The 57,671-nt window shown below is 34.7% G+C and carries 61 protein-coding genes (2 of these 61 only partly in view); 48 read left to right on the top strand and 13 right to left on the bottom strand.

Annotated elements, in window-relative coordinates:
* On the top strand, nucleotides 1–251 hold the final stretch of the coding sequence (gene helD / locus MHI10_RS13290) for an RNA polymerase recycling motor HelD (protein WP_340786070.1). Its footprint begins 2,086 nt before the window's first position; 251 of the gene's 2,337 nt are visible here — the last part of the coding sequence; its start codon lies off the left edge, out of view; the stop codon is at nucleotides 249–251.
* A 71-nt stretch (nucleotides 252–322) separates the two neighbouring features.
* On the opposite strand, the gene MHI10_RS13285 is transcribed toward helD, so the two are convergent.
* From MHI10_RS13285 to MHI10_RS13270, 4 genes are all read right to left on the bottom strand, one after another.
* On the bottom strand, nucleotides 323–1,138 hold the full coding sequence (locus MHI10_RS13285; RefSeq protein ID WP_340786068.1) for a PepSY domain-containing protein: 816 nt from the start codon (nucleotides 1,136–1,138) through the stop codon (nucleotides 323–325).
* A gap of 180 nt (nucleotides 1,139–1,318) precedes the next feature.
* Nucleotides 1,319–2,005, bottom strand: coding sequence for a PepSY domain-containing protein (locus MHI10_RS13280; RefSeq protein WP_340786067.1), 687 nt, complete (start codon nucleotides 2,003–2,005; stop codon nucleotides 1,319–1,321).
* Nucleotides 1,995–3,347 carry a sensor histidine kinase gene (locus MHI10_RS13275; RefSeq protein WP_340786064.1) on the bottom strand — a complete coding sequence of 451 codons (1,353 nt, stop codon included), beginning with the start codon at nucleotides 3,345–3,347 and terminating at the stop codon, nucleotides 1,995–1,997. Before MHI10_RS13275 ends, MHI10_RS13280 begins: the two co-directional genes overlap by 11 nt.
* Complete coding sequence (locus tag MHI10_RS13270; RefSeq protein ID WP_340786061.1) at nucleotides 3,337–4,044, bottom strand: response regulator transcription factor; 708 nt, start codon at nucleotides 4,042–4,044, stop codon at nucleotides 3,337–3,339. Before MHI10_RS13270 ends, MHI10_RS13275 begins: the two co-directional genes overlap by 11 nt.
* 173 nt (nucleotides 4,045–4,217) lie before the next feature.
* Here MHI10_RS13270 and MHI10_RS13265 point away from each other — a divergent pair, with 173 nt between their 5' ends.
* The 11 genes from MHI10_RS13265 to MHI10_RS13215 all read left to right on the top strand — a co-directional run bounded on the left by MHI10_RS13265 (nucleotide 4,218) and on the right by MHI10_RS13215 (nucleotide 15,678).
* Nucleotides 4,218–4,541 (top strand): PadR family transcriptional regulator, encoded by a 324-nt coding sequence (locus MHI10_RS13265; protein WP_340786058.1) that lies wholly within the window; start codon nucleotides 4,218–4,220, stop codon nucleotides 4,539–4,541.
* Complete coding sequence (locus MHI10_RS13260; protein WP_340786056.1) at nucleotides 4,538–5,626, top strand: DUF2812 domain-containing protein; 1,089 nt, start codon at nucleotides 4,538–4,540, stop codon at nucleotides 5,624–5,626. Before MHI10_RS13265 ends, MHI10_RS13260 begins: the two co-directional genes overlap by 4 nt.
* A gap of 471 nt (nucleotides 5,627–6,097) precedes the next feature.
* Nucleotides 6,098–6,868 (top strand): hypothetical protein, encoded by a 771-nt coding sequence (locus MHI10_RS13255; protein ID WP_340786053.1) that lies wholly within the window; start codon nucleotides 6,098–6,100, stop codon nucleotides 6,866–6,868.
* A 64-nt stretch (nucleotides 6,869–6,932) separates the two neighbouring features.
* Entirely contained in the window at nucleotides 6,933–8,858 is a 1,926-nt protein-coding gene (locus MHI10_RS13250) for a hypothetical protein (RefSeq protein WP_340786051.1), read from the top strand.
* A 913-nt stretch (nucleotides 8,859–9,771) separates the two neighbouring features.
* Nucleotides 9,772–10,383, top strand: a complete 612-nt coding sequence (locus MHI10_RS13245) for a hypothetical protein (RefSeq protein ID WP_340786050.1) — start codon at nucleotides 9,772–9,774, stop codon at nucleotides 10,381–10,383.
* A 298-nt stretch (nucleotides 10,384–10,681) separates the two neighbouring features.
* Nucleotides 10,682–11,005 carry a PadR family transcriptional regulator gene (locus MHI10_RS13240; RefSeq protein WP_340786049.1) on the top strand — a complete coding sequence of 108 codons (324 nt, stop codon included), beginning with the start codon at nucleotides 10,682–10,684 and terminating at the stop codon, nucleotides 11,003–11,005.
* Nucleotides 10,998–11,528, top strand: coding sequence for a DUF2812 domain-containing protein (locus MHI10_RS13235; RefSeq protein ID WP_340786047.1), 531 nt, complete (start codon nucleotides 10,998–11,000; stop codon nucleotides 11,526–11,528). Before MHI10_RS13240 ends, MHI10_RS13235 begins: the two co-directional genes overlap by 8 nt.
* Nucleotides 11,529–11,782: 254 nt before the next feature.
* Nucleotides 11,783–12,532 carry a hypothetical protein gene (locus MHI10_RS13230; RefSeq protein ID WP_340786045.1) on the top strand — a complete coding sequence of 250 codons (750 nt, stop codon included), beginning with the start codon at nucleotides 11,783–11,785 and terminating at the stop codon, nucleotides 12,530–12,532.
* A gap of 97 nt (nucleotides 12,533–12,629) precedes the next feature.
* Entirely contained in the window at nucleotides 12,630–13,538 is a 909-nt protein-coding gene (locus MHI10_RS13225; protein ID WP_340786044.1) for a DoxX-like family protein, read from the top strand.
* The gene (locus MHI10_RS13220) at nucleotides 13,539–14,144 is read left to right on the top strand and encodes a DUF4166 domain-containing protein (protein WP_340786042.1); all 606 of its coding nucleotides are present in this window, start codon (nucleotides 13,539–13,541) and stop codon (nucleotides 14,142–14,144) included. It abuts the gene before it with no gap.
* Complete coding sequence (locus MHI10_RS13215; protein WP_340786040.1) at nucleotides 14,116–15,678, top strand: YndJ family protein; 1,563 nt, start codon at nucleotides 14,116–14,118, stop codon at nucleotides 15,676–15,678. Before MHI10_RS13220 ends, MHI10_RS13215 begins: the two co-directional genes overlap by 29 nt.
* A gap of 395 nt (nucleotides 15,679–16,073) precedes the next feature.
* Here MHI10_RS13215 and MHI10_RS13210 read toward each other — a convergent pair whose 3' ends face one another.
* On the bottom strand, nucleotides 16,074–16,958 hold the full coding sequence (locus tag MHI10_RS13210; RefSeq protein WP_340786039.1) for a LysR family transcriptional regulator: 885 nt from the start codon (nucleotides 16,956–16,958) through the stop codon (nucleotides 16,074–16,076).
* A gap of 139 nt (nucleotides 16,959–17,097) precedes the next feature.
* Between MHI10_RS13210 and MHI10_RS13205 the strand changes: the two genes are divergently transcribed.
* From MHI10_RS13205 to MHI10_RS21450, 14 genes are all read left to right on the top strand, one after another.
* Nucleotides 17,098–17,637, top strand: coding sequence for a flavodoxin family protein (locus tag MHI10_RS13205; RefSeq protein ID WP_340786036.1), 540 nt, complete (start codon nucleotides 17,098–17,100; stop codon nucleotides 17,635–17,637).
* Nucleotides 17,638–17,676: 39 nt separating this feature from the next.
* On the top strand, nucleotides 17,677–18,588 hold the full coding sequence (locus MHI10_RS13200; RefSeq protein ID WP_340786034.1) for a DMT family transporter: 912 nt from the start codon (nucleotides 17,677–17,679) through the stop codon (nucleotides 18,586–18,588).
* Nucleotides 18,589–19,071: 483 nt separating this feature from the next.
* Nucleotides 19,072–19,431: a hypothetical protein gene (locus tag MHI10_RS13195; protein WP_340786030.1), complete on the top strand. Its 360-nt coding sequence runs from the start codon at nucleotides 19,072–19,074 to the stop codon at nucleotides 19,429–19,431.
* Nucleotides 19,432–19,500: 69 nt separating this feature from the next.
* Complete coding sequence (locus MHI10_RS13190) at nucleotides 19,501–19,716, top strand: hypothetical protein (protein ID WP_340786029.1); 216 nt, start codon at nucleotides 19,501–19,503, stop codon at nucleotides 19,714–19,716.
* 20 nt (nucleotides 19,717–19,736) lie between these two features.
* The gene (locus MHI10_RS13185) at nucleotides 19,737–20,327 is read left to right on the top strand and encodes a DUF5412 family protein (RefSeq protein WP_340786026.1); all 591 of its coding nucleotides are present in this window, start codon (nucleotides 19,737–19,739) and stop codon (nucleotides 20,325–20,327) included.
* Nucleotides 20,328–20,394: 67 nt separating this feature from the next.
* Complete coding sequence (locus MHI10_RS13180) at nucleotides 20,395–20,871, top strand: hypothetical protein (RefSeq protein WP_340786023.1); 477 nt, start codon at nucleotides 20,395–20,397, stop codon at nucleotides 20,869–20,871.
* A 77-nt stretch (nucleotides 20,872–20,948) separates the two neighbouring features.
* Nucleotides 20,949–21,389 carry an SRPBCC family protein gene (locus tag MHI10_RS13175; protein WP_340786020.1) on the top strand — a complete coding sequence of 147 codons (441 nt, stop codon included), beginning with the start codon at nucleotides 20,949–20,951 and terminating at the stop codon, nucleotides 21,387–21,389.
* 511 nt (nucleotides 21,390–21,900) lie between these two features.
* The gene (locus MHI10_RS13170) at nucleotides 21,901–23,187 is read left to right on the top strand and encodes an ABC transporter substrate-binding protein (protein WP_340786017.1); all 1,287 of its coding nucleotides are present in this window, start codon (nucleotides 21,901–21,903) and stop codon (nucleotides 23,185–23,187) included.
* Nucleotides 23,188–23,246: 59 nt separating this feature from the next.
* Nucleotides 23,247–24,146, top strand: a complete 900-nt coding sequence (locus MHI10_RS13165; RefSeq protein ID WP_340786015.1) for a carbohydrate ABC transporter permease — start codon at nucleotides 23,247–23,249, stop codon at nucleotides 24,144–24,146.
* A gap of 11 nt (nucleotides 24,147–24,157) precedes the next feature.
* On the top strand, nucleotides 24,158–24,991 hold the full coding sequence (locus MHI10_RS13160) for a carbohydrate ABC transporter permease (protein ID WP_445683225.1): 834 nt from the start codon (nucleotides 24,158–24,160) through the stop codon (nucleotides 24,989–24,991).
* A 43-nt stretch (nucleotides 24,992–25,034) separates the two neighbouring features.
* Nucleotides 25,035–26,579 (top strand): DUF4127 family protein, encoded by a 1,545-nt coding sequence (locus MHI10_RS13155; protein ID WP_340786010.1) that lies wholly within the window; start codon nucleotides 25,035–25,037, stop codon nucleotides 26,577–26,579.
* Between the two features lie 15 nt (nucleotides 26,580–26,594).
* The gene (locus tag MHI10_RS13150) at nucleotides 26,595–28,172 is read left to right on the top strand and encodes an FAD-dependent oxidoreductase (protein WP_340786007.1); all 1,578 of its coding nucleotides are present in this window, start codon (nucleotides 26,595–26,597) and stop codon (nucleotides 28,170–28,172) included.
* A 13-nt stretch (nucleotides 28,173–28,185) separates the two neighbouring features.
* Nucleotides 28,186–29,364: an alpha amylase family protein gene (locus MHI10_RS13145; protein ID WP_340786005.1), complete on the top strand. Its 1,179-nt coding sequence runs from the start codon at nucleotides 28,186–28,188 to the stop codon at nucleotides 29,362–29,364.
* A gap of 321 nt (nucleotides 29,365–29,685) precedes the next feature.
* On the top strand, nucleotides 29,686–29,832 hold the full coding sequence (locus MHI10_RS21450) for an alpha/beta hydrolase-fold protein (protein WP_445683187.1): 147 nt from the start codon (nucleotides 29,686–29,688) through the stop codon (nucleotides 29,830–29,832).
* Between the two features lie 591 nt (nucleotides 29,833–30,423).
* On the opposite strand, the gene MHI10_RS13140 is transcribed toward MHI10_RS21450, so the two are convergent.
* On the bottom strand, nucleotides 30,424–32,667 hold the full coding sequence (locus MHI10_RS13140; protein WP_340786002.1) for a YhgE/Pip domain-containing protein: 2,244 nt from the start codon (nucleotides 32,665–32,667) through the stop codon (nucleotides 30,424–30,426).
* 252 nt (nucleotides 32,668–32,919) lie between these two features.
* Here MHI10_RS13140 and MHI10_RS13135 point away from each other — a divergent pair, with 252 nt between their 5' ends.
* The 13 genes from MHI10_RS13135 to MHI10_RS13080 all read left to right on the top strand — a co-directional run bounded on the left by MHI10_RS13135 (nucleotide 32,920) and on the right by MHI10_RS13080 (nucleotide 42,076).
* A complete protein-coding gene (locus MHI10_RS13135) occupies nucleotides 32,920–33,186 on the top strand; it encodes a hypothetical protein (RefSeq protein ID WP_340786000.1) in 267 nt (88 codons plus the stop codon).
* Between the two features lie 40 nt (nucleotides 33,187–33,226).
* Nucleotides 33,227–33,727, top strand: coding sequence for a hypothetical protein (locus MHI10_RS13130; protein WP_340785999.1), 501 nt, complete (start codon nucleotides 33,227–33,229; stop codon nucleotides 33,725–33,727).
* Nucleotides 33,728–34,354: 627 nt separating this feature from the next.
* Nucleotides 34,355–34,678, top strand: coding sequence for a cytochrome C biogenesis protein (locus tag MHI10_RS13125; RefSeq protein ID WP_340785997.1), 324 nt, complete (start codon nucleotides 34,355–34,357; stop codon nucleotides 34,676–34,678).
* A 75-nt stretch (nucleotides 34,679–34,753) separates the two neighbouring features.
* The gene (locus MHI10_RS13120; protein WP_340785995.1) at nucleotides 34,754–35,284 is read left to right on the top strand and encodes a GNAT family N-acetyltransferase; all 531 of its coding nucleotides are present in this window, start codon (nucleotides 34,754–34,756) and stop codon (nucleotides 35,282–35,284) included.
* 116 nt (nucleotides 35,285–35,400) lie between these two features.
* On the top strand, nucleotides 35,401–35,928 hold the full coding sequence (locus tag MHI10_RS13115) for a GNAT family N-acetyltransferase (RefSeq protein ID WP_340785992.1): 528 nt from the start codon (nucleotides 35,401–35,403) through the stop codon (nucleotides 35,926–35,928).
* 110 nt (nucleotides 35,929–36,038) lie between these two features.
* On the top strand, nucleotides 36,039–36,185 hold the full coding sequence (locus tag MHI10_RS13110; RefSeq protein ID WP_340785990.1) for a hypothetical protein: 147 nt from the start codon (nucleotides 36,039–36,041) through the stop codon (nucleotides 36,183–36,185).
* On the top strand, nucleotides 36,182–36,310 hold the full coding sequence (locus MHI10_RS21445) for a M15 family metallopeptidase (RefSeq protein ID WP_445683224.1): 129 nt from the start codon (nucleotides 36,182–36,184) through the stop codon (nucleotides 36,308–36,310). Before MHI10_RS13110 ends, MHI10_RS21445 begins: the two co-directional genes overlap by 4 nt.
* A gap of 366 nt (nucleotides 36,311–36,676) precedes the next feature.
* Complete coding sequence (locus MHI10_RS13105; protein ID WP_340785988.1) at nucleotides 36,677–36,862, top strand: hypothetical protein; 186 nt, start codon at nucleotides 36,677–36,679, stop codon at nucleotides 36,860–36,862.
* Nucleotides 36,863–37,193: 331 nt separating this feature from the next.
* Nucleotides 37,194–37,583, top strand: a complete 390-nt coding sequence (locus tag MHI10_RS13100; RefSeq protein ID WP_340785987.1) for a RidA family protein — start codon at nucleotides 37,194–37,196, stop codon at nucleotides 37,581–37,583.
* A gap of 400 nt (nucleotides 37,584–37,983) precedes the next feature.
* Nucleotides 37,984–39,125, top strand: a protein-coding gene (locus tag MHI10_RS13095; RefSeq protein WP_340782087.1) for an IS3 family transposase whose coding sequence is annotated in 2 segments (ribosomal slippage) — nucleotides 37,984–38,269 and nucleotides 38,269–39,125 — 1,143 coding nt in all. Because the reading frame shifts where the segments join, the coding sequence is not laid out codon by codon here.
* A gap of 103 nt (nucleotides 39,126–39,228) precedes the next feature.
* Nucleotides 39,229–40,350 carry a DUF6688 domain-containing protein gene (locus MHI10_RS13090; protein WP_340789238.1) on the top strand — a complete coding sequence of 374 codons (1,122 nt, stop codon included), beginning with the start codon at nucleotides 39,229–39,231 and terminating at the stop codon, nucleotides 40,348–40,350.
* Between the two features lie 153 nt (nucleotides 40,351–40,503).
* Nucleotides 40,504–41,214 (top strand): hypothetical protein, encoded by a 711-nt coding sequence (locus MHI10_RS13085; RefSeq protein WP_340785985.1) that lies wholly within the window; start codon nucleotides 40,504–40,506, stop codon nucleotides 41,212–41,214.
* Nucleotides 41,215–41,314: 100 nt separating this feature from the next.
* Nucleotides 41,315–42,076, top strand: coding sequence for a DUF3888 domain-containing protein (locus MHI10_RS13080; RefSeq protein ID WP_340785984.1), 762 nt, complete (start codon nucleotides 41,315–41,317; stop codon nucleotides 42,074–42,076).
* A gap of 109 nt (nucleotides 42,077–42,185) precedes the next feature.
* On the opposite strand, the gene MHI10_RS13075 is transcribed toward MHI10_RS13080, so the two are convergent.
* Nucleotides 42,186–42,833, bottom strand: coding sequence for an FMN-dependent NADH-azoreductase (locus MHI10_RS13075; RefSeq protein ID WP_340785982.1), 648 nt, complete (start codon nucleotides 42,831–42,833; stop codon nucleotides 42,186–42,188).
* Between the two features lie 181 nt (nucleotides 42,834–43,014).
* Between MHI10_RS13075 and MHI10_RS13070 the strand changes: the two genes are divergently transcribed.
* On the top strand, nucleotides 43,015–43,515 hold the full coding sequence (locus MHI10_RS13070; RefSeq protein WP_340785980.1) for an RrF2 family transcriptional regulator: 501 nt from the start codon (nucleotides 43,015–43,017) through the stop codon (nucleotides 43,513–43,515).
* Between the two features lie 25 nt (nucleotides 43,516–43,540).
* Nucleotides 43,541–43,978, top strand: a complete 438-nt coding sequence (locus tag MHI10_RS13065; protein WP_340785979.1) for a GNAT family N-acetyltransferase — start codon at nucleotides 43,541–43,543, stop codon at nucleotides 43,976–43,978.
* Between the two features lie 159 nt (nucleotides 43,979–44,137).
* Here the strand turns inward: MHI10_RS13065 and MHI10_RS13060 are convergent, their stop codons facing one another.
* Nucleotides 44,138–45,184: a DUF418 domain-containing protein gene (locus MHI10_RS13060; RefSeq protein WP_340785978.1), complete on the bottom strand. Its 1,047-nt coding sequence runs from the start codon at nucleotides 45,182–45,184 to the stop codon at nucleotides 44,138–44,140.
* A gap of 1,582 nt (nucleotides 45,185–46,766) precedes the next feature.
* Between MHI10_RS13060 and MHI10_RS13055 the strand changes: the two genes are divergently transcribed.
* Together MHI10_RS13055 and MHI10_RS13050 are read left to right on the top strand one after the other, a co-directional pair.
* Nucleotides 46,767–46,982 carry a hypothetical protein gene (locus tag MHI10_RS13055; RefSeq protein WP_340785977.1) on the top strand — a complete coding sequence of 72 codons (216 nt, stop codon included), beginning with the start codon at nucleotides 46,767–46,769 and terminating at the stop codon, nucleotides 46,980–46,982.
* On the top strand, nucleotides 46,919–47,386 hold the full coding sequence (locus MHI10_RS13050; protein WP_340789233.1) for a DUF3888 domain-containing protein: 468 nt from the start codon (nucleotides 46,919–46,921) through the stop codon (nucleotides 47,384–47,386). Before MHI10_RS13055 ends, MHI10_RS13050 begins: the two co-directional genes overlap by 64 nt.
* Nucleotides 47,387–47,705: 319 nt before the next feature.
* Here MHI10_RS13050 and MHI10_RS13045 read toward each other — a convergent pair whose 3' ends face one another.
* From MHI10_RS13045 to tnpB, 3 genes are all read right to left on the bottom strand, one after another.
* Entirely contained in the window at nucleotides 47,706–48,122 is a 417-nt protein-coding gene (locus MHI10_RS13045; RefSeq protein WP_340785976.1) for a hypothetical protein, read from the bottom strand.
* Nucleotides 48,109–48,339, bottom strand: a complete 231-nt coding sequence (locus MHI10_RS13040; RefSeq protein WP_340789232.1) for a helix-turn-helix transcriptional regulator — start codon at nucleotides 48,337–48,339, stop codon at nucleotides 48,109–48,111. The genes MHI10_RS13045 and MHI10_RS13040 overlap by 14 nt, the downstream gene beginning before the upstream one ends.
* 684 nt (nucleotides 48,340–49,023) lie before the next feature.
* Nucleotides 49,024–50,184 (bottom strand): IS200/IS605 family element RNA-guided endonuclease TnpB, encoded by a 1,161-nt coding sequence (gene tnpB / locus MHI10_RS13035; protein WP_340785974.1) that lies wholly within the window; start codon nucleotides 50,182–50,184, stop codon nucleotides 49,024–49,026.
* Between the two features lie 195 nt (nucleotides 50,185–50,379).
* Here tnpB and MHI10_RS13030 point away from each other — a divergent pair, with 195 nt between their 5' ends.
* Entirely contained in the window at nucleotides 50,380–51,147 is a 768-nt protein-coding gene (locus tag MHI10_RS13030) for a GNAT family N-acetyltransferase (RefSeq protein ID WP_340785972.1), read from the top strand.
* Between the two features lie 233 nt (nucleotides 51,148–51,380).
* Entirely contained in the window at nucleotides 51,381–52,241 is an 861-nt protein-coding gene (locus MHI10_RS13025; protein WP_340785969.1) for a CPBP family intramembrane glutamic endopeptidase, read from the top strand.
* Nucleotides 52,242–52,260: 19 nt separating this feature from the next.
* Here MHI10_RS13025 and MHI10_RS13020 read toward each other — a convergent pair whose 3' ends face one another.
* Complete coding sequence (locus MHI10_RS13020) at nucleotides 52,261–54,057, bottom strand: ABC transporter ATP-binding protein (RefSeq protein WP_340785967.1); 1,797 nt, start codon at nucleotides 54,055–54,057, stop codon at nucleotides 52,261–52,263.
* On the bottom strand, nucleotides 54,054–55,772 hold the full coding sequence (locus MHI10_RS13015) for an ABC transporter ATP-binding protein (protein ID WP_340785966.1): 1,719 nt from the start codon (nucleotides 55,770–55,772) through the stop codon (nucleotides 54,054–54,056). Before MHI10_RS13015 ends, MHI10_RS13020 begins: the two co-directional genes overlap by 4 nt.
* 305 nt (nucleotides 55,773–56,077) lie before the next feature.
* Between MHI10_RS13015 and MHI10_RS13010 the strand changes: the two genes are divergently transcribed.
* The 3 genes from MHI10_RS13010 to MHI10_RS13000 all read left to right on the top strand — a co-directional run.
* Nucleotides 56,078–56,482: a bleomycin resistance protein gene (locus MHI10_RS13010; RefSeq protein ID WP_340785965.1), complete on the top strand. Its 405-nt coding sequence runs from the start codon at nucleotides 56,078–56,080 to the stop codon at nucleotides 56,480–56,482.
* A gap of 24 nt (nucleotides 56,483–56,506) precedes the next feature.
* Complete coding sequence (locus tag MHI10_RS13005) at nucleotides 56,507–57,118, top strand: FMN-binding negative transcriptional regulator (protein ID WP_340785964.1); 612 nt, start codon at nucleotides 56,507–56,509, stop codon at nucleotides 57,116–57,118.
* Between the two features lie 286 nt (nucleotides 57,119–57,404).
* Nucleotides 57,405–57,671: the 5' portion of a DUF4362 domain-containing protein gene (locus tag MHI10_RS13000; RefSeq protein WP_340785962.1), read on the top strand. The gene runs 186 nt beyond the window's last position; only the first 267 of its 453 coding nucleotides appear in the window; it begins with the start codon at nucleotides 57,405–57,407; its stop codon lies off the right edge, out of view.

Below are 57,671 nucleotides of genomic sequence, written 5' to 3'. Positions count from 1 at the left end.
AACTTTTAAAGAACGGCTCTCCAGAATATGAACAAGGCGTTGTCGTCATCCCTTCTTACTTGGCGAAAGGGATTGAATTCGAAGCCGTAATCATTTATGATGCATCGGAAAAAGTATATGGTGATGAGAGCTTGCGCAGGATTTTTTACACCGCCTGCACGAGAGCGATGCATGAATTACAGCTATATAGTGTGGGAATACCGAGCCCGTTTTTGAGAAATGCTTTGCAGGGGAATTATATTCATGTTTAATTAAATCAAAAAACCAATCCAAATTTTCGCTTGGATTGGTTTTTTAGGGTGAATTTTAAAAGGAAGATCGATTAATCATCTAAATCGTCGTCATCGTTATTATCATCCCAGTCGTAATCATCATCAATATCTTTCTCGAAATCAATGATTGCACCTGTTTTCGCATCAATTTCAAATTCGTATTCTGTTTTGCCATTTCGGATTTCGATATCGTAATATAGTTTGTCATCATCGTTATCAAGTTCGACTTTTACGACTGTACCTGGTGCTTTTGCTTGAGCAATTTGAATCGCTTTTTGTTCTGAAATAAGTCCTTGTGGCGTTGCTTGTGTATTATTTTGTTTATAGTTTTGAGTTTTACCATTAAAAGTTTCACGTTCCGTAATTTTGCTGTCGCCTGTTATCGCATCGACTGTGATTTCTACTTTTTCATTGCCTTTTACGATGTCGATTTCATAATGTGGTGTATCGTCATCATGGTCAAAATCAAAATCAATAATATTCCCTTGGACTTGTTTTAATGCAATTTCTTTTGCTTTTTGTTTAGAAATAAGACCTTGTGTATTATAATGTTTATCGTTTTGGTTTCTATCATTAAAATTTTCGCGCTCGGTAATTTTACTGTCGCCTGTTATTGCATCGATTGTGATTTCTACTTTTTCATTGCCCTTTACGATATCAATTTCATAATGTGGTGTATTGTCATCATTGTCAAAATCAAAATCGATAATTTTCCCTTGAACTTGTTTTAATGCAATTTCTTTCGCTTGAGCGGCAGAGATAGATGGATTAACATCCGCCTTTGCAAATAAATCTGTTTGTGCTAATACTGCACCGCCACCGATTGCTACTAGCAACGCTGGAATAACTAATAATTTTTTATTCATTTTCATTCGCTCCCTTTATCGTTCTAACGTTAGTATAAAATACGAACATGAAAGCTTACTGAGAGAAACATTAGAATTTGATGAGAACGATTTAAAGAGCTAAAATTTAACGACCAACAAAATAAAAACACGGCATTTCCATCCCGTTTGTAGGAATGGAAAGTTACCGCTTTAAGCAAATTAGTCTTCAAATTGAATCGATAAAATTTTCCCTGTTATGGCATGGACTTGTACGTATGCTTCGTCCATATCATCATCTTCAAGGTCGATTTCGATAAAATAATGCCCTCCATCTGATGTTGCCTTATAATCGATAGAATCCACCTCTCCTTTAACTTCCTTTAAAGCAATGGCTTTTGCCTGTGCAGCGGAAAGTAGTGGTTTAGTTTGCTGTGATGGTGTTTCTTTTGGATTTTCTGTAGGAATTGGCTTTGAATCTGGAGTTGCACCTGCCGCATCATTCGGTTTTGTCGTAATAGCAGGATTCGCTTGATTATTAGGCTTTGAAACATCGTCTAATTTTTCCCCTTCAACAGGTTCCGCATTCTTATTTGGCGTAGTGCTATAATCATCTTTTACCGCTACAATTGGCTTATCGGTAATGAAGATCGCCTGCATATTCGATAGTTCCCCGTTGTGCGGGTCAATTTTCACCTCATAAGTCGAACCGCTTCTTTCAAAAGAGGCAAGATAATAATTTTCCTTTTCAATGAACGATTGGACAGAGCCATTGAATACCGTTTCTACTTGATCAATCATCTGTTCTTTCGTTAATAATGCAGATGTTTGAAGCTGTTTTACGGAAAATATAATGAAAATACCAATGGAAAAAAATGCGATAATTATCGCGATTTGTTTAACTTTCATTCGATCCACCTCCGTTTAAAGGTAATTGAATGTGAATTGTCGTACCTTGACCGAGCACACTTTCGACTTCAATCGTTGCTTTTAACTGTTTCGATATTTCCTGGGCAATAGAAAGTCCGATACCGACACCGCCTGTTTGTCGATTTCGGTCTTTCGACACACGATAAAAACGATCAAATAGGTGGGGAATATCTTCTTTTGGTATACCTTTGCCTCTATCTTGAATTTGTATTTCAATCATTTCATTTACCCGTCCAATGATCGTAATTTTCTCATCACTATATTTTCGGGCATTATCTAAAAAGATAAATAGTAGTTGCTTCAATTTTGCCTCGTCCGTACCGATAATGGCATCCGGTACGTCGACAATAATCGTGCGGTGGAAAGCTTGTTGGAAACTTTGTGCGATAGTATTGATAAACGGTTGAAATGCAAAGAATGATAGCTTTACTTTTGCAACTTCACTCGTTTTTGCTAAGGCTAGCATTTGCTCAATCATTTGCTTCATCATCGCAGTTTCATTGATGATGGCAACGAGTGCTTCATTCGTAACGTCTGGATTGTCAGTGCCGCGACGCTTTAATAATTTTGCATAGCTTTCAATGACTGTCAAGGGCGTTTTTAATTCATGGGAGGCATTTCCGATAAATTGTTGCTGCTGTTCGTGATGGGTTTCTAGTTGTGCCATTAAATCATTGTACGTGATTGTCATCATCGCAATCTCATCTTGTGATTTCTTTTTTACAGCAATTTGCTCATAGCTTGATTGCTGAATATTGCGCTCCATCGCGGCTGTTAATTGTTGAACAGGTTTGACAATGAGACGAATTAATAATTGACTCGCAAAATAAATTGGAATAAGCGCAATGAGCGTGATTAACAGCAAAATAACTTGTAATCGATTTAAATTTTCCGTAATCGTTGGTACAGGTTGAATCAAATTTGCCACGACAATTTGCTGGTTCGGCCAAATAAGTGGGAAATTCATTGCAATATGCGGAATGCCATCGATTACTTTTCGTGCAAAATATTCATCCTTGCTCGGTGAAATATGAACTTTTTTCCCCTTCGATTGAATGTTTAATATATATTCCCCTTTTTCGGTTTTGACAATGATTGCGCCATTTGTCGGAAGATACGCCCTAAAAATGGTATTAATGTTTTCCGTCGATTGTAACGAACTGACGGTTGTCGAAAGTTCATACGCACGTTCCCGGAGTTGCTTTTCTTCGGTTGAATAAGCGAGTTCCTCAAATAGGAAGTAAATTCCTGTAAAGCTGCCAATTAGAATGACAATCGTTAGCAATGTTGATAAAATATTGACCTTTGTATTAAGTTTCATTCGCAGCCGACTCCTTTAATACATAGCCGACGCCACGAACGGTATGTAATAGGGAAGGGAGATTTAAATTTACCTCAACTTTTTGACGTAAATAACGAACATAAACATCTACAACATTTGTATCACCGTAATAGTCAAAGCCCCAAACGGCATTTAATAGCTGCTCGCGTGATTGAACGAGTTTTGGGTGTTTGATGAAATGTGTCAACAAGTCAAATTCACGGGGAGTTAAGTCGATTTGATTGTTATGACGCGATACTTCACGTGTTTCCTCATTTAATGTTAAGCCGGCAAATTCGTATGTGTGTGTCAGTATTTCTGGAGCATTTGTTTTAGATGAAAACCGCAGCGCCACACGGATTCGGGCAAGTAGCTCATCAAATTCAAACGGCTTCGTCATATAATCATTTGCCCCATAATCAAGACCTGTAACTTTATCTTGTATTTCGCCTTTCGCTGTCAGTAAAATGACCGGGATCGTTTCATTGTGCTTACGAATACGCTTCAATACCTCAAGCCCGTTTAATTCAGGCAACATAATATCTAATAAAATTAATTCGAAATTACCTTCATGAAAAGCCAATAACCCAGCTGTTCCAGTATGCGCAATCGTTGTTTCATAGCCTTCAAAGCCAAGCTCTAATTGCAGCACACGTGCAATTTGCTGTTCATCTTCAATAATTAAAATTTGCGTCATATAAAAGCCACCTATCTAATTTTATCCATGAGAAAAGGTTATTCAAGGATGTTTCACTTATCGTAATGGAAAGTATGGTTACATTGCAATGGAGAAGTAATAAGTTGTAGGAAATTATTGAATTAATATGTCGCGTCGTGATATAGTCGAGATACGACATAGAGGAGGGGCTTATGGATAAAGTGTTTAAAAAATATCATCCAATGACAGAAACCGCCTTTTATATTTTGTTTTCACTAACAGAGCCACGACACGGGTACGGTATTATCAAAAATATTGAAGCACTCACAAATGGTCGGCTAAAGCTCGGATCAGGCACAATTTATGGCACGCTCATGAAGATGCAAAATGATGCGCTCATCGTCCTTTTTTCAGATGAAGAGCGCAAAACGATTTATGAAATCACACCATTAGGACAACAAGTTTTACAGCGGGAAATGCAGCGAATTAAAGAGTTACATGACCATATTATTCAGTTCGAGGAGGGCAAGGAATGAAAAAATGGCGACCGTTTTGGAGTTACCAAATTGAAGAGACGGAACAATGGCTAAGTGAAATGGCGGGCAAAGGGCAGTTTGTTAAAAAATTAAATTTTTTGAGTCATTTTGAGTTTGTGGAAGGTGCACCGAAAAAACAAACGTATGCGATTGATTTACATTCGAATGAAGCGGGATTAATGCGAGCAGGGTGGGAACGTTCAACGAGTTTAGGCAATTGGACGATTTATGAGGCGCAACAAGCACAGATTTTTCCATCTAGGGAGAACGTTTTTAAACGGTTACGCACTCATTTTTACACATTTTTAATTGTTTCCACACTTCTTGCACCGATGATTATTATGCCGCTAATATTCCTCCTTGTTTTAACGTCAACTAATTTTTTATTCGACATTACATTAGCCATTTTCATGACATTTGGTGCTTTATTTGTAGGTGACATGTTTCTTTTAATGAAATTCCGCAAGAAGGAAAAACAATATCTCGGAATTCAAAAAATGACTGAAAGTGAGAAAGCGATAAGAAAAATGTCTTTCGGCTGGATGTACAATCCGTATAAGACGAAAAAATGGCTATATGAAATATTTGAGCGAGGCTATGAACTAGAACGAGCGGGCAATATCTTTTTTTACTTTATTCCGAGGAAAAGTGAAAAAATAAGCTATGAAATTGGCTATGAAAAATCAATCAATCAAAGTTATTTCCAGCTGCATAAAGAGATGGGCTGGCAGTTGAAATTTACGACGAGTTCCACATTTTGGAATACAACGATATGGGCTATGCCGTACCAGGAAGATGAAGAAAAGCCGATGCTAACGTATGTAAAAGAGGAAAAATTGCAAGTGTTAAGACGCTTGTTCGTATTTACAACGGCCATGTCCTTGGTATTCCTATTTATTATGGGAATGAATATTTACTTCAATGTGAAGGTAAATGGATTCGAATTAGTTGAGCAATTTACAGGAAGCACATTTAGCTTAATCCTAAATGGTGTCGCGTTCATTTTATGGTTAACGATTTGGATTAAAGCTTTTTTTAGCTATTTTAATGAAAGAAAGTTATTGGATTTAGAAGAAAGTTTGTAAGGAAGTCAACTATTTCTAAAATATTGAAATGGGATTCATCCATGGGGTGAGTTCTTTTTTTGAAATGTAAAAGGTTAATGCTCACGAATTATTATGAAGTGATGGCTTATTGAATTATAGTTAAATTGTAATAGTTGTATTGGAGTCTGGGGGACGCAGAGTATTTACTACGGCTTCACGTTAAGTTACTCTACATTAAAGAGAATATAGAAAACTATATATCTCATATAAAATAACTCTGATCAAGTGTAGTTATAAATAGTTAGTTGATAGTTTTGTTTAAAAGGTGATTTTGGTAATGGATCTTATTTTTTACATTAATCTTTAAATAATAGAAGTTATACGACTTCTATTTTAATATGGACAAAATATATCTATTAACAAATTTATATGGAGTTATATATCAAAAGATTATTGAGACATTGGGCTAGAGTAATATTATGATTTTTAAAAAAGCGAGGTTGGATTGTAATGTTTAACAAAGTATCAATGGGCGTAATAATTGCCGCAATTATTGCATTTATGATTGCAATGTATGCTGCATTAATTCAAGTTTTCGGTATCGATAATGCAAATAAAGCCACAATTATTGGTGGGTTATTAAGCATGATTGGTGGTGGCTTGGGAGCACTAGGTGCTTATTTAGTAGCAAGAAATCAAATTGAGAAAGAGAGAAAAATAGGTAGAGTAAATATGCTATCCAAAGAGTTACCAATTTACATAAATTTAATTCTTGAATTCGAAAAGATAATTGCTCAATTACGAGTGATAGAAGAGAAGAAGGATTCTTTAGGATATAGAATGGCCTTTGAAAGAAATGGTGGTTTTCGAAGTTTAATAATTATATTCGACGCTTTGGAATGGAATCGTTGGAATGAAATAAACGGTTTATCAGATTCTATTTTGCTTAAAGAATTATTAAAATTCCAAGAAAGTTTTAAGCGGATGAGCGATGTGTTTGAATATGATGTAGCTTTGGAAGGTTCGCCACTATTCAGCTTATATAATGAAAATAGGAATAAATATAAACTTTTAATAGCAGAAGTTGAAAATATGGTTAAGGAAAAGGAAGATTATTATAAAGAACTTCCATACATTTTAGAAAAAGCTAATAAAATATATAGCGTCTTGCAATCAAAATCTACACAAATAGAAAATATTTTAGAAGGAAAAATTGATGTAGACGAATTTGTACTGTTTACGCCTACGAAACTCTATGGGATTGACGGAAAAGTTAAATAAAATAGCATGAAATGAAGTAATATAATATTGTGGTGTTTTTTACTATTAAGGGGGGAGAGGTTCTATGAAAGAAGTGAAGTTTTATAGTGTGAATGATATCGCTGTAGGGTGGAATTTGAAGAAGGTTGGAGAAATTTATATTCAGTTTCAAATTGAATCTTCATATACATTAAATCAAATCATAGAATTATATAATTGTACAAAGTATATTGAAAATAGGTTGTATCTAGATAATTGGGATAAAGCACAGATAAACGAAGTAAATAAAACGGTAAAAGGGTTTATTGCTCGTTACTTCAGTGAATTAAAAGATGTTCAAATATTAGAGGAACTAAAGGACTTACAATTTAATTTTAAAGAGGATTTTTTAGATTTGTTTTTTAAATACAAACTTGAAATAAGAGTATCAGAGGAATATCTTAGAAATTGGATTGACGAGAAAATATTCAGTATATATACCATCTGTCACAATAAAAGATTTGTAGAATTTTACAATGATATTACTAGGGACTTATTATTAGAAAACCCATCAAACGCTGAACTTATTATTGATAAATTTCTGAATGAATCTAGCAAGGAAAAGCATATATATTTACCGAGTTATAGTGATGCAGAGTTAAACAATATTATTGATGAGTACATTGATTCATTAGAGGTAAATTTAAATTATGTAGATTTGATAGTGACTGCGCGTAGTACTAAAGGATTTATTATTACTGGAGAATTAAAGCTAAAGGCTAAAAGAAAAGCAGAAAAACTTAGGGAACAATATTTTAAAACACAAGGAGGGGGGATACAATTCGAGCATATGGTGGCTTTTAAACGAGATTTAGAGGCACCTATGACCGCTGATATTAATGGTAAAGAAGGACAATTTAGAATTTACTTTGATAAAAATTGGTTAGAGGAAGAGCTCGATTATTTCACAATTCTTTATAATTTTATATGGTTATTTAGCTACTTGGATTCGAATGGCAGAATTTCGATGGTTAATTTGCAATCAGAAGCTAGTGCATTAGAAAATGCAATTGGAATAACAGGGAGATATGATTACAAAACAAATCATACGTTTGGTTCAAAAGAAATGTTTAGTCAAATGAAATTTAATTTGTATTACGAGTTATTGATGTCGAAGGAAGTTGAACTTGAAAGAGTACTGGAATGGTATTTTAACGTGTATGTTAAAGAGGAATATTCGGTAGATAATTATATTGTTGAATTGCCATCTAAATACGCAACGTACAAAGAAAAGTGTTTAGCTATTTTTGCGGAAATAGAATATGTTTTAGTTCAATTTGATGCTTATGTGAAATATAAAAATATTGATCAAGAATTAATTGAAATGAATTCACACAGTATATTATTTAGCCAGGTTCCTAGTTTAGTAGATAGTAAGTACATTTATGCGAAACGAGAATTGAATTATATAATGTTCCAACTGTTTTCTGATCAAGCCAGCTTAAATTATATTGATGAGCATTTAAAAGGAAATTGCTTTTTTGAATTAATTAATTTTAATAAGCTTAAGGTTGAACAGTTTCATAATTACCAAAGAGGGAAATTGCAGCAGCTAATAGAATTAAATTATATAATTCAAGATCCTATGGGGTTTATAAAATGGAATAATCCAAATAAAATTGCTCTTCTGCACAATTTATATAAAAATGAAGTAATTATTTATCAAAGGCTAAGTAAACAAATTCAAATTGAAATTGATCAATTAATTAGAGAGGGGTTAGTAGAAACTGAATGTAAGCTGTTTTCTAAATTAGAACAGAACTATTTTGACTATTATTTAAATAATCATCAGTTTCAAAATGGATTACAACTTCGAAATAAATATATGCATCGTAGGCAGGTATTGTTAGACGATGAACAACATAAGCAAAACTATTTGATTGGATTAAGGTTATTAATATGTATAGTTTTAAAAATTAATGAAGAATTTTGTATAGCTGAGGATAATAATACAAAGGAAAGTATGAATTGAATTAAATAGGCTCAAGTAGATAAAATGACCCAATAATTATATTGCATTATTTTCATTGAAGTTGTAAAAGGGGAGGATTTGATGGGAATATTAAGTTTAAATAGCATTCGTATAGACCCGTATTTTCTAAATAATGACAAGACAGAACGTACTGGTCTGATTTTAGAAATTTAATCAGCTATTATGTTAAAAGTTTTATTTATGTGATTTAATTAATTTTTTTATTATTATAAAGTGATGCGTCCGATAAGTAAAAGTACATTTTCTATCAGCAAAAACTCCAAAGGGAAAAGGGGTATTTACTACTAGGTCAGTTCAAATGGTGATAAATGATTAAACTGCTATACAGCACAAGATTGACATTTACCAAATCTCAATCGCTTTTTGTTGGTAGATACTAGGAAATCACCTTTAGCAAAACTAACTCACCACAAAAAGAATTTACAAGTATGATTGTCATGCCCATAACCTAGAAATTAATCTCAGGAAAAGCATAATAAGATTTAGAAGAGATAAATTTGAGTTTTTAGATGTTCTAAATATATTAAAGGTCTATAATGATATTGGTATATTTTAATAAAAAATATTTGAATACCAGTAATGTGGATAGTTACATAATGATTTTCTAAAATAAATTTATCGCACAAGCGGAAAATGCATCTAGAATTGATAATATTAAATGGGAGTAGCAAGTATCGTGCTACTCAAGGTATCTCAAAGCTTAATAGTTGCAAATGATATAGTTATTAAATGCTAGTGATGATAGTCTTCCTATCAAAGTTACAAATGCTAAAATGTTCAGCAGATTTTTTACCTTTATCTCAAAGGTAAAAGTATTATAGAAATCATCAAAGTCAGAGAAAAGTAAAAAAATAATTAAAAAGTAGAATAACTAGAATTTTGAGAGGTAGATATGGGGAAAAATAATAAAAATAACTTTAATGGAAAAACAAATTTTAATGGTCCAACACAAATTGTTGCAGGAAATGTAATCAATAATGTAGATAATACTTATAAGGAAAAGGTAAATTATAACCCAGTGCCAGTATGGCGAAGCCCTATCACCATGGCTATGTTATCATGGCTTAGCGTAGCTATTGGGATACTTGGAGTGTTTCCTATTGGGAAAATATTGAAAGGTGGTGTGGATTTCTTCAAATCTCAGGATCTAACATCTCCCCTTAAGATACAATCATATATAATAATGTTTATGTTTTTGATTTTCTTATTTGTAATTTTTGTTTCTCTAAGGAGAATTGTTAAGAATCAAACAAGACACCCATTACTTTTTAATTTTGCTATTAGCGGTTATGACAGAAGATTGACATTAGAAAAAATACACATTGATAAGTGTCCTAAATGTGGTGGAAAGATGAAATATTATAATAAACCTGCGGAGTGGGTAACTAGACATTTCAATGATGGTAGAACTAAGCGTGAAGTAACAAAGAGAGTACCTGTAATAGAGTGCAAGCGAAATGAGACGCATAGTTATAGAGTTGACCCTGCGGAGGATAAAATATAATAATCTTAATACAGTGATAAGCCTGCACTAAAAAGTAATGAGATAGCTTAATGCAGAACTAAGAATCAATCACTTAGTTAGAGTTAGTTTAATTTGTTAATAAATGAAATAGCTGTTTCGAAAAATCCAATTAATATTGGAAATTTCGGGGCGGCTTTTTTTATAATAATGAAATTATTTATATAGGTGTTATGAATTTTAACCACAACTATAATTCAAAAATTTATTGACACTATATCACTATGTGATATAGTGGTTGTAGATATATCATAAAGTGATATAAGGAGGGGAACAAAATATGAATTCTTTCGTACAGCTAACGGATTCGGTTTTTTATATAATGGCAGCTTTTGCACAGCCGAAACATGGTTATGCGGTGATGAGTGAAATTGAAGAGCTCACAGGGGGCGAAGTGAAAATTGGTCCAGCATCGCTTTATACGAATATTAAAAAGTTATTAGGCGAGGAATATATTGTGCTCTATGACGAGAGTGATTCGCGTCGAAAAGTATATACATTGACGGATAAAGGACGCTCGGTGTTACGTCATGATCTAGAACGACGGCAAAAAATGATTCATTTTGCACAAATCGAATTAAAGGGGGAAGTTTCACATGACTAAAACGAAATATTTCACTTCAGGAGGCATTGCATTTTCTGAGAAAGGGGATTTAAAACGATTAAAAAAGTTTGCGAGCAAAGGTTGGAATGTTAAACGTTATAAGGCAATCGGCTATGAAATGGAAAAAGGAGAACCAGAATTAGTCGACTTTAGTATCGACATTCATCAATTAGAAAAAGGCGATACAGACGAATATTTTGCGATGTTTGATTTTGCAGGTTGGGAGCATGTTTGTTCAAATGAACATACTAATACGCATTTATTTAAGGCACCAGTTGGAACAGAGCCGATTTATTCGGACAGAGAAACGAAGGCAGAAAAGCTGTTTCGTCTACAAAACTCGATTATGCCTGCAGTTTGGGTGACAGTATGTTTCACAGTAATTACTTACGTTTTGATGCTGATAACAGGTGGAGGAGTTAGCGCGATGTTTGAAGTATTCTTTATAGTTTCTTTAATGCTAATGGCCCCATGTATTAGTATGTATATCGCATTAACATATCGCCGATTACGATTACAGTAGGAGGTAAAAATGATGCGATTTTGGAAATAAACTTGTAAGCCACAAACATTGTGACATCATCGTTTTGTGGCTATTTTTATGACCATTTTTTATATATCGTTTTATATAATTTCCATAAGCCGTATTTTTATTTGTTTGGTCATTCTTTCATTGTTTTTAAATTCTTGTATACTTCTTTGAATTAAATAAATAATTCCCTTTTTTAGGATATAATAATAAGGTGTTTTTATTCTTTAAGAAGGGAGCAATTTAGATTGAAAAAAGAAATTGGTGCATTGTTATTATTAAGCACCGTTATGTTTTCAGGATGTAGTTCAGATAATACACAAAAACAGGATTCTAACGAGCTCTCTAGTGAACAGCAAGAAACGCAACAGGATACGGTAGAAGCAAAATTAATTGGTATTTCTGAGGATAAAAAAGTGAAATTATATGAAAATATAAATGGTGTAATGCTAGATATTAACGGAAATCAAAAAGAACTTTCTTGGAATTACCCAGGTGATACGGGTACTACCCCGCAAGTGTTTTATACGGATGTTACAGGGGACGGAGAAAAGGAAGCTGTAATTATTCTAAGCATAGGTAGAGGAACAGAGTTAAGTACTTTTGATATTCACATTGTAAATAAAATGTTACATGAAATAAAGGTTCAAAATTACGAGGAAATTGTTGCGGACCATATTGAATCATCTATTGTAAAAAAAGATGAGAATACAATAGGTCTGACGGTGAAAGTTCAAGGAAAGGAACATGATTTTGATTTATCTAGTTTCGGGTTCCATCCACAAGAAATTTCAATGTTAGAACAGGATAAGCTTATTTTCGGTAGTCAAGTCACTTATTTTCTAGAAGAACAAAAGATAAAATTGAACCTTGTAGGATCTATTGGAATATATGGACCACCAATATATTTAGTTGATTTTATTATTACCTATAAATTTGATAAAACTAAGAATGAATTTGTTGCGGATCAAATTGAAGTTAAGCCTGTTGAAAAGTAGAAAAAGTCTTTGAACAAGCGTCATTTTTGACCTTTCAGAATCTTAGAAGTGAAAATGATCCACTGAGAAAGTTAAAGTTAAGAAAAGGAGTACTAAAGTGAAACAAAAACCGATATATGTAGAAATAAATATGAACGCATCCATTGATACGGTTTGGGAATATACACAAAACCCAAAATTACATGAGCAATGGGATTTGCGATTCTCGGAAATTAACTACATTCCTAAAGAAAAAGAGGAATCTCCGCAAACTTTTACATATAAAACAAATGTGTTACCGTTCATTTCTGTTGAGGGGTGGGGTGAAAGTAAGGGAACGCATCATAAACAGAATGGCTCGAAAACATCATCATTGCACTTTGGAACCGAACAAAAAATATCGCCAATCGTGCAGGGGAAAGGTTACTGGCAGTACGTACCAAAAGGGGATCAGTTAACGTTTCTGACGCAATATGACTATGATGCACGATATGGCAAAGTAGGGCAGGCTTTTGACGTTGTTTTCAGACCACTTATAGGATGGGCGACAGCACTTAGCTTTGATGTATTAAAGAGATGGATTGATACGGGAGAGCCGCCAGCACTTCAGTATCGCCGCTTCTTTTTATCAATCTTTATTTCGGTATTATTTTTCTTTACTTGGTTTTACCAAGGGCTCGTCCCGAAATTAATCGTTGTTCATCCAGAAGAAGTCGCCCTATTTTCAGCGATTAGTGGAATAACAGGAACTGCCGCACAATTAGCGGTACAAGGGGTTGGGGTTGCCGAAATACTATTTAGTTTCATTTGGCTCCTACCTATAAATAAGCGCCCGTTATATATGCTTCAAATTATTTTATTTCCAATATTGACGATTAGTGCAGTTGTAGCAAGTAGTGCAACGTTAATAGGTCCGTTTAATGTGTTGACATTCAATCTGGCTTTATTCGTATTATCTATTATTGGTTTTGTATTACATCAAAACGTTCCAACTGCCAAGAGCTGTAAAAGAAAGCGCGGTGAGTAAATGATTTATCAAAAATTATTAGGTGATGATTTTCAAAAGCTCCATCCCAAATTACAGGAACGCTATTTACTGCCTTTGGATGAACCTTTTGTAGCAACAGGTATGATGCAAAAAATCCAATCGGGTGCAAAAATTTTAACGCCTTTTTATTTACTCGCTACAAAAATCAATTTTTTATTTCCTGAATCGGGTGAACAAATTCGATTTTCGATTCGTAACACATGTACCGTTTTACCGAATAATGAGTATGAGATTGAATGGGAGAGAAGGTTTTATTTTGGAGATATCGTGCGTCGATTTGATGCAAAAATGACGATTGATACAGAAATGCAAATTGTAAAAGATTATTTAGGCTCACCGTCATTATTTTACTCCGATTTGCATTTTTCGGTGTCTAAGGAAGGACATTTAATCATTCGGTCAGGTGTGCAACGGTTTGTATTAGGCAATTTAGAAATACCTATGCCTAAATTATTGGAAGGGCGCGTACTTGTAGAGGAAGCGTATGATGATGAACGTGATGTATTTACAATTCATGTATCGATTCATAATCCATTGTTAGGGAGGCTTATGATGTATGCAGGACAATTTAAAGAGGTTATTTAGTCCATTATCATTACTTGGAATCAGCCTTTTTATCATTACTATGATGCCGATTAAGCAAGTTGATTTTTTTATTTATTTAACGGTTGCGCAACTTTTATTTGTACCACTACTACTTCAATGTATTGTCGAGCTAAAAACAGTTGAGAAAATCATACTGGCTAGTGGAATGCTAGGGGTCACATTGGTAGGATTTAATATAAACGAGGTACTATCGATTACTGGAGCAGGGTTCTATTTAGTAGCAACAGCAATGATTAGCTGGATGGGCATGCGCCGCTTTTTACATCGAGGATTTACGAATACAGCTGAAATCGTCATTGATATTGGATTGATGTATTTAGTCATTGGCGGTGTTTGGTTTTTTGCGTATATTGCAGGAATTGAGACTGGATTTACACCACTAATTACTTGGTTAACTGCCATTCATTTTCACTATTCCGCATTTTTACTTTGTATTTCTGTCGGGTTAATTGGTCGAGTTACAACAAGCAAGCTGTACAAACCGATTGTTGTTGTCATATCATCAGGACCGATTTTAATGGCAATTGGCATTACATTATCCACTACGATTGAAATCGTATCTGCCATTTTATATATTATTGCGATATACTTATTATTTTTTGTCACATTACGAACGAAATTTTATCGTTTGCAAGGGAGTATGATTCGACTTTCGATTGCAGCTGTTTGTTTTTCAATATTTTGGTCTATTCTTTATGCGTACGGAAATTTCACAGAGCAATCAATTGTCGATATTCCTAATATGCTTGTATTCCATGGCTTTACAAATTGTCTATTCTTTGGTGGATTCACGATTGCAGGCTGGCTAATTTATACACCAACGACTAACCAGTGTTCATTTACGTTTCCTGTCAGTCAAATCAGGGGGCGACTAAAAACAAAAAATGAACCGTATCAAGGTTTAGTGGATGATATGAATGATTTTGTAAGCACTGAGCAGATGCATAAAGCAATTACTCATTTTTATGAACATACGAATGAATATCGACTTTTTGCAAGGGTAAGGTGGCAACCGTGGTTTTGGCCATTTGCTTTGTTTTATAAAGGAATAAGTACGCTCACTCAACAAATTAATTTACCGCTTTCAAGTAAAAAGATAGAGATGACTGGCAAAATTGTTATAGTAGATGCGACATTGGATGGCAGAGAAAAGCCAAGAGCATGGATCCGAACAATTGATGAGAAAACAGTTTTCACAGCCATTTATTCGAAGCATACGACGGATCATACATATATGAACATCGCGTTACCACTTCCTTTTTCTACGATGATTGGCATTTTAGATTTGCATGTGGAAGACGGCAAGCTTCATTTAACGACTCAAGCTGCAGGTGATGCGGGGATTTATTTAGCTCTTCGTAAATTTATATTTGAACTGCCTCTTTCTGAACATTTTACAATTCAGGCAACTACAGAAACACAATTAACCGCTATACATGAAATGAAAATTTTCGGACTGAAGTTTTTAAAAATTGAGTATGACATTGATAAGTCGAAAACAAATGATTCATAATGGCTACTTGCTTAAATTGTTAGAGCTACGTTTCATGGGGGACAAAGCTCCAGAACGGGACTTAAATAACGTAAGAAAGAAGTATATGTAGCTTTCTAATGAGGAATTAGTGAACCGTTTTATTGCAGTTGAACAATATGTAGCTGAAAATCAAGAAAGATGGGGTATTGACCAATTCGAAAAGTTTCTGAAATAGATGTAGCTTTAAAATAAAGTTTGTTTAAAAATGTCCCATAAACTACATTTGACGATAAATGAAAAGAATCCATTTTTGAAAAAATGATTGTTCAAAATGGATTCTTTTCTAATAAAATTAAGTGTGGGTTTTATAAAAAGTTTGATTATTTTCTACCTGTGTTGCTTCATAATCGCGCCCGATTGTTGAAGAACTTAATTTATACTGACTGGAACATCTTACGAGTTAAGCTTATAAATTCAGCTAAAGGTGGTGTTATCCATTTATCTTTATGCCAAGCAATTTGAGTATAAAGTGGAGGTATGGAAGACTTCCACGGCAATTCCTTCATTCGCCCCTCTTCAATATCTTTTTTAACTACCATTTCAGGCAGTAGTGCCACTCCTAATCCTGCAACTACACACTGTTTAATGGCCTCTATACTAGCAAATTCAATTTTATCTAATGAATATATTCCAAGTGAATTTAGAGATTCTTCAAATATATTTCGATAAGAACATCCAGCTTCTGTAAGTAAAAGAGTTTCATGTTTCAGATCATCTATTGAAAAGTCTGATTTAGATTGGTTTGGTGAGGTAACTAATTTTAACTCTTCTTTGATAAGTCGCTCTACCTTTAACGATCCGTCAGGTTTGCTTTCATCCATAATAAAAGCAATATCTAATAAACCTTCCATTAGCTGCTTTCTCGCCATTTCATCAGAATGTGCAGGTTTAAATACTAGCTTTACTTTTGGGAAGGCAGCCTTGAACTCTTTAAGGATTAGTGGTAATCGATAAGTACACTGACTCTCCTGCGCCCCTATTGTTAACGTACCAGTTAATTCTTCCTCTCCGTTTGCAGCTGTAATGGCTTCTTGGCTTAAATTAATCATTTTTTCTGCATATCTTTTAAATTGATGTCCAGCTTCTGTTAAAATCAGTCGTTTACCTAAACGCTCAAATAAAGGTTTCCCAATCTCATCTTCAAGAGATTTGATTTGAGCAGTAACACTTGATTGAGCAAAATTCAATATTTTTGCAGTTTGGGTAAAGTTCAGATTTTCTGCAGCATGTTTAAATGTAATCAACTGTTTAATATCCATTTATATCAACCTCTTTTAAATCGGTTATTCCGATTTATTTAATCGAAATAATCGTCTGTATCGATTTATCAACTTATTATAAGATATTAATATCAGAAGAACAATAGTAGAAGATTTCAAGGAAAAGGAGTTAATTCACATGACAATAGCAGTTATTTACGGTGGAAACCGTCTAAACGGAAACACAGAAACGTTAACAAAGTTAGCCATCCAAGGTTTAGATGTAGAAGAAGTATATTTAAAGGATTATTTAATTGAACCTATAATTGATAAGCGACATGCAGAGGAAGGTTTTTCTGAAGTCAATGATGATTATAATTCCATCATTAATCGTAACCTTCCACATGATATTCTTATTTTTTCAACCCCAATTTATTGGTATAGCATGACAGGCACAATGAAGAACTTTATTGATCGTTGGTCACAGACTTTAAAAGATCCAAATTATCCTGATTTCAAGTCTATAATGGCTTCAAAAAAAGCATATGTCATTGCAGTGGGTGGAGATCAACCATCTATCAAAGGCTTACCAATGATTCAGCAGTTTCAACATATCTTTGACTTTGTAGGGACAACATTCGAAGGATATATTATTGGGGAAGGAAACAGACCAGGTGATATTTCACAGGACTTAATAGCACTGTCTGCAACGGAACAGCTAAGAAAGGAAATACAATAATATTCCAATTCGCAAGCTGTACAAGGAGGATTGGAGTTTATGAGCCAACAGACATTGGCAAATATGTTATTGATAGTTATAAATGCTTTTTGGGGGCTATCATATGTTTTTATGAAATTAGGGCTTGGTTCACTCCAAGTCTTCAACATTGTTGGGCTTAGATTTTTACTTGCTTTTTTAATAGCAGGAATTCTCTTTTACAAACGTTTAATGCTAGTTACTAAAAAAGTGATTATTTCTTCTTTTATGCTAGGAACATTATTGTTTGGTGTTTTCACCTTTGTCACATTTGGTGTTAGTATGACATCAGCCTCTAATGCGGGATTCCTTGTAAGCCTTACAGTAATCTTCGTACCCTTAATCAATTGTTTATTAGTTCGACGCTTACCATCTAGGCAGGTTTTTATTGGGTTACTATTTATTTTGACGGGTATTGGGTTATTGACATTAAAACATTCATTAACAATAAATCCTGGAGATATTTTATGTATTATGGGCGCACTGTTGTATGCGACATTCATCATATTAACAGGAAAATTGACAAAAGAAGATGATCCACTGACTCTTGGTATTTTACAATTAGGCGTAGCTGGAGTATTAGCGATGATTTGCAGTATCTTATTTGAAACTCCGTCTTTACCATCTACATTAAATTCTTGGATTGGTATTTTAGGTCTTGGGATACTTTGCAGTGCAGTAGGATTTATTGGTCAAACGATTGCACAAAAATATACAACCCCTACACTTACAGGTTTAATTTTTGCACTTGAACCGATTTTTGCAGTCTTTTTTGCGGTTCTATTTTTAAAGGAAGTTTTTACGCTAAAAGATATTATTAGTTGTAGTATCGTTATATTGGGAATTATAATCGCACAAGTAGATATAAAAAAATTATCTAGATTAAAAGTTTATTGTTTAGTAAGGAAAAGTTGTTCCGATACTTCGAAATAAATAAAATACATCGATAAATGGAGAATAAAAAGTGACCTTTGCACGCTGTTTTTTAGAGCGCTCCTAGAGGACCCTGTTTCTCCAATTTAAAGCAAAAAACGCTGTGTACTACAGCGTTTTTTATATTGATTTGAAAGTCCAAAATTTCTTAACCTTCTTTTAAAATTTTACTTTCATTTAAAGAGGTTGCTCCACAATATGGCCTGATTGTGGAATAAAAAGACGAAACCCTGTTGGATTCCGTCTTGAACAATCATAATGTGTAACATTATATTCTCTTGTTGTTAAAAAACGTATAGTTAATTAAAATTTGACTTTTAATAAAACAATTAAATAGAGGGATATTTTTGACTACTTATAAGCAATATGTCTCCAAACCACGCGTTGGGAACTTTAACCTCTCTATTTAACGTCATTTAAAATACGGTATGTGAAAATTTAGGGGGTGTAAGTATTTGTGAAAAAAGTGTTTATATAATTTTAGTGATCGTTACTGTAGGTTTGATTGCTAATTTATTTGCAAATCGAGCTAGTCAAGATACGGCTTTAGCTAAGGAAATTGACACCCTTTTAGAAAACGGTGAAACACAAATTGATTTAACTAGGTTAACTGATTTCAAATGGACTCAAGTTAGCGTATTTGGCCCATATACATCAGAAGAAATGATTGAAGATTCAATGGGCATAAAATTTAAAGGATATAATGGTGGAATAGATATCCTTGACGACCGTTTTTTATTAGTATTTGCTAATGATAAATATGCTGTTAAAACTGTTGTGATTTCAAGAAGAAGTGGTACCTACATCATTAAAGGTAATAAAATTCTAATGGTCGAGCAGTAACTTCTTATTATGTATTAAGTATGCAATTTTATTCAAATAAGCATTTCTAAATGAAAGAGGGGATAGAAAGTGAATTCATTATTTTGGATAACTCTTACTATTAGCATCATCGGATTTGTTGTTCTCGTTTCTATGAAAAAAGGTATGGAAAGTAAGGTCGCTTCTGTAAAAGCAAATTTGGAAGACGAGGAAAACACATCAAAAGCTAAATCGGTAATTTGGTGGATATGGGGCACCATTGTTTGGGGGATCGTGAGTATTATTCTTGTTGTTTGGAGTTTTTAGAATGGTAAAATTTTATTGAAATGATTTCGATTGAACTTAAGAGGGCGGGGAGTATTATTTTAATTTTATTTGGTATCTTAATTGCTTTTATTACGATTATATTATTTCTCATTTTATGTGTGAATTTTATCATTGCTTTCATTAAAAAGAAGCCTTTTCCAAAAAATATGTTGATTACAACGTTATTTGGGGTTGTTTTAGTATCTTCAATCTATCTATATGAAACGTACTTTTTTACATTTAGTGAAATTGATAGGGAATATACGCAAGACGGACCTGGACCTATAATATCACCTACAGAAAAGTATACGGCAAATGCTTTTTATGAACCATATGGTGGCGCGGCTGGCGGAGTGAATGTATGGGTTGAAATCACATACAATAATGAAGAAAATAAAGTGGATACGGTATACTACGGAGATGCAAAAAGTGATTTCACTATGAAATGGATAGACGAAGATACACTGTTTATTCAAAATGACGAACCCGATTTTCCAAATTCAGATAGAAGTATTGAATTAGAAATTGGCAATGAGATTTATCACGAAAATGGTTTGGCTTGTAAAAGTTTGTTAATGAAAGACGATTACGAGACTTGCTACCAAAATTAAACGATCTTTTGTACATTACGAATGATTAACGGAATTCAGTATATTCGATAGGATAGAGGGGAATCTTGTGAAAAAGAAAATAATTTGGATTACAATGCCGCTTTTATTGGTAGGGTTTGTAATAGTAAATTGGAATTATATTGCTCAATCTATTGAATGGAAATTGAATTGGGGGTTTGAGGCACCTAGACCAAGTAAAGTCGAAACCGTATTTAATACAAGAAATGGGTTCCCAAGTGAGGGGGAAACCTTTTATGTCCTTAATTATAGGTCTATTGAAAAGAAGTTAAAAGAGAAGGAGGGTTGGATTCTTATTAATGAACAATCCATTGATACTGTTTCAAGACACCTTAAACAATTTCAAGAAGATGTAACTAGTATAAACAAGGATACGCAGAAATTTAATGAAATATTTCAGGGAAATCCCGTAATTTACGATAATAATGATAAATACTTTTATAAATTGGAAGAAGATAATAGCTACATACTTGCAATTTCTAATGCGAGAGAACAAAAACTTTTTGTAATGGAATGGATTCAATAATTGAGTATAAAAAGGACTTTTTCAACACCGATTGAAAGAACAAATTTAATATTGCTGATAATTGGAGGAACAAAACATTGTTAATAACAAATCAAATAGAGATTCAAGCCCCTATTGAGGTAGTTTTTTCATATTTAGAAGATAATGATAAACAAAAAGAATGGATGACTGGATTAGAAGGAACGGAGTATGTAACGGATTTTGATAGTAATAATCCAGTTGGTGTTCAGTTTAAGCAAAAATTAAAAGAAGGTAACAGAATTCAGGTGTATGAAGGGCAAGTTACGGAATACACAAAAAATAATAAATTAAGTATTCAAATGGATCATCCATCTTTCTTAATCAGTGTTTCGTACAGCCTTAAAGAAATTAGTGCACATTCCAGTATTCTTTATATTACAGAAGAAGTAACACCTAAAACTATTTCAGGAAAGATCTTAAGTTTTCTATTTCGTGGATTTATGAAAAAAGGCTTAGAAAAACAAATGATGGCATTGAAACAGTGCGTTGAAAAATAATTGTAATATTTTAACACATGCGTTGATTAAGATTCCAATGAAATCCGAGTATTTAATTTAAATACGTTGTTACAATACATTTAAGAGCCGTAACATCAAAATCAAATTTAGCGAGAATCTCATCGATTTCTTCCTGTACAACAAAGCTGTGTACCTTATGTGCTTAGCCAGCTTGAACATGCAAATACTTTATAAGAAGCTTTATTAGGACACATGTACCATAAAGTTGGAACATCTTTTGACCCTTTATATTCAAAAAACAACCCTGTTGAGATTATTCTAAAGTCTGTTCAATGATGAGCAGGCTTTTTTCACGTTTAAAAAAGAACGTTCATATCAGTCTAATAGAATGAATTCCTAATGTTTTAAAAATATTTTTGGATTAAAAATCTATATTTGCGCATAGCTTATCAGTAACACTCACTTGAAAGCTCTTTTAAGTAGTGTTTAAAAAATATAGGGGGATAGAGAGATTAGTAGACATGAATAAAAATAATGGGGTGAGAAAGTTATGGGTGGACTAAAAAAGGGACTACTAGTAGCAATGATGTTTATTTTTGTTTTAGGTACCTTGGCTGCGTGTAATAAGAAAGAAGCCGTAAAGGAAAAGGTAGTTGATCCTCCGAAAGAAAAGGTGGAGGAAACAGCGACTGTCGAGTTTTGGACAATTTCTCTTCAACCAACATTTAATGATTACTTTAATGAATTAATCGCTAATTATGAGTCTGAGAATCCAGGTGTAAAAATTGATTGGAAAGACTTCCCTTATGACGCAATTCAAAATAAATTATTAACAAGCATTGCGAGTAAGCAAGCACCGGATGTTGTTAATTTAAATACGGAATTGGCTAATCAAATGGCTTCAAAAGGTGCATTAACAGACTTTAATAAACAATTAACAGAAGAACAGCGAAGTATTTATTTTGACGGAATCTTTAATTCTACAGTAATAGATAATGGCGCATATGCATTGCCATGGTATACAGGCATTCCAGTGCTTTATATCAACACAGACTTAGTAGAAAAAGCGGGACTCGATATAAATTCTCCTCCACAAACAAAAGCAGATTTGGCTAACTGGGGGAAACAAATTCAAGAAAAAACGGGTTCTTTCGGTTATGTATTCACGATGGAAACGCGCTCTATTCTTGAAGAAGGGTTCAAAGTGGCTGAGGGAGGAAAAGCTGCATTTAATAATGATGATGTAAAAGCGTATATCCAAAGTAATATCGAGCTAATTAAAGATGAGGTTATTCCTAAGGATATTCCTGCATTCGCCCAACAAGTTCAACTATTTGGTAGTGAGCAAGTGGCGATGATCATCTCGAGTTCATCATTTATCAATCAATTAAAAACGGCATCACCAGAAGTATACGAGAAAACGATTGCCGTGCCAGCACCTCTTGGAAAAGCAGGTATTCGTTTTACAAACTCTATGAATCTAGTTGTGCCAAATACTTCTAAAAATGTTGAAGCAGCAACGGCATTTGCACATTATGTTTCAAACGATGCAAGTCAATTGGCTTTCTCTAAAGCAGCAAATACTCTGCCATCAACGAAAGCAGCTGCGAAGGATGAATTCTTCTATAAAAATGATGGAACGTTAGAGGGGCAAGCATTAACAGCATCTGTTGAAAGTTTGGATAAAGCGTCAGACTTTTACCTAGGTATTGAAAATGCGAATGATGTAAATAAAGCCTTTAATAAGCGCCTGCAAAATATCTATATTAACGATCAAGATCTAAATACTGAATTGGATGCAGCTGAAAAAGAAATTAACGATATTTTAAGTCGCTAAAGAAGAAAAAATGAATGGGTAGATGTATTTCTACCCATTTTCGATAGGAGTGGAATCCTTTGAAACGAAAAAGAGTTGCGAAATTAAGTAGATTTTCAGAGGTCCAAACAGCATGGTTATTTATGGGACCAGGATTAATATTGCTCGCTCTTTTTACCTTTTGGCCCATTATTTACAGTGTCCCTCTAGCTTTTACAAATTATTCGGTAATCGGTGAAACGAGTTTTGTAGGTTTTGAAAACTTTAAACGGGCATTTTCTGATATCAATTTCATTGCATCTATTAAAAATTCACTGTTATACATGATTATTGTGCCTTTTATTCAAATTTTATCGATACTTATGGCAATATTAGTAAACCGAAAAATCGCGGGGATTAAATTTTTCCGCGCTGCCTTTTATATTCCCGTCGTTACTTCGATGGTTGCGGTTTCGATTATTTGGGGATGGTTAATGAGTTCAAATGGGGTTTTGAACTACATGTTACTGTCAATCGGTATTATAAATGAAAAAATCAATTGGTTATCTGATAAGGACACAGCACTTTGGGCATTAATGTTTATTACCCTGTGGAAAGGGTTGGGCTATTACATGATGATTTATCTTGCAGGTTTGCAGGCAGTTCCGACAGATTGTATTGAAGCAGCGAAAATTGATGGGGCAAGCAATTTCCAAGTTATTCGAAAAATTACCATCCCTTTATTAAAACCATATGTGTTTTTCTGCACATTGATTTCCCTTATGTCAGCGATCCGTGTGTTTGATGAAGTATTTGTTCTAACATCTGGAGGACCTGGGAATGAAACGTTAACGAGTAGCCTCTATATTTACCAACAAGGATTCGAAGTATTTGAATTTGGCTATTCATCGGCATTAGGGTTAATTATTAGTTTTATTATTATGTTCTTTAGTATTTTCATCTTCCTATTTAATAAGAAGGGTGGTGTCAATCCATATTGACGGATAAAGCGATAAACAATAGAAAATTACTAAAAACCATTCAATATAAGTTTTTGATTTATATACCGTTAACGCTATTTGCTCTTTTGATGATGGGTCCATTCCTTTGGTTAGTAAGTGTTTCGTTAATGCCTGGGAAAAATGTATTTTCTTTTCCACCTGCTATATTTCCTACATTTATTGACTTTAAAAATTATGTAGATGTTTGGCAGTATATGGATTTCCTTAAATACATATGGAATACAGTCATTATCACATTTTTAGGTGTGGTATTCAGTATTTTATTATGTAGTTTAACCGCATATCCATTAGCTATCTTCAAGTTTAAAGGGAGGAATATTATTTTTATAGCGCTGATTGCGACGATGATCATCCCTGCCGCTGCGAGTCTAGTTGTCAATTATTTAACAATAAATAAGCTTGGTTTAATTAATACATTTACTGGCGTCGTACTTCCAACTCTCGTAACTGTTTTTAATGTATTTCTATTTAGGCAGGCATTTATGGGGATTCCTAGCGACATTCGAGACTCTGGAAAGATGGATGGTGCTTCTGAATTCCGTATTTGGTGGCAACTAATGATGCCGATGATAAAACCAGCAATTGCGGTTGTTGCTTTATTCGAATTTATGGCCAATTGGAACAGCTTTTTATGGCCAATTATCGTATTAAATACAGACAAGTACCCATTAGCTTCCGCTTTAAGTTTCTTAAATGGACAGTTTTCTTATAACTTTGGATGGATAGCAGCAGGAACGGTTATCTCTGTTCTTCCGATTATTATCGTATTTTTATTGACGCAAAAATACTTTATGGAAGGCATTTCAGGTGCGATAAAAGGATAGCTGGTCTGCAAATTTTTTAAACGTCAATTATGAGGGGGTATCCATGCAAAAAATTGTTTATGTACCATTAGATGAGCGACCATGTAATTATTCTTTTCCAAATCTTTTATCCGATCAAACGGAAGTAAATCTCTTACGCCCCAGTTTAAATTTAATGGGTGATAAAAAAAAGCCAGGTGACACAGAAAAACTATGGGATTGGTTATATAAGGAGTCAATGGATGCAGATGGTCTGATTCTTTCAATCGATACATTATTATTCGGCGGAATTATCCCTTCAAGACTGCATCAACTGATGTTAGAGGATTGCAAAGAAATACTACACAAACTTTGGAAAATCAAAGCTTGTAACCCAAATGTAAAAATATATGCTTTTAATCTCATTATGCGGTGTCCTCAGTATTCTAGTAATGATGAAGAGCCCGATTACTATGAACACTGGGGAAAGGAGATTTTTAGGTATGGCGAACTTTCACATTTAATTTCTGCTAACCTCGCATCATTAGAGGAGAAAAAGGAATGTGAAGCATTAAAGTGTCAATTGCCTGAAGAGTATATGGAGGATTATTTAAATAGAAGAAAGATTAATGTCGGTGTCAATCAACTTGTACTAGAATATGTAAAAAACGGCATCATTGATTTTCTTATTATTCCGCAAGATGATTCGGCTCCCTATGGTTGGACTGCTATGGACCAACAGGCAGTTAGAGGAGCGATTGCAACTCATAATTTAGAACTAGATGTCTATATGTATCCAGGTGCGGATGAAGTTGGTTGCACCTTACTTGCAAGAATGTTGAATGCTTTTAAAGATAAGAGACCGCTGATTTATCCGGTATTTTCAAGTATTCAAGGACCAGCAGTTACGCCGTTATACGAAGACAGGCCATTATTTGAGACACTTAAATATCAAATAATAGCCGCGGGGGGATTGATGGCGACAAATATGCAAGAAGCGAATCTTGTATTATTTGTAAATGCACCTGTAGAGCCAATGGTAGAGGCTTCCAGTCAGGAGAATCTAAGCTCAGCTTATCAAGTGAATCGAAATTTGATTGATTTTGTTGAACAACTCGAATTCACAGTGAAGAACCGAGCGATTCCTTGTATCGTAGCAGATGTAGCTTTCGCGAATGGTTCAGACTTAGAACTTGTAAAATTAATGAAAAGCAAACAACTTCTATTCTCATTGGCTGGATATGCAGGTTGGAATACAAGTTCCAATTCATTAGGAACATGCATAGCGCAGGGGATGTTTTACAACATTTTTGGCGAATCACAAGCCCATCGCGATTTTTTAGCATTGCGTTATGTAGAAGACGCAGGATATTGCAGCTATGTAAGAAATGATGTAACGAATAATAAATTACCGGAGCTAGGTTACGATTATTTCCGCGTGGATGGAAAAAAAGGCGTCGTTGCTAACATTGTGCAATCACAACTCACTTCATTTATACAAGCGTATCTAAATGATTATGAAAATAGCATACGAATCAAGGAATGTACAATGCCATGGAGCCGGATGTTTGAAGTTGGCTTGACGGTTGAATATTTCAAAAGGGCAGAAAATGAGAAAGTTAGTGAATAAAGGGGCTGCTTCTATATGATTAAACAAGAAACTTCAGATGTTATTGTCATAGGTGGAGGACTGGGCGGTTGCATGGCAGCATTAGCTGTCGCCAAAATGGGCTACCAGGTCATTATGACGGAAGAAACAGATTGGTTAGGTGGACAGCTTACAAGTCAAGGAGTACCACCAGATGAACATCGATGGATTGAAAGCTTTGGCTGCACAAGTACGTACCGGGAATTTAGGAATCGGGTGCGCGGGTATTATCGTGACAACTATCCACTTACTAAGGAAGCAAACAAAAACGATTTATTGAATCCTGGCAATGGCTGGGTAAGTAGGCTGGCACATGAACCTAAAGTGGCACTCAATGTCATTTCCGATATGCTGGCACCCTTTGTAAATAGCGGCAAAATAAAAATTTTATATCACTATAAACCGATAGAGGCAAAAAAGGACGAAGATACAGTACAGTCCATCACAGTTGCACATGTCAGTGAGTTAACAAAAATTGAATTGAGTGGGCACTATTTTTTAGATGCAACGGAATGCGGGGATGTCCTACCAATTGCAGGGGTTGAATACGTAATCGGTGCTGAATCTAAATCCGTTACTGGGGAACCTCATGCTTTAGAAGAGTCCAATTCGCAAGATATGCAGTCCTTTACTTATGTATTTGCAGTTGACTATATTGAAGGTGGAAATTTTGTTATTGAAAAGCCCGAGCAATATGATTTTTGGCGTAACTATATACCAAGGTTTTCGCACCTTCCTTTATTTAGCTGGTATGCAGTAGATGCAGATGATACGACAAAATTAAAGGAATTCACATTATTCCCCAACGAACAACAGATTCCTCCTTTGTTTACATACCGGAGAATACTCGATACTAAAAATATAGATGGACCGCTATATGAGGGAGATATATCACTAATAAATTGGCCACAAAATGATTATTTTCTAGGGCCAATTATTGATGTTTCTCATGAGGAAATAGAGGAGAACTTAAAAAATGCGAAACAACAAAGCTTATCTCTCTTATACTGGCTTCAAACAGAGGCACCAACATTAGATGGGGGAAATGGTTTTCCTGGTTTAAGGCTTCGAAAGGATGTACTGGGTACAGAGGACGGCTTAGCAAAGTATCCATATATTCGAGAATCGAGAAGAATTAAAGCTATGCATACGATAACAGAGCAAGAAGTGAGTAAGGAGTTAAGGGGTGATAAAGGCATTTGCACTTATTTTGATAGTGTCGGTGTTGGTAGCTATCATTTAGATTTACATCATACGACGGTAACGAACCGAAGCTTTTATATTCCAAACTATCCTTATGAAATCCCGTTAGGCGCCCTACTACCGATCCGCGTAAAAAATGTCATTCCCGCTTGTAAAAATATTGGCACAACACAAATTACAAATGGCTGCTATAGGCTTCATCCAACAGAGTGGAATATTGGGGAATCAGCAGGCTATTTAGTGGCATTTTCTTTGTTGAACCAAGTTACTCCTCATCAAGTAAGACAAGAGCAAAAGTATTTGGAAGCGTATCAAACATTACTTCTCACTAATGGCATTCAGCTTCACTGGCCAGAGGAACTTGACTTATAAGGGGGAGAACTAAATGGAACAATCGAATATATTATGGGTAGATTTTTTAGCGAATGCGACTAGATTGCTAGATGCTAATAAAATGAAAGAGCTGATCGAACATGCCCAAAATTGTAAAATAACGCATTTAGTAGTGGATGCGAAAATTCCATATGGATTTACAACCTATCCAAGCGGGTTTGCCTTTCATGTAAGTAAAATGAAAGATGAGCAATATAAGGGATGGAAAGGCCGCGATTTTCTTCAAGAGATGATTGCACATGCGAAAGGGTCTGGTTTAAAGATTATTGCAAATGTGGATGTGTTTTCAGAAGGCAGTGGCATCCATAAAGAAGGGATGGTATTTAGCAAACCAGAGTGGAAAGTTACTCACTATGATGAGGCATTTTCTAATATGCCAACAGCTATGGAAAATCATAATGATCCAACCATTTTCGTCAATCCAATTCATCCAGAAGTGGAGGCTTATGAATTAGCGATTATTCAAGAAATCGTGAATCATTACGAAATCGATGGTGTCGTATTAGACAGATGCCGTTATCCGAATATTTATGGAGACTTTAGTCATTTAAGTAAAGAAAAATTTGAAGCTTATATTGAACAAGAAATAGAAAATTGGCCGGCAGATATTATGACGGTTGAGCATAAAAAACCTATCCTCGGTAACCTCTTCCCTAAATGGGCAGAGTTCCGAGCGGATAATATTAAAAATTTCGTGAAAAAAGTAAGAAATGTAGTGAAATCAAAAAACAATGATTTGATTTTTACTGTATATGTTGGTTCATGGTACCCGCTTTATTACAATGAAGGGGTCAACTGGGGGAGCAAAACGTATCAGCCATCTTTTAAATGGGTTTCTGATACTTACTACACAGCTGCGTATGCCGAGGAATTTGATTTTATTATGACCGGTTGCTATTACTCAGAAGTCACGATTGAAGAGGCGAAAAACAATGAAAGACCAGCCAATTGGTACAGCGTTGAAGGGGCAATTGCAATGAGCAATGAAGTGATCAATGGGCAAATCCCGGTGATCGCGAGTTTGTATTTAAAAGATTATCAAGATAATGTCGAGCAGTTTTTGAAGGCTGTAAAGTTATGTAAGGAACAAACAAATGGTGTTATGCTATTTGACACAATCTACTTAGAGGAATATCGATGGTGGGGCGAATTAGAAAAGTTTATTAAATGATATATTGCCATGTTGTAGGAGGGGCTAAATGTATTGAATAAGGCTCATCATGTGTTCGCTAGTCTTCATTTAAATAAAACGATACATTATACAGTTCTCACTATGTGTAATGATATAAAAAATGCGTATATCATTTATGTTCAGGACGAATTTGACTATTTGGAATTGGGCAATTTAGAACAAGCCATGCTTCATTTAGTACGTGACAATCCTGAATTAGTGCGGCACCTTGTGTTTGTGTGTATTCATCCAGGAGTTTCGTTCGAAAGATGGGCATCATTTAGTAGCAAGGGCACGCTTTTTTCGCAATAAATTCGCTTTATGAATGACGAATTTATCCCGACTTTCGAGAAAAATTTAAAGGTTGAAGTAATTTTAAAAAGAGGGCTATTAGGGGATTCTTTAGCAGGTAATATTAGTTTAAATATTGCATTGGAAAATCCGAATCAATGGACGCATTTAACTTGATTCAGCAAAATTCCTCCACTTTAAATGTGGGGGATGAGTGCCAAAAAGTGCAAATTCTATTCAGTGGAGGTTCAAACCCTGGCTGAATCAAGTTAAGCCCCGGCGGATGTCACAGATTTTTAAGGGAAGTTTTTCGAGCAAGCTCGAAAAAATCTGGACACAATTACGCCAAGGCGTAATTGATTGTTACAATCTCCTGCTGTGTCAATAGAGGATATAGGGCGAATAGGGAACATTAATATTTCGGGGGGGCGTGTATATCAAACGGTTGGTATATACGAGGACGAGTTTATATCCCCCATGTCAAACGAAAATTTATATATTTTGACGAGAAACCGGCAATTGTATAAATGTCTTCTTTTGCGCGGTGCAAAGATGAGCTATAAAGAAACGCAAGATGAACATCTGTGGCTTGTTTGGGAAAATGATTTATTAAATGCTTTTAGGTTTTTTGTTATGTAGGCTTGCAGGTTATTCAAAGAGACATTTAATTCAACATAGATTTTCCAATAATCAAACAAAAATCCCCATGCGACAACCTATATTGAAGGCTTTCGCATGAGGCTAAATGTTTGCTTACAGAGGTACTTATTAATGAAAAATGTCCACTTCCTTTGATTTTTTCAGTAGTTGATGAGTCTGTTTGTTTATTCGTTCTTTTAGTAATGCGCCAAACGCAATGAAAATAATTGCATAGAACGCGAGAAAAATGAGATCTTTAGCTGCGCGCTCCCAAACGATTCCGCCGGTTGATTCACGCATAATATCAATAGCATACGTGAACGGTAGGAATGGGCTAATTGTTCCGAAAAAATCTGGGAGTAGCATCACTGGATACGTTCCACCAGAACCTGCGATTTGTAAGACAAGCATAACAATCGCCATCGCTTTTCCAACATCTCCAAAGACAGAAACGAGGGTGTATACAATGGACATAAATACAACGCTAATGAGCAATCCAAAAATGATAAACCAAAAAGGTTCTCGTATATGAACATTGAGTAAAAGAAGATCGCCACATACAACGATCAGTGTTTGCAATAGTCCGATGACGCTAAATGTTAACAACCTACCGAAATAGACTTGCCGAGCTGAATACTCTTCGTTATGCAAGTTGGTCGAAAGCAATGAAATAAGTAATAGACAACCAACCCATAAAGAAAGTACAGTATAAAATGGGGTCATTCCTGTCCCGTAATTAGCAATGGGGAATAGGCTGTTTTCCTTTAATTGAATCGGCTCTTCAAAGAAACTTTTTTCGGCATTTGGATCGTTTTGCAGTAACTGGATGATTTCATTAATATCCATTTCTCCTTGGCTATTCCGAATCTTGGCTGCTAAATGATTCACTTTTTCAGATACATAAGGATACTCTGCAATCGCTTTTTCAATTGTTGTTTTTGCCTTTGTTAAGTCATGATTGGAGGTGGCAAGAATTGTCCCCACTTTTGGTAATGTAGTTTGAATTTCCACTAGTAATTTTTTTGCTTCTCCTATTGTTCCTTTCGCATTTGCGATTTCTTTCTTGACGGTTGGTTCAATCGTATCGACATACTCCTTCATAAATTGATCGATTTCAACGGATGTATTGGCTGCGATATTTTGTATATCATCAATAGCTTGATGGAATTTACCAGACTCACCATTAACGATATCGTTTACCGCCCGTGCATTCGTTTGTGCTTCTTGTAATAGATTTTTTAGATTATCTGTTTTCGTAATCGCGTCGTCCAGTTTACCGTCTAATTTAAGTGATGGTGTTGGTCCGATTTTATTTCCATGGTCTTTGGCTGCATCATTTGATAGGTTTTCATCAGATATATCCCCGTTTTTTGGTAGCTGTTGTACTAACCCTTGCAATTGAATGAGGTCTTGCTTGATGCCATCTACCTTATTAATACTTTCAGTCATCTGGTAATCCAGTGCTTTTTTTGCCTTGTCAAGTTCTGTGAAATCTATTTGCATGCCTTGTAATTGTTTCAAAAAGTCATTTGCTTCATTTGAAATTTCACTGACCTTTTTTAAGTCGGCTTTGATTTTTGGGGATAATTCGTTTAGTTTTTCTTCGGCAGTAGTTAGGTAACCAACCGTGTTATTGATTTGGCCAAGTCCTTCTTCTGTAATTTGTTTTGCTTGTGGTAATTTCCCTTCAGCTAGTTGAAGGATTGCTTGGGCGTCTGTCGCATCTTTCAATCCGCGTTTCAGTAAATCATTAATCTCAGGTAAGCTTTTTTCAGCATCAAATACGTAATTCTCGAATTTTTTAATATCAGGTAAGTTTTTTTCTAATTCAAGACCAAGTGTATTCAGTAAATCAAAAATGACGCCATTTACAGTAGAAACGAATTGGCTATTTACTTTATCGACGATGACCGTTGCACCCTTTTCAGTGATTTTCGGCGCAATCGAGTTTAATTTTTCATTTACATAGTATTCGATTTCAGCTTTTTCAGGTTCACCAGACACAACGGTAGCAAGTTGTTCCGACAAATTCGAGGGAAGTACCATGACAGCAAAATAATCGCCATATTCAACACCTTCCATCGCTTCTTGCCGAGATACAAAATGCCATTCCATCGATGGATTTTCCTTTAGTGTCGAGACAATTTGTGCACCCGTGTCAATATGTTTACCTTGTAAATCGACTGCTTTATCTTCATTTACAATCGCAACGGGTATTTTATCGGTCTTGCTATAAGGATCTGAGGAAGCGTAAATATTGAGCCATGCGTACAAAGAAGGTAAGAGAATCAAGCCGCCAATTAAGATGGCAGCAACCCAGTTTGTCGAAATGTTACGTACATCACGTTTGAAAATCGTGAAAACTTTATGCATTGATATGCCTCCTTCCATCGGAAATTTTATCTACATCAACACTATATGGCATTGTAAAAAAGTCTCTAGGTTAAATGATATTTATAGGATGTATCATAACCAAAACTGCCTGGTTTGAACCTTATTCTGATGGTGGGGCGTACGCAAAAAAATAGTAAAGGGAATGCAAATAACAAGAAAATTTAATTATTCAATCATGGTACAAGGAAAGGAATAAATACCACCTTGAACTGTTAACTAGGAGGATTTGTCATGAAAACGATTATACAAGGATTCTTTTGTATGCTGTTTATACATATAATAATTTTTATGTATACCATTGGATGGCCATATGCGAAAATGAAATTCGACGAGCTAAATAGATCTGAGAGTTATGTCGCTACAAGTCAAACCGATTTTATGCTGATCGGTTTTGTTGGTTCACCAGTAGCTTTATTTAGCATCACGGTTATTGGGGGAACGATTATTTGTAGCATCGTTATTAGTTTGATTAAAAAATTATTAGGTCTATTCAGATGAAAAATAATACATAAATCAATCTATTCATGGAGGCGTAATTGTGAAAAAGTTAAGTTTGATCTTCGTAATTTTTATCTTTTTATTATTGACCGCCTGTGCTGATGAAGAACCTACTATAGAAATTGAAATAAACGTTTCTCCTGTCAGTGATGATGAATACAGTAAAGTTGGTGCCACTAAAGATTTAAAAGAGCCAAAGCAAGAGGACTTTAAAGTACTTGAATACACGCTTAAAATGGAACATTCAGATGATGTGACAATTCGACAAATTGAGAGTTTTGATGATTGGAAAAACGTGCTAAACGGTATAGATGATATCGACCGTTATTGGTATGGAAGTGCATGGTCACAAGATAACATATCTGAAAATTTTGCGGAATATTACTATCAAATTGTTTATTATGCAAAAGGAATATCTGAAGCGGACATGAAGAAAGCATTTAGTGATGCCAAAATTACAGTCGCCTGGACTGACGATGAAAATGGACAAATTGAAAAACAGTACAATATAGCGGATTTAATCGAGTTTAGTAAAAAATAGAGGCCGTTACTTATTTCCATCATCTTTTTCAACTCAAAATATGTTTTCCATTGTTCACAATAAAAAACTGAAATTATATGAATTATTTTTGTCTACTCAATTAACCCAATTATAATCACAGGTGTAAGTCTAAATCCTTTATATTTTGGTATGAGAAAAAAATCAGCGTATGCAACAACTACTTCAGCATTATTAATTGGATTCCTATTGAGTTCATCAATAAGTAGTGGTAGTAGTTCGGTTAGTTTATTCGAGTTCATCGCTATGCCCGATGCCCTTTGTATGCCTATCTTTCTTACCGTATAATTGAGCAAATCGATGTGATGTAATTCGTTTAGGGCTGCTTAAATAATAAAAATAGCTGTGTTGGAAAATCCAATTTTATTGGGCTTTTCGGCATAGCTTTTTCTTTTGTGTTATTCATATTAATTATATCTGGTGCAGGCTTTCGTAGTAGTGGGAAGTCTTATACGGCAGTGCATAAACCATTTTATAACTTCTCCAAATGACACATTGAGGGGATTTTTATAAAAGTTTTAACATTAATCCATATATTGTATGTTAAAATACTTACTATAAAAGGAATTATATTTATAAAATAACAGTTTCGATGAAGGAAGGGCTTTTATGAATATCACTACAGTAAAAGTAGAAATTTTACTACCAGAAACTTTTATAGAAAGCATAAGAAATCAATTAAATGCTCTTGGTATATTAACCATTGGAAATTATGACCATGTTATATCTTATACGGAAACTAAAGGTTATTGGAGACCTCTTGATGAATCCAGTCCTTACAGTGGGGAAAGAAATAAAATTTCATTTGGTTCGGAATGTAAATTAGAATTCACATGTGAGTACTTGAAGATACATGAAACTTTAAAAATAATTAAAGACATCCATCCATATGAAGAACCTATCATTAATATTATTCCGCTATTAGATAGTTAATAATTACTCAACTAGTATTGATTTTCCGATTTACAAAACAATAAACAAAATTTATTTGAAGAGAGGCGTTATAAATTGTACAAAGACCAGAATTTAATAATCCGACCAATAGAAGAAACGGATTTCCGTCGTATTTGGGAATTAGAATTTAAAGAAGAGAAACCAATTTGGAAGAAATGGAATGCACCTTATTATCCACATGAAACCAAATCTTTCGATGAGTTTATACATATAGGCAGAGGTTGGATGAATCAATCAAATGTTTGGGCGGTTGAAGTTGATGGTGTTTTGTGTGGAACCGTGTCTTATTACTGGGAACATGAACCATCGAAATGGTTGGAAATGGGGATTCTTTTTTACGAAGGTGGAAATTGGGGGAAGGGGCTCGGCACTCGTACTTTAAAACTTTGGATTGATCATTTATTCAATACGATGCCTTTAGTTCGTGTTGGATTTACTACGTGGTCTGGAAATGAGCGGATGATTCGCGTAGGTGAAAAATTGGGAATGCAAATGGAAGCGCGTATACGCAAAGTTCGTTATTATGAAGGGCATTACTATGATTCGATTAGAATGGGGATTTTACGAGAGGAATGGGAAGGATAGAAAGATTAATTTTGGTATAGCCATATATAAGTGACTAAAATAACGCTTTCAGAACTACTGATTTCCCGTAATAACCTGAAAATAAAACTATAATCAGATTGAAGGGTAAGATGTGAATGAAATCTATTAAACTAATTGTACCAACACTTGCGTATAAACAGCAATTAACAGCTTATAGAGATTCATTTCCAAACAGTCCAAATGGGATTGAAGGCAGTTCTCAACTTGTTTTAGCGAATAGTATAGAAGAGTGGCTTTTTCAAGTTGAAAATAATCGACTTTGGGATACGGTGCAAGAAGGTTGGATGCCATCAGAACAGTATATTGCAGTTGATATAAGAAAAAATGAAATTGTGGGAATGCTCAATTTCCGAAGAGAATTAAATGAGCATTTATTAAATTATATTGGTCATGTTGGTTATTCGATTGCGCCCAGCAAAAGACGGCAAGGGTTAGGTACGATAATGTTAGAACTTGTTTTAATCGAAGCAAAAAAATTTGGATTAGAACGGATGCTTGTAACATGCACAGATGATAATATTGCTTCAGCTGGAGTAATAGAAAATAACGGTGGGGTATTAGAAGATAAACGTGTGGATCCTGGTGACCAAAAGTTAACTGGGAGATATTGGATTACATTATAAGAATTCTTTTATAAACAACTATACATACGACTCGAAAATAAAATACCCAAATAAAAATTTGGTGATTATCAGCAGTTCTAGATTATTTAACTGCGGAAGCATCAAAATATGTGGCACCGCCTAACGTAGCTCTACATCCAACAGGTGGTGCAGTGGATTTAACTTTAATTGATTCAAATGGCAATGAATTGGATCTTGGCACGCCATTTGATGTGATACCACATGAGACTAATAATGCGACTTTTTTGATGCAATAAATATCTCTCCAGAAGTCATACGAAATCGTCAAATCTTAGCACATGCTCTTCAGTCTGTTGGATTTGTTAACTATTTTTCAGAATGGTGGCACTGGTCATATGGTGATAAATGTTGGGCTGCATGAATAACGTAGATGAAGCACTTTATAATCATGTCACAGATCAAGAGTTGTTGAATTTATTGCAAGAGGTATAATTACCCATATTGAATAGGAGGGATCTGTAAATGACCGCGATTTTCGCTTTTATTCCAATCTTAATTTACTTATTTCCAATTGTCTTCGTAATTTGGTTTCTAGTTAAATACCTTAAAATACAGCAAGAAAAAAACGAAATACTAAGGACTATTGCTAACAAGCTAAAAAATTAAACGGGGAAACCCGTCTTTTTTTATGGCACATTTTCATTTAAATGTTTAAGGTCATTCATCAATCATTTAAAACACATAATTAAACAACCTCTGTAAAGACTAAATTTAGGAGGTGGAATCCATGACAAATAACAAAAAGAAACATGAAAGATTTGGGACTGATGGTGACCAAGTGAAACAATTAATCGAACATATTGAAGCTGAAGAACGACAAGCTTCTCGTTCCAACTCAAATGCGGAATTCGGAAATGAGACGGATTTTAAAGAAATGAATCCGAAAATCCGACAAGATAAAAACAACAAATAAATAGTTACCAATCACAACCAGCAATTTTTTTGCTGGTTGTTTTCGCCTTTATTGTAGTAATTTTTGTTACTCAAATCAGTTAGTCGCTCAAAGCCTCTCCTTCAGTTTCCATTAGCTCTGTTTTTGTATGTCATGCTAGCCCCACATTAACACCCACCACATTCATTTGCTGATAATTAGTTTGTAGCGAGAGCCCAGTGATGACTTTTTTTACATTATGTACAGTAACTCATTACTCTTTTTTTTAAAAATATTTTAGGTTGAAAATTCTAAAAATTAACACTACCATATATGAGTACCTCTAATATAATTTTAGTAAAGGATTGATTATATGAAATATTTTAGAAACCCAAAAGAAATCCACCCACCAGTTGCCCCTTATGTACACCAAATTGAAGTAACAGGACCAAATAGATGGTTAACACTGTCTGGACAATTAGGTATGGAGGCAGATGGAACAATTCCAAAAGATCCAATAGACCAAATGAGGTTAGCTCTAGATAACATTAAAAAAAATCTTGAAGCAGCTAACATGGAGATACATGATTTAACTAAATTAGTATTTTATTTAGTTGGAAAGTTTGATGCAGACCAAAGAAGAAAAGTTATAAGTGATTTTCTCGGCAATCATCTTCCTTGTACGACCATGATCTATGTAGTTGCACTTGCTGCCCCTACCTTTAAAATAGAGATTGATGCTTGGGCATGCAAAGAAGATTAATATTTAGAGAGTTAACTACTCTCTAGATTTACTGCACATAATTGTTAAAATGTTTAATGAAATATTTTTTCAAACCGTCTTTTTTTAGAATGAGCTTTCAACGAACAAAGAGATTATTTTTAGTATCGCTAAATATTACTTATAATAGTAGATGAAGAATTATATTAAGCAATAGGGAAGTTGAAATTCAAATTTACGAATGATTTTTAACTTATTTCAGTGCATAAGGAATGTTCGGATTATTCGAAACGATATAAAATCAAATTTTAGGAATAAAATAAAACATTTAAAACGTTCGCATACTAAGCGCACTGACCTAAAAAAATGAGACAAATAAAAAACACCTTACGTTTAAATCAGGTATTTAATACCAATAAATTAACGTGGAGGTGTTTTTTCTATGGGAAGAAGAGTAAGTTATCCAGCTGAAGTTAAAATTAAAGCAATTGAAATGAGATTAGCAGGTATTCCAGTTAAGGAAATACTAGAGGAATTAAAAATTAAGAATAAATCACAATTAATGATTTGGATGCGATGGTATAAAGCAGGAGAAACTCAGCGATTGCATCAACCGGTAGGAAAGCAATATTCCTACGGAAAAGGGCCAGAATATGACTCTGAGGAAGCTCGTTTACAAGCTGAAAATCTTTATCTTAAACAACAAATCGAAGTTTTAAAAAAGTATGTAGAATTGGAGAGGAAGTGGTTGGGCTAGTATTCGTAGATTTAGTGGAAAGATTGAAAGGATTTATGTCAATTCAATCGATTTGTGTGCATATGGGTGTAGCACGTGCGTCCTATTATCGTTGGCGAAAGAATACCGGGAATACTTCTAAAAAAGCCGAGCGAGATCAGGCGATTGGTGAAGCTTGTGCAACCCATAAATATCGTTATGGTTATCGGAAAATAGCAGCCTTATTCTCTGGAATCAGTGAAAAGACTATCCAAAAAGTGATGCAGAAATATAATTGGTCATGTCGGGTAAAAGTGAAAAAGCGTAAACGGACTGGTCAACCATCTAAAGTAGCTGATAACACGTTAAACCGTGACTTTAACGCAACAGCTCCTTTACAAAAGCTCGTAACCGATATTACTTACTTGCCTTTTGGACAGTCGATGTTATATCTTTCAAGCATTATGGATTTGTATAATGGGGAAATCATCGCGTATACAATTGGTTCAACACAAGATACAGAGTTTGTCTTAGAAACGCTTGACCAGCTTAAACAATTGCCAAAAGGCGTCATCTTGCATAGTGATCAAGGTTCTGTATATACGTCTTACGATTATCAAAAAGAAGTGAAAGAAAAAGGAATTACCATGAGTATGTCTCGTAAAGGCACACCAGCGGATAATTCCCCAATCGAAACGTTTCACTCCTCGCTAAAGTCAGAAACGTTTTATCTTGACGACATACACAGCACGACTAATGCATGTGTAATTCGTATCGTCGAAGAATATATAAATTATTATAATAATACCCGTATCCAAACGAAACTAAACAACCTGTCACCGGTAAAATACCGACAACAGGTTGCTTAAAATAGGTGTTTTATTACTGTCTCAAAAACGACAGGCAGTGCCAATGGATTAAGTGTTTTTATATACAACTTTTGTACTTGAGAGGAGGTTACATTAATTGCTAATGGTACTAATACTTTTATTTATTTTAATTTCAGTTCCCTTATATACTTTATTTAGAATAGTTAAGAGTTTTATGAGGAAGGCGAACTGGGAATCGGCCAAAGTTAAAGCAATTGATTCCTATTTGGCCATGTTTATTTATTGTTTATTATTATTTGGCTTTTTTCTAAATGGTAATGGCGTGGCTGGTGGTGAGCGATTGCGTATTTTTTCACATAATGGCCTTAAGATAAATGGATATGCTTCGATTGCCAATGAATATATAGCATCCGTAATTATCTTATTGACATTGGGTCTGTTTGCCTTTTGGATCATAAGTTTTAACGATAAGTCTCTTTCCCCGGTTATGTATGTAATATCAAGTACGTTAATTATTTCGAATATCCTATTTGCAATTGCCTATCTCACGCATACAGGCTTTTCACATGAAGGGGAAGAATTTTTGGTCTTCTTTTTGCAAATTAGTTTTTTATCTCTAATATTTTTATATAGCGCAAGGCTGAAGGATTCCCTGAACCAATTTATTGATAGTCAGAATGAAAAAGAGAATGAATACAACAATAAATTTCTGTTATTTCTCTATAAAATATCTAATAACTATCGGAATATGTCTAAGCTATGGGCAATCTGTCTTTTTCCAGTTCTAGTAATTATCCAGCTAATTTTGGTCCTATTCGGTCAACGTCCAGATAGCTTTATCCGAGTGTTCCTTGAAACGAGCTCTTTCAATTATTCGAATATCCCTGCGCCAAAACCAGAAATCGTAGAGGGGGATGGGCATTATTTGTGTACGGTCTCTGCTAAAGGGCATAAAAAATTGGTTAAACCAATTAGAGCGGGCATTAGAAGAGGGGCAAGAATCCCCGTGAACCGCCAGCTGCTAATTGCGAATGCATTTGAAAATATTTTAGAACAATATATGCCAACCTTTCATAAATCCATCCGAAACTTTTACGATCAATATGGCTATCCAATAAGTAAGCATATCAATTCAAAATGGTCTGCGGATGTCATCTATCTTTTAATGAAGCCTTTAGAATGGTTCTTCCTTGTTGTGCTCTATACAGTAGACAAAAATCCAGAAAATAGAATTTCAATGCAATATAGTGAATTGCGGAAATGATTTTAGGATTTTTTTCTTAAATTCCCATGAGAGAACGTAATAATCTTTTATTTTCTGTAGTGTAGCGTCGTTTTTCTGTTATATAGATGGTTAACGGTGTAGTTTAGTTGTATTAAAATTTATTTCAGGGAACACTAAAATGAGGTGAATCCGATGAAAAAATATGTGTTCGTATTATTCTTGCTTATTTCATTTGTCGTTCCTATAAGTATTATTAGTGCAAAGGAAAAAGATTATGAATTGATTGCAGAGGTGCCTAAAGAGAATATCGTACTGTATGCCAAGGAAGTGGACGGTTTATATCGGGACTTTAAACTTGTTTTTAAAGATGGGACTTATTATAAGGAATCCTGGATAAATGTCACAAATCCTGCGTATGCGCCAAAACTTTTTTATGAAGATCTAAATGGCGATGGAGAAGAGGAATTGATCATAATCTTAACTCATGGGTATGGTACGGGTTTACTTGAAAAAGAAGTCCGTGTATTTGATTATCAAGATGAATATGGATTAACTGATGTTCTCGTCGATAATCCATTGGCAATTATTAGTGAAAACGTAAAAACAAAAGTAACTCCTGAAAAAGCCGAAATTATTCTCGGTGTTGAAGAATTCACATACGATACTTCTTTTATAAAACCGTCTTATTTATTTGATGATATAGTGTTTGGCAACATCATTGATTATGATGTCATTAATAATCAACTTAAGGTCAGATTAGGCGCTCAAATAACGGCAGGAAGGTTTATTGGAGATATGATCATTACTTATGAATACCGTGATGAAATGTATCAAGCGAAAACAATGGAATTTATTATGTATGAGATTAAAAAGCCTAATTATAGGCCGGTAAGAATTGAGTGATGTTCATCGATTGTAATGATGCCGTAAAAAAATTAAAAACTCAAGGTGCATATCAAAATATTTGGTGTAACATTCCGGAGACTAAAGGAGAGAATGATTGGTGAGGAAAATACCGGTAATTATAACTATTGTTCTTCTTAGTATCCATATTAATAAATATCAAGCCATTGCGGAAAAAACTGATGCGCCAAATGAGCAGCCTGATTATAAACTTATTTATGATACGTTGCTAACAACCCTTGACCCATCCATAGAAAAGGAAATTATTAATTATTACGGTTATGTTAAGCAATATGGATTGTATGATGCTAAAATTCTGAGTATCGAGAGGCATGAGGGGCAGTTTGGCTTTATTGTAAAGGTCCAAGTTACTACGTTCGAACATGCACATGATCCACCTAATGGTAAGGAAATAATGATTTCCGAAATAGATCCATCTGGTGTTAAAACGATTAGCTTTCAACATGAGGGGGATCAATTAGAAAAGGATATCAACGAATTTTATAAAGTGACACTTTCAGATATAAAAAAGTCGTTCCAGTTGAATTTGGATACCTATACCTCTTACATATACAACCAATTGCAGTACCAAGCAGAAATAAATGATGAATTTAAATCTCTTTTTGCCATTGCAGAGGAAATAGCAATCAACATATTGATTCCTGAAAGAAAAATACCGAACAAAAATGTGATTGACCCTGTAACCTTTATCAATGGCGACACAGGCTATTTGTTATTTAAAAAGTCGGACGGGACCAATGTAATGTATAAGTTACAAAAGAAAGATGGTAGTTGGATTGTTACGGATAAAAAGAGTAAGCAAGGAAAGAAAATGGATGATAAAATACCGTGGTATATATAGTTTGAATTAAGCCACTATACACTATTAAATAATAAAAATAGCTGTGCTGGAAATTCACCCGATTTTAATTGGGGTTTTCAGCACAGTTTTTATTTGCCACAATCTATTTTTATTTCTCTGCTAATTCAGCAGCAATATTTTCAGCTTCTACATATCCCTTTTGTAAAATCTTATCTCTATCAGCACCGAGTAAATCAGTTCCTTGTACCCGAATGATAGTGTAATCTTCAATTCCGATAAAATTGAACATGGACTTTAAGTATTTATGCGAATATTCAACTTCGGTATACCAGTCATTATTCGTATAGATGGCGCCACTTCCTTGTATCACAACTATACTTCTGCCGTCTTTTAGTAACCCAACTGATCCTGTGTCCGTATATTTAAAAGTTTCCTTTGCAATTAGAATATTGTCCATATAGGCTTTTAACTGTGATGAAATATTAAAGTTATGCAGTGGATAAGCAATCACATACTTATTTGCACTTTTAAATTGTTTTAATATCTCATTCATACGCGCAGTGATTTCTTGCTCTTGGCTAGTCAGTTCTTGGCCGAGTCTTAATTTCTCCCATGCAGTTAGCACCGTTTCATCTATCATAGGCACTTCCTCACTGTATAAGTTAATTTGTTCGATCATCTCATCATCAGCATGAAGCTCTTTATAGGTTTTCATGAAGTGATTCAGGACATTTAGACTTACTGAAGAAGTTGAATCAACTATTGGATGTGCGTTTATAACAAGAAGTTTACTCATAGATGTATTCCTCCAAAAAGAATTTTTAGTAGATTTCTAATTGTCGACAGTTATTATCTACAATTAAGATGCTATTAATAATATATCGGAAAATAATATGTGTCAAATAAAAAAATTATGCACTTCAAGTTTGTGATAAGATACAGTTATTATTTTAAAAAGTAAAAGCAGGTGAACTAAAATGAAGTATAGCGTAATGGTTGAATATGCTTTACATAGCCTTGTTTATTTAATTGATGTTCCTTCAAATGAAAGCATTGGAATAAGAGAGCTTTCGGAATTTCAAGGATTATCAGAGACCTATTTATCGAAAGTTTTTGGTAAATTATCTAAGGCTGGTATCGTAAGTTCTGTCCCTGGAGTAAAAGGGGGATACAAATTGGCAAAAGCTCCTGAAGAAATCTCATTTTTGGATGTAATAATTGCGGTAGAAGGAGCTAAACCGATTTTTCAGTGCCAAAATATTTTAAAGAATAACCTTATGTATGCAGATAAGGAAAAATGCGCTCCATGTACGACAGGTAATTCCTCTTGTACGATTAATTTAGTAATGCTTGAGGCAGAACAGCAAATGAATAAGTTTCTAAGCAGTAAGACGATTGCATGGTTGAACGAAGAACTTGATCAAGTCTTATCGAAAGAGATAAGGGAAGGTTCTCGGGAATATTTTAAGAAGAAGTGACTTCAAATAGTGAAAGGGGATTTTTATGAATATCCGTCCAATGATATTAGAAGATACTTCAAAGTTAGGTGATTTAATGAATTATCTTGGTTATCCATCTACAAATTTAAAAGTTCAAGAAAGACTTAATAGCATTTTAAACTTGCCAGATTATCAAACATACGTTGCTGAATTTAACGGCGAGTTAGTTGGTTTCGTGGGGATGTGTAAGCAAATTGCATATGAATTTGATGGGCCCTATGTGAGAGTTTTAGCGCTAGTAGTTCACGGAGAATTTCGTAGGAAAAATATTGGGCAAAGTCTTATGTTGGCAGTTGAAGATTGGGCAAAAAAGAATCATTGTACAGTAATTACGTTAAACAGTGGAAATAGAGAAGAACGAATCGCTGCGCATAGATTTTATGAAAATTTAGGATACACAGGGAAAAGTACGGGTTTTAGTAAAAGTTTAATCAATAATTAATTTTTATCATACAATTACATTCAAGGTAACAGTAACAAAATCACTAAATCTGAAAGGAATGTAACAAAAAAATCGAGTATGGAGAGAAACTCTACCATACTCGATTTATAAATGAAGTGGGTGATGAAGTGTAGCTATAAAAAATAGGATAAATATTTACTAATTACTATTTTTTGATTTCGTTTTTAATAGCTGTGGAACACTCCAATAGGTTCCCATCCTCCATAGCCATTCAATCGGTCCAAGTCTAAAGAATTTCAACCAAATCTTACTAAATAGTAATTGCAAAATGTAAATTCCTACACAAATCCAGAGAGAGGAAATTAAATTGATGTTCGAAATTAAGTCTAATGCATTTCCAATCAATAAAATTAGTGCAGTTTGTCCTAAATAGTTTGTTAAAGCCATTCGCCCATACTCTCTTAATGGGGAAAACAGTTTTTGAATCAACGGATGTTGAAGCAATATCACTAATGTCCCTACATAGAATGCCGAAACAAATGGACTGATTTGCATTCCGATTAATGGGAAGTTAGTTATTTTTTCTACGTGATTAGCTAACTGTTCCTCCGACAAATTATCAAGTGGTAAGTAAGCATCTGGTGCATATTTCCATTGATAAAACCAACCAACTAAACTTATACCGAACATAACGATTGTAAATATGATGATCTTTTTTCGGTTTTCTTCAATTTTTTCAAATATTCGATACTGTCCTGCTGCTAGTCCCAGTAAAATCAACGGGAATGGCATCGCTATTTTTAAACCTAGGTAAGCAGTTGCTCCTAAAATAATAAGACCTATGACTACATTTATTTCTTTACGCACTTTATAAAATGGTAAAGCAATTAGGCCAAATATAGCATAAAGTGTTAACGCTTCACCTGGTTGGAAATACATATGCACAATTCCTATTAATAATAAAATAACGATTCTTCTTATGAAGAATAAATATGCCTTTTCATTTTTAGCCTTCGCACGTGTTAAAAAAATATAAAAACCTAATCCAAATAAAAATGAAAAAATAGAGAAAAATTTACCTTCTACAAAGAGAGTTAAAATGTTATTGTATGCGATGTCTACTGATGTTTGTGGTAAATCAATTCGCAGAAGTCCTGGAATATTTACTAGTATAATTCCTAATAGTGCAAATCCTCTTAAATAATCCAAAGTATGGATTCGTTTGTTTAAATCAATTGGTTCCATTTTGTTCTCCTCCTAACTAATGCAAAGTATGGATTCGTTTGTTTAAATCAATTGGTTCCATTTTGTTCTCCTCCTAACTAATGCAAAGTATACGGGAGCTCCTGAATAAGTAGTAATGATGAATGTGACGCTAACCTTACAAAATAGTCATATAGGGATTGAGAAATAGGATAAGCGTAGATTGTACATAATTCCTCCAATGGTAACTTATCTACTTATTGAGTTCTATATGATTGCTTTTATGCATGTAAAATTAAGAAGAAAGAGATTATGCAAATTCCGTTCTTAGCATATTCAAACTGATAAAATTTATACAAAATTTAAAAATTTATACAAAATTTAAAAATTTATACAAAATTTAAAATAGAGCAATTACACATTCCGACTATATTGTGCGTAATAAAATAGAAGGTGCTTCTTCAACTACCGGGTGTGCGTTAGTTGAAGAAGACAATATTTGCGTGAATTATACTGTGAATTTAATATTAATTATTAAGGAGTTTTAATGAAAAATATTATATGAGATTCCTCTGTTTGCAGCTTACAAGTAACCCGTTATCAATTGAGTAAGGTGTTTGTTTTTGGTTGCTTATAATCAGTATGTCCCCAAACCATGCTTAAGGTGCATTTTTTAATTCAAATCCCATGGGAGAACGTAATAATCTTTCATTTCTGTGATGTAGCGTCGTTTTTTTGCTATAAAGATGGTAAACGATGTAGTTTAGTTGTATTAAAATTTATTTCAGGGAACACTAAACGAGGTGAATTCGATGAAAAATATGTGATGATATTGTTCATGATTATTCCCTTTGTCGTTCCTATAAGTATTATTAGTGCAAAGGAAAAAGATTATGAATTGATTGCAGAGGTGCCTAAAGAGAATATCGTATTGTATGCTAGGCTAAGGAAAATGATGGTTTGTATTATGACTTTAAACTTGTTTTTAAGGATTGGACTTATTATAAGGAATCTTGGATAAATGTCACAAATCCTACGTACAAGCCAAAACTTTTTTATGAAGATCTAAATGGCGATGGAAATAAGGAATTGATCATCATCTTAACTCATGGCTAAGGTACGGGTTTACTTGAAAAAGAAGTCCGTGTATTTGATTATCAAGATGAATATGAATTATCCGATCTTCCTGTAGATAATCCATTGGAAATTATTGTTTAAAACACCAAAATAAAAGTAACGCCTGAAAAAGCCGAACTTATTCTCGGTGGAGAAGAATTCACATACGATACTTATTTTATAAAACTGTACTATTTATTTGATGATATAGGGTTTGGCGGCATCATTGATTATGATGTCATTAATAATCAACTTAAGGTCAGATTAGGCGCTCAAATAACGGCAGGAAGGTTTATTGGAGATATTATCATTACTTATGAATATAGTGATGAAACGTATCGAGCGAAAACAATTGAATTTATTATGCATAAGACTAAAAAGCCTCTTTATAGACCGGTAAGAATTGAGTGAAGTTCATCGATTGCAATGATGCCTTAGAAAAATTAAAAACTCAAGGTGTAGATCAAAATATTTGGTGGAAGACTCCAGAAACTAAGGGGGAGAATGATTGGCGAGGGAAATACCGGTAATTATAACCGTTTTTCTTCTTAGTATCCATATTAATAACTATCAAGCCGATGCGGAAAAACCTGATGCGCCAAATGAGCAGCTTGATTATAAGCTTATTTATGATACGTTGAGTACAACACTAATCCCTTTATTGAGAAAGAAATTATTAATTATTACGGCTATCTTAAACAATTTGAGGATACTAAAGTTTTGAGTATTACAAATGAACTCGGCGACTATATTGCAAAAGTCCAAGTCACAACGTTCGAACATGCACACGATCCGCCTAACGGTAAGGAAACAATGACTTTTAATATTAGTCCGTTTGGGGTTAAAACGATGAGCTTTCAACATGGAGGGGATCAACTAGAAAAGGATATCAACAAATTTTACAAAGCGACACTTTCGGACATAAAGCATTGGTTCCAGTTGAAATTGGATGCCTATACCTCTTACACTTTCAATCAATTGAAGTACCAAGCAGAAATTAATGATGATTTTAATTCTCTTTATACCATCGCAAATGAAATAGCAATCAACATATTGGTTCCTGAAAGAAAGATACCGAACAAAAATATAATTGACCTTGTAACTTTTATAAATGGCGACACAGGCTAAATGTTATTTAAAAAGTCGGACGGGATCATTGTAATGTATAAAGTGCGAAAGAAAGATGGCAGTTGAATTGTCACGGATAAAAAGAGTGAGCAAGGTAAGAAAATGGATGATAAAATACCGTGGTATATAAAGGGGTATTAGGTCTCTTTATGCAATGGAGTAATGACATGGTTGGCGTTTATTTGAATATTAATAATAGCTATGCTTGAAATTCCTCTGATTTTTATTGGGATTTTCGGCACAGCTTTTTCTTTTAGAAGAATGCGCCGCCTCCCACAAAAAGCGGCGCAATATATCGATCACTTTTATAAATGGCATATTAAAGATTTCTTTCATAATAGATGCCACTAAAAATCTCTGAAAGGAATGTAACCTTAATTATGACAGCTAAAATAATGATACATGCTAGTAATACTTCAGCTTTATAAAAGCTATACAAAATAATACATAGAATTTCTAATCCGATAACAAAGTATTGGGTTACTTTAAAGGATAGAGCATTGCTACTTTGATAAACAAGTTGATTTCTTTCATCTTTTTTTTCAAAACGCTCTTTTAATACTTCTACTTTTGAAGTACTTTTTCGTAGAGATGATAGAGAAATTGGAAATAGAATTACAGTTAATATGGATAGTTTTAAATCAAATCCTTTTGTAATTAAAGCTAATAAACTTGCTATTGAGATAGCTATGCCTAGTAGAGAATACACGAATTTCTTTTTGCTATAAATCCTCAAATTGCGAAACCTCCATTTTATTATTTTCTTCTAAACAAAATAAATCTTCAACAGTTGTTTTAAATACACAAGCTAGTCGATATGCCAACATAATAGACGGCTTATATTGTCCTTTTTCTAATGAGATGATTGTACGTTGGGATACCGATACTAACTCTGCTAATTGTTTTTGGGTTAACCCTGCATCATTTCTACAATTTTTTACTTTGTTTAACAGTATATTTCACCACCGGATATGAAGTTGACTTCATGTGAAGCTTACTTCATATCCTACTTTGCTTTAACATAAATTGCATGTTGATTTAAGATTGGTTTAGCAAAAAAATCAAATATAATGATGACTGTTTCAATTCAAATTTACTGGATGAAAAAATAATTGAAACGTTTATGGAACAATGTTTTGAGTGTTTTGCTCTACAATCTATTGTACTTATTTTTTAATTAATAATTAGCGCTGTAATGTTTTTAATACGGAAATTATCTTTTCTACACTACTTGTTTTCAAAGCATTCCAAAAATAACTTCACATTCATTAAACTCAAATTTCGCTGTTCGTCCAAATTGATACACAACTTATTCCCTAATAAGTGTCAAATGATCCTTTTTACCTGATAATTGCACTTATTTTTAAATATGTTGTATATTAAATACGCTGACTAGGGAATTTAAGCTAAAAGTTTTTCGGGGAAATTTTTACATGCACATTTTTTTTACTTGCTTTGAGCTTATAACGATTCGCTACTTAACAAGATTTCATTATTATTTAGAAAAGAGCTTTTTTGCACAGTATATAAGTGTGCCTCAAGATTTCTGAATATTATGGGAGGATTTGAACTACTCCCACCTACGCTATCGCTTAGAGGAGGGAGATTCTTGGCTGAAATCTCTATTAGATGGAGATTCACCGAGCTAACCCCGTAGTTCCTACGGTTTGAAGCCTTAATGCTTCATGTAGAATATTGATGCTTGCGTTAAGATCTCGGTCATGTTGCGTACGACAGTTTGGACACATCCATGTTCGGATAGCGAGATTCTTCACGTCTTTATGTTGATAGCCGCAATGTGAACAAAGTTGGCTAGAAGCAAAAGTTTTACCTACACGAACCACCTGTTTGCCGTGCCATTTCGCTTTGTACTCGAGCATATGCGCGAATTCTGACCAGCTCGCATCACTAATCGCTTTGGCAAGTAGGTGATTCTTTTGCATCTTACAGACACTCAAATCTTCCATTCCAATGATGTCGTGGTTTTTGACAATTTCAGTGGAAATTTTGTGTAAGTAGTCATGCCGTGCATTGCGGATTTTCTCGTGAACTTTTGCTACTTTTATGCGTTGTTTTTGATAGTTTTTCGCTTCATCTAGTGGACAGTTTCGTTTGATTGCCCGTTCTTTTTTACAGGCTAAAATGCGTTGTTCTTCTACTAATTTTGCCTCTAGCTTACGGAAAAACTGCGGGTTGGCATAGGTTGTGCCGTTTGATAACTTTGCGAATTCTTTGAGACCAACATCAATGCCTACGTTTTTCATTGTTTTTGGGTAGGCTTGGATGTCCGTTTCAGCTAAAACTGCGATGAAATACTTGCCTGTAGGGTTTCTTCTAATGGTTGCGCTCATGATTTTTCCTGTAATTTCTTTGGATTTTGCGAATTTCACATGACCTAGTTTCGGGAGTTGGATGCGGTTGGCAATTATTTTGATATTGTCATTCGTCATTTTTGTCGTATAGCTTTGTGTGGGGTTTTTCTTTGCTTTAAAACGCGGTGCTTCGTTTTGTTGTTTGAAAAAACGGTCAAAGCCATCCGCTAAATATCGGACCGTTGTTTGAAGGGCAATGCTATCTACTTCTTTTAGCCAGCTTGTTTCCTCTTGTTGTTTTAACTTTGGTAGCATCGCGGAGCATTTTGCATACGACAAGCCTTTTCCTGTTTCCTTGTATGTGGCTTGCCATGTAGCTAGACAATAGTTGAAAATATAGCGACAACAGTCGATTGTTTTATTGATTAGCGTCGTCTGTTCTTTTGTCGGATAGAGTCGGAATTTATACGCTTTATAGGTCACCAATTGGATCACCTCCCTTTCATTCTATCAAACAGAATATATGTTCGCAAGTGTGAAAGGGAATTTTAGGCTACCGCCTACCGACATTCATCTCCCACTTACTCATTGGGTTAAACCCTACACATTCCTTGAAGTGGGAGTCTTCTGTCGGATAATGATAAAACAGTATGCACTGTATTTAATTGGAAGGGACGAAATATGATGGCAGAACAACAATTAGTTATCAACAATCTTGAAGAAAAAATAAGAATATTTACTCAGGCGGTTAATGGAAATCTAATCATAAAGGAAGATTTCATTATGGCAAATACTGAAATACCGACGGATACATTCAATATCCTTTTGCCGAAATGTGCTCAAATAAAAAATGCAACGACAATTAAAAGTAGCATCGAAAATATGGCGCTAAAAAAATATCCGTTTTGTACGTGGATTGACTCTCGTTATTTGAGTGCTGACTGGCAAAACCTGATGGAAGAGTATGATCTAAAAGAAGCAGAACGTAATGTAATGATGAAACTTGAGAATACGCTAAATGTCGGCCAAAGAAAGTCTCATCAGCTTACGATTACTCAAGTGAAAAATATTGAAGAACTTAACGCATATAGAGAGGTTTTTATTAGTCTATTTGAAGGGTCACCAGAAAAAGATGCGTTAGAAATTTATTTTAATAATTTTTCTGATGAAAATTTAAGTTCTGAAATTCAAATGTTTATTGGACGTGTCGGTGAAATAACAGTGTCTACTGGTTTACTAATCAATAGTGCAGACAGTTATGGCATTTATGATGTTATGACAAAAGAAACATATAGAGGGAAAGGGTACGGCAGTGAAATGTTCCAATACCTGCTTACTCAAATAACAGATAAGCAAAAAACCGTTGTCTTACAAGCATCAGATGATGGGAAAAATATTTATAAGCGCTTTGGGTTTGTAGATATTGGAGAAATGGTTGTATTTGAATAACTAAAATGTAGCTAGCTATTATTTATTTAGTGTAATACGATTTTAAATATTTTTAATAGGGCAGAAACGTTGTTAAAAAAAATCAATGTTTCTGCTTTCGCATTTTATTTAGTTTGGTTGAAATTATGGGAAGATAGATAACCGCAAAAGTTTGGTTGGTTATAGGTCATTGTAAAATTTTTTAGGAATATTATCCCCACTTTTTGATACAATTAAATAGGGGGTGAGAAAATTTGGAATTACTTCAATTGAAACAATTTAAAATACGTTGGTTCATTTTATACGGAGTTGGTGTATTTATTGGAATCACGATCTTCTCGTTCATTATGCCAGATGCACCAAGTAAGCAGGAATGGGTGACACTTTGTATTTCCATCTGTTTATTACTGTATGTATTGTATCAATCCAAGAAACATCAATTTACGTATAGCGAGGCACAGGTTGGCGAAGTGATGACGGGGACTCGGTGGACGAAATATTTGTCATTAACGGGTTGTTTACAATTAGCTGCATATACGAGTGGGGTCGCAGCATTGATGTTTGTATTTTTACGATTTGAAAATAATATTCGAGAGTTTTTCTTTAATTTTTTAAACGTAGAAGAAATCGTACACGTGCCACCCATTGTGTATATTTTATTTTTCGTAAATATCTGTATTTTGGCACCAATATGGGAGGAACTATTTTTTAGAGGGATTTTACTAAGACGTTTGACAATCAAATGGAGCCCGCAAAAAAGTATTATCGTTTCATCGCTTCTTTTTGGTTTGATTCATATCAATCCACTGACAATCATATTTGCTTTCTTCCTAGGCTGTGTGTTAGGGTACGTTTATTTGAAAACGAAATCAATCATTGTGCCAATTGTTGTACATAGTTTTAGCAATTTTTTCGCGTTCCTTCAATTTATTTGGGCGAATCGAAGTTCAGCTGAATTACTACCAACGACGGAAGGGGCACAGTTGACATTACGTATTAGCGTGATTACATTTGTAGTCGCTTGTCTCATTGCACTTGTCATTGGACTCAAATATTATAAAAGTTTCCGCAATTTAACGCTTCCACATAAAAACGCCGATGTTCCATTTGATTAAATGGATATCGGCGTTTTTCTTACACGTTGAGCATTTGTCCAAACACACCTTGCTGCTCCAGCAGTTTTTGGCGCGGTCCTTGCTCTATAATTTTCCCTTGATTTAACACGACAACATAATCGACTTTACGAATCGTATTTAGACGATGGGCGATGATGAAGCTTGTGCGGTTTTCCATTAATTTTTCAAGGGCAGCTTGAATATGGAGCTCGGTAATTGTATCGATGCTGCTTGTCGCTTCATCTAGCAGTAAGATTTTCGGATTCGCAACAAATGCCCGTGCAATGGATAGAAGCTGCTTTTGCCCTTGTGAAATTTGACTACCATCTGATGATAGAATGGTGTCATATTGATCGGGTAATTTCTCAATAAACGTATGGGCATTCGCTTTTTTCGCCGCTTCGATGACCTCTTCATCTGTTGCATCTAATCGACCGTATCGAATATTTTCTTTAATGGACATTTCAAATAAAAATGGGTCTTGCAAGACGAATGCCATTTGTTCACGTAAAGAAGCTTTTGAAATGGACTCAATCGGCACACCGTCAAATAAAATCTCACCATCTGTCTTTTCATAAAGACCAGTTAACAGTTGCATAATTGTTGTTTTTCCCGCACCCGTTTGACCGATGAGTGCAACGGATTGTCCCGCTTCAATTTGAAAGGAAACATTGGATAACGTCGGTGTTTTCGCATCGGCTTCATATTGGAACGACACATTATTAAACGTAACATCTCCGCTTAATGCCACATGTTCACCTGCGATATTGTCTTCTTTCTCATCCAAAATTAAAAACACTCGCTCGGCACCTGCTAATGCAGAAAGCACGGTATTAAATTGGTTCGCTAAATCATTTAACGGTCGTGTGAATTGACGTGCGTATTCGGTGAAAATAACAATTGTCCCAATCGAAATATGACCATAATAAGCAAATATCCCACCAATAAGCGCGACAATGGCAAAACTTAAGCTATTCAACGCATTCATCAGTTTGGGAATGAAGCCTGAATAAGTTAGCGCCCAAAAGCCCACTGTATGGAGACGTTTATTTTTCTCTTCAAATTGACGTAGCATTTCTGACTCTTGTGAAAATGCTTTGACGACATGCTGCCCTGTAATGGATTCCTCAATGAGTCCGTTTAACTCACCGATTGCAGCTTGCTGGTGCTTGAATAGTAGGCTTGTGCGCTTTGTAATCCAGCGCATCCCGTAAAACATAATCGGCACGGTAATAAGTGTTACGAGTGTAAGGGCAGGGCTTAAATAAAGCATAACGCCAATCGTACCAGTTAACGTTAAAACACTCGAAACAACTTGGATGAACGCACTATTTAATGTCGCACTTATCGTTTCCATATCATTCGTTGCGCGACTCATTAATTCCCCGTGCTTCCGTTTATCAAAAAAGCGTAACGGTAATTGAAAGAAGTGTGTATACAGGCTTGTTCGAATGCGAAAAACCGTTTGCTGGGCGACACCAACCATGAAATAGTTTTGAAAATAGCTCGCAAAGCCGTATAAAAAGTAAACGAGCACGAGCGCATAAAGCCAAGTGTCAAGCGTACTGAAAATGCCCTCTGCAACGAAACGATCGAGCAATCGACCAATAATAAATGGTCCCACGAGTGCCAGTACAGAACTCATAATGACGAGTAGCAACACTAGGAAAAGGCGCATCTTTTGCTCGGCAATAAAATCAAAAATTCGCTTCAATGTGTACGTCCAGTTTTCTGCGCGAGCCCCTTTTTTCTTTTTGCCGCTCGCCGTTTTTAATTGCTCTTTTGTTATGAGTCGTTCATAGTCAAATGGTTTCACCTGCCGTGCACCTCCAGTTGTGATGCGACAATTTGCTTATACAAACTGTTTGTTGCAAAAAGTTCATCATGCGATCCAAAAGCATGGATTTGTCCTTCGTGAAGCAATAAAATAAGGTCCGCTGTTTGCGCAGTTTGAACTTTTTGTGTGACAACGAGCAGCGTCATTTGTTCTGTATCTAGTGCTTCCCAAAGCTGTTTTTCTGTCGCGACATCAAGCGCGGACGTACTATCATCTAGAATAAGTAAAGGCGCTTCTTTTAACAATGCACGAGCAATGGCAAGGCGTTGTTTTTGTCCGCCTGATAAATTAACTCCTTTTTGTCCGATAATCGTTTCATAGCCAAGCTCAAATCGTTCTATTGCTTCATGAATTTGGGCTTTTTTTGTAGCATCTATAAGTTGTTCATCTGTTGCATCCTGTTGCCCCCAGCGTAAATTCTCTAAAATTGTTCCAGAGAAGAGGATGGATTGCTGCGGCACATAAGCAATGGAACTACGCAGCTGCTGCAATGGAATATCTTTAATATTGTCCTCATTAATAAATATTTCGCCCTCTGTTGCATCATAAAATTTCTCAATGAGCTGTAAAATAGTTGATTTTCCTGAACCTGTAGCGCCCATTATTGCCACTTTTTCACCTGCTTTAACGGAAAAGTTCAAATCATGCAATGTGTTTTCTTCAGCAATAGGGTAGGCAAAGGATACATGCTCGAAGCGAATCGCAAATTGTGAGAACATCGGCTCTGTATTTTCCGCGACTTCCTCCGTTCCCTCTATCGTGTTTAAAATTGGTTCGATGCGCTCTGCAGATGCTTTCGCGCGTGCATAGGCGATAATGATGAACGAGAAAATGGAAAACGCAGCAGTCATACGGAATGCATAATTGACAACCGCAACTAAATCTCCAACTAGAATATTGTTTGTATCAATGAGCTGTGCACCAACCCAAATGATAATAAGCAAGCTAACATTTAAGACGAACTGCAAAATCGGTAGGGCAACTTCCATTAATCGGGTCGCTTTCATCGTATCGAACTTTAAATTTTCTGCAACTGCTTGAAAACGGCTTTCTTCATACTGTCCGCGCATATACGCTTTAATTAACCGCACCGCCTGCAAGCCTTCCTGTAGTTGCTTGTTCACCGCATCTAAGCGAGATTGGACGCGTGCAAAAAGTTTGATGCCGCGTGAAATCATCCAAATGAGGAAAATCACTAAAAACGGTGTACTAACACAAAGAATAAGCGCTAACTTTGCATTGACGTAAAATGCCAACACAAGTGATCCGACGGCCATTAAAGGGGCTCTCATTGCAATGCGTAATAACATGAACACCATTGATGAAACTTGAGTCGTGTCACTCGTTAAACGCGTAATTAAACCGGATGTTGGAAACGTTAAATACGTCGCCATCGTAAGGGACTGGATTTTTGAATAAAGTGCATTCCGTAAATCATAGGCGAAACTTTGTGCAACGTGAGAAGAGAAGAAGGAGTTAAAAATCCCACTAACTAACGACAAAATCGTCAGTCCAAACAGCCAGCCACCCCAAAATACGACATTATGTAAGTTATCTTGAAGTAATCCTTCATTAATCATTTTTGCCATAAATAATGGCTGGACAAGCTCAAAGGCAAGCTCTAACAGCATAAAAATAAGTGCAAAAATGGCCGCGATTTTATAACGTTTTACAAATTGGAATAAGGTTCTCATACGACACCTCCTAGCTTGTCATTTCATTTTCCCTATATTATGCCATTTTAAAAGGGGGAACTCAATGCAGATGTTTCGAGAGGCTAAATATATGGGCAGGGTTTGAGGTGGTGAATTTTCAAGCTTACTATTCGATTGATGGATAAATTGTAATAACAATGAAGTCATTTCAAAGGTTTTCGTAAGGGGATAGCGAATTTAGCGCCACATTTTATAAAATACTACATAGACGAAATAATAGGATAATACTGTATTAACAATTATTGTATAATAAATAATAGTATGCATTTTAAGGAGTAGAGATAATGAAATTTAATGCGTTAATACCAGAGTTGTCAGTTACTGATATAGAACGATCTAAGTGGTTTTATACAGAGTTACTTGGGTTCCAGTTAGAATATGAGAGAACAAATGATAAATTTGCATTTCTCTCAATCAATAATGCCCAAATAATGATAGAACAAATTAATGGGCATTGGGAGACAGGCTTGTTAGAGTATCCTTTGGGAAGAGGTGTTAATTTCCAAATAATTGTTGAGGATATTCAACCGATTGTTAATAGACTAAATCAACATGCAATTTCCCTGTTTCGGGAGCCCTTTATTAGCGAATATACTACTGGTGAAACCCAAATTCATGAAATTGAATTTTTAGTTCAAGATCCAGATGGCTATTTACTGAGGTTTTCACAGGAAGTACATGTAAAATAATTATTTAAAACAGGGGGGATACCTTTGTATATACCAAAGTATTTTGAAATCAATGATCAAGATGTTATTTATGACTTTATTGAAAGCTACGGCTTCGCAACTTTATTTTCGCAGCATAAAGGGGAACCATATGCGACTCATCTTCCACTCCTATTAAATAAAGATGAAAATGCTTTATATGGTCATTTTGCACGGCCAAACGGACAATGGAAAGATGCAGAAAACCAACAAGTTCTTGTCGTTATTCAGGGTCCGCACTGTTATATTTCGCCTTCTTGGTACGAAACATCTAAAGCAGTACCTACTTGGAATTATGTAGCAATCCATTTATACGGCGAGATGGAAATAATCGAAGATCCAAAAGTGATTTTTGACTCTTTAAATGACTCCGTAAATAAATATGAAAGCCCTAATAGTCCATACAAATTGAGCGAAATCGACCCTAGTTTTATCGAGGGAATGAGCAAAGGAATTGTAGCATTCAAAATCAACATTACAAAAATTGAAGCAAAAGCGAAATTAAGTCAGAATCATTCAGTAGAACGACAGAAGTTAGTTATCGAACAGTTAGAAAGGACTTCCGATCAAGATAATCTACAAATAGCAGCACTTATGAAGAAAAATCTTGAGAAATAAAGATTGCCAATTTTATCTTTTGAAGCTAGGGCTCTTTAGTTTAACTTAATTCAGCAGAAGTCCCCTACTTCTATAAGTGTGGGATGAATGCCAAAATGGATATTCTATTCAGTAGAGGTTCAAACCCCGGCTGAATCAAGTTAAGCCCCGGCAGATGTCACAGATTTTTAAGGGAAGTTTTTCGAGCGGGATCGAAAAAATCTGGACGCAATTACACCGAGGCGTAATTGATTTGGCATAATCCTAATGATTGAACATCCAAATAAATTCAAAGGAGATATTTTTCTTGAGAACGAGAACTGGATTTTTTATTTTATTCTTTATACTTTTAGTTTCTGGTTGTAATAGTGAACATTCAGCACAAGATATCTATATGTATACAGACGATAGCCTTCCTCCTTATATTGAAAATTTAGAAGATATAATAAATACAAATGGTAAGTTAGAAAATAAAGAGCGATTTGATGAATTTTTCAACAGTGTACAACAAGGAAAAGATAATCGTATCAGGGTGGTTAAATATACAATAGAAGGTGCTCCAATAATTTCTGAC

The sequence above is a fragment of the Solibacillus sp. FSL K6-1523 genome (genome assembly GCF_038005225.1).
GTDB lineage: Bacteria > Bacillota > Bacilli > Bacillales_A > Planococcaceae > Solibacillus.
The sequence above is the reverse complement of the archived record's forward strand: the minus strand, read 5'-3'. Positions and strand labels throughout refer to the sequence as shown.

Bases quoted from the DNA above. Each gene is read 5' to 3' on its own strand.
- MHI10_RS13285 (WP_340786068.1), bottom strand. From the start codon at position 1,138: ATGAATAAAAAATTATTAGTTATTCCAGCGTTGCTAGTAGCAATCGGT.
- MHI10_RS13280 (WP_340786067.1), bottom strand. From the start codon at position 2,005: ATGAAAGTTAAACAAATCGCGATAATTATCGCATTTTTTTCCATTGGT.
- MHI10_RS13275 (WP_340786064.1), bottom strand. From the start codon at position 3,347: ATGAAACTTAATACAAAGGTCAATATTTTATCAACATTGCTAACGATT.
- MHI10_RS13270 (WP_340786061.1), bottom strand. From the start codon at position 4,044: ATGACGCAAATTTTAATTATTGAAGATGAACAGCAAATTGCACGTGTG.
- MHI10_RS13265 (WP_340786058.1), top strand. From the start codon at position 4,218: ATGGATAAAGTGTTTAAAAAATATCATCCAATGACAGAAACCGCCTTT.
- MHI10_RS13260 (WP_340786056.1), top strand. From the start codon at position 4,538: ATGAAAAAATGGCGACCGTTTTGGAGTTACCAAATTGAAGAGACGGAA.
- MHI10_RS13255 (WP_340786053.1), top strand. From the start codon at position 6,098: ATGTTTAACAAAGTATCAATGGGCGTAATAATTGCCGCAATTATTGCA.
- MHI10_RS13250 (WP_340786051.1), top strand. From the start codon at position 6,933: ATGAAAGAAGTGAAGTTTTATAGTGTGAATGATATCGCTGTAGGGTGG.
- MHI10_RS13245 (WP_340786050.1), top strand. From the start codon at position 9,772: ATGGGGAAAAATAATAAAAATAACTTTAATGGAAAAACAAATTTTAAT.
- MHI10_RS13240 (WP_340786049.1), top strand. From the start codon at position 10,682: ATGAATTCTTTCGTACAGCTAACGGATTCGGTTTTTTATATAATGGCA.
- MHI10_RS13235 (WP_340786047.1), top strand. From the start codon at position 10,998: ATGACTAAAACGAAATATTTCACTTCAGGAGGCATTGCATTTTCTGAG.
- MHI10_RS13220 (WP_340786042.1), top strand. From the start codon at position 13,539: ATGATTTATCAAAAATTATTAGGTGATGATTTTCAAAAGCTCCATCCC.
- MHI10_RS13215 (WP_340786040.1), top strand. From the start codon at position 14,116: ATGCAGGACAATTTAAAGAGGTTATTTAGTCCATTATCATTACTTGGA.
- MHI10_RS13210 (WP_340786039.1), bottom strand. From the start codon at position 16,958: ATGGATATTAAACAGTTGATTACATTTAAACATGCTGCAGAAAATCTG.
- MHI10_RS13205 (WP_340786036.1), top strand. From the start codon at position 17,098: ATGACAATAGCAGTTATTTACGGTGGAAACCGTCTAAACGGAAACACA.
- MHI10_RS13200 (WP_340786034.1), top strand. From the start codon at position 17,677: ATGAGCCAACAGACATTGGCAAATATGTTATTGATAGTTATAAATGCT.
- MHI10_RS13185 (WP_340786026.1), top strand. From the start codon at position 19,737: ATGATTTCGATTGAACTTAAGAGGGCGGGGAGTATTATTTTAATTTTA.
- MHI10_RS13170 (WP_340786017.1), top strand. From the start codon at position 21,901: ATGGGTGGACTAAAAAAGGGACTACTAGTAGCAATGATGTTTATTTTT.
- MHI10_RS13155 (WP_340786010.1), top strand. From the start codon at position 25,035: ATGCAAAAAATTGTTTATGTACCATTAGATGAGCGACCATGTAATTAT.
- MHI10_RS13150 (WP_340786007.1), top strand. From the start codon at position 26,595: ATGATTAAACAAGAAACTTCAGATGTTATTGTCATAGGTGGAGGACTG.
- MHI10_RS13145 (WP_340786005.1), top strand. From the start codon at position 28,186: ATGGAACAATCGAATATATTATGGGTAGATTTTTTAGCGAATGCGACT.
- MHI10_RS21450 (WP_445683187.1), top strand. From the start codon at position 29,686: ATGAATGACGAATTTATCCCGACTTTCGAGAAAAATTTAAAGGTTGAA.
- MHI10_RS13140 (WP_340786002.1), bottom strand. From the start codon at position 32,667: ATGCATAAAGTTTTCACGATTTTCAAACGTGATGTACGTAACATTTCG.
- MHI10_RS13135 (WP_340786000.1), top strand. From the start codon at position 32,920: ATGAAAACGATTATACAAGGATTCTTTTGTATGCTGTTTATACATATA.
- MHI10_RS13125 (WP_340785997.1), top strand. From the start codon at position 34,355: ATGAATATCACTACAGTAAAAGTAGAAATTTTACTACCAGAAACTTTT.
- MHI10_RS13115 (WP_340785992.1), top strand. From the start codon at position 35,401: ATGAAATCTATTAAACTAATTGTACCAACACTTGCGTATAAACAGCAA.
- MHI10_RS13105 (WP_340785988.1), top strand. From the start codon at position 36,677: ATGACAAATAACAAAAAGAAACATGAAAGATTTGGGACTGATGGTGAC.
- MHI10_RS13100 (WP_340785987.1), top strand. From the start codon at position 37,194: ATGAAATATTTTAGAAACCCAAAAGAAATCCACCCACCAGTTGCCCCT.
- MHI10_RS13090 (WP_340789238.1), top strand. From the start codon at position 39,229: ATGGTACTAATACTTTTATTTATTTTAATTTCAGTTCCCTTATATACT.
- MHI10_RS13085 (WP_340785985.1), top strand. From the start codon at position 40,504: ATGAAAAAATATGTGTTCGTATTATTCTTGCTTATTTCATTTGTCGTT.
- MHI10_RS13075 (WP_340785982.1), bottom strand. From the start codon at position 42,833: ATGAGTAAACTTCTTGTTATAAACGCACATCCAATAGTTGATTCAACT.
- MHI10_RS13070 (WP_340785980.1), top strand. From the start codon at position 43,015: ATGAAGTATAGCGTAATGGTTGAATATGCTTTACATAGCCTTGTTTAT.
- MHI10_RS13065 (WP_340785979.1), top strand. From the start codon at position 43,541: ATGAATATCCGTCCAATGATATTAGAAGATACTTCAAAGTTAGGTGAT.
- MHI10_RS13060 (WP_340785978.1), bottom strand. From the start codon at position 45,184: ATGGAACCAATTGATTTAAACAAACGAATCCATACTTTGGATTATTTA.
- MHI10_RS13030 (WP_340785972.1), top strand. From the start codon at position 50,380: ATGATGGCAGAACAACAATTAGTTATCAACAATCTTGAAGAAAAAATA.
- MHI10_RS13015 (WP_340785966.1), bottom strand. From the start codon at position 55,772: ATGAGAACCTTATTCCAATTTGTAAAACGTTATAAAATCGCGGCCATT.
- MHI10_RS13010 (WP_340785965.1), top strand. From the start codon at position 56,078: ATGAAATTTAATGCGTTAATACCAGAGTTGTCAGTTACTGATATAGAA.